Consider the following 57,671-nt stretch of genomic DNA (forward strand, 5'->3'; position numbering starts at 1 on the left):
ATAAACCATAACGCAGGTACTGCCTGCAGCTGCAGCAGCTGAATGTATAAACCTTTAACCAGCCGTATGATCTGTCCGAATGTCGCTGAAATGGGCATGCAGACAGGGATACGGCCTTTATTTTGCCCATATGAAAGCGGTTTATCATACGAAAATGGTTGGTCGGATAAACCGGAAGTCCGAATTTTAAGTATTTCTGCAATCCGAAACAGGTTTATTGTCAGACGTCCGGAAGGTATGGAATACTGTGGTCATCCCGGAACGTTAAGCGGCCGAGCAGTAAAGGCGGCAAGCGTAATAAGCACTCTTTTCTGAAGGAAGGCCACACGGGAGTTAAGATGCGAGGTTGGGGGATTCATAAAGTTTCATTAAGTCACCATTAAGCCCACAGGGGCGAAGGAGATGGCACAATGACAGTGAATGCAAACCAGAAAGTTCTGAAGAAGGCACTCGGGATCGGATTGAGCGCAGTAATGGGGATGTCCCTGCTGGCCGGCTGTTCCTCTGATTCAAACGCAAACCCATCATCAAACGGTGGCACAGCCACTGACGGGGGCAGCAAAGAGCGCGTTACGCTGAAGGTGGAAATTTTCGACCGCGGTAACAGCCCTGAGCCTTACACCATTACAAACAACTACTTATCCAATCTGGTGCAGGAACGGTTCGGCGATCCGAACAACATTGATGTTCAATATGTTCCGGTGCAGCGCTCCGAGGAAGTCACCAAGCTGAACGTACTGATGGCGAGCAACACGGATGTACCTGATATAGTGTTCACTTATGATTCAAGTGTGTTCTACCGATACGCCCAGCAGGGCGGCCTGACCGATGTTGGAGCACTGATTGATGAATACGGGCCGACTCTGAAAAAATTCCTCGGTGATGATACTCTGGCGTTCGGACAGCTAGATGGCCAGCAGATGGCCATCCCTGGGAAACGGGCAATCACAGGCCGTTACAGCTCCTATATCCGTCAGGATTGGCTGGATAAGCTGGGATTGCCGGCGCCAACTACAACAGACGAACTATACACTACTTTGAAAGCATTTAAAGAGAAAGACCCGGGCGGTCTTGGCAGCAAAAACATCCCGATGGGCATGGCGCTTGCTCCAGCCCAGTTCGAAACGCTAATCTATTCTTTCCTGAAACCGATTAAGGGCGATCTGACTTACGGCCAGCGCTATGAGCTGCCGCTGCATGATGGCTTCAAGGATGCGATGCAGTTCCTGAATAAGCTCTACAATGAAGGGCTGATCAGCCAGGATTTCAGTCTGGATGAAGATAAAACGCAACTTGCCAAAGATGTCCAGAACGGCAATGTCGGCTACTGGTCTGAAGATGTGGACAATATCTTCTACAATGAAGGTACCCTGGATAACTTGTACAAAAATGTACAGGGCAGCACTGTAACGGCAGTAGACGTCCTGACCAATGCGAACGAAGGTAACAAGCATATTAAATCGCGTTATGCCTCAAACGGGATGTACATCATGATTCCTAAGAGCAGCAAACGCGCGGTGGAAGCCATTAAATATCTGGACTGGATGGCCTCGGACAACAATCTGATCGATATCTACAGCGGGGTTGAGGGTGAGAACTATGATCTGGTTGACGGTATCCCGGTAGTTAAGGCAGACGTTTCCCAGGAGTTCGCTGACCGTTTATTCAACGCAGGCGATATGGCAATTATCTCTAACGGCAAGAACATCGGCGATCAGGCAACCAATGAAAAGGCATGGATCAGCGGCTTCCCGGAACGTAACCAGAAAATGCTGAAGCAATCCATTGATATTGCCAATACCGATACCGTGGGTCCAATCGTCTTCGGTAAACCGATTGAAGCGGAATCCAAGTATGGAACTACCCTCAATGACAAGCTGGCCGTAATTATCGTTAAGACAGCTATGGCCAAACCGGAGCAATTCGATGCGGTTTACGAGCAGGAAATGAAGGACTTCATGTCCCTTGGCGGAACCCAGCTGAAAGAAGAACTGGAAGCGGCACTGAAGGATCTGTAGGCACCCTAAATAAATATAAAAAGAGAACCGGAGGGAGCTGGTACGCCGCTCCGTCCGGTTTTTCTTCCCAAGGAGGGAACCGGCTTGAGTAAAGTCAGCTACTTGAAGCGGTATTGGCAAATGTACGCGCTGCTTTCACTGCCACTCATTTACTTCTTTATCTTCCGTTACGGGCCGATGTACGGCGTGCAGATTGCCTTTAAGGATTTCAATCTGTTCCAGGGGATCGGCGGCAGTGAATGGATCGGGTTCGACGCATTCCGTGAAGTATTTAACATGAAAGAGTTCTACATCGCACTGCGCAATACATTTATGCTTAATTTCCTGGATTTGCTAGTTTCTTTCCCCGCCCCGATCATTCTGGCAATTATGCTGTATGAGATTAAGAGTGCATGGTTCAAAAAAATCTCGCAGACTATTCTGTATATCCCTCACTTTATTTCCTGGGTCATTATCGGGGGGATTGTCTATCAATTGTTCGGCAACCAGTCCGGTATGATCAACGAGGTGCTGCAGAGCCTGGGCTTAAACCCGGTTCCATTCCTGACTGAAAAGGGGCCGTGGCTGATCACCTATCTGTTCACAGGGGTCTGGCAAAGCGCCGGCTGGGGAACGATCCTCTATCTGGCCGCACTTACCGGTGTAAACAGAGAGCTGTTTGAAGCGGCAGAGGTCGATGGAGCAACACGAATGAAGAAGATCTGGTATATTACGCTGCCAAGCATCAAGCCGACGATTGTAACCCTGCTTATTCTCAATCTCGGTAAAATGGTCAGCATTGGCTTTGACCGCCCATACGTTATCGGGAATACAGCGGTACGCGAATATTCAGATGTACTGAGTACCTTTGTCTACCGGATCGGTCTGGAATCAGGGCAGTACACCCTGGCTACTGTAGTCGGACTGTTCCAGGCAGTGGTCGGACTGGTATTCATTCTGGGCTCCAACTATATTTCGAAAAAAATGACCGGCAACGGTATTATCTGATAAAGAGGAAGGAGGCGGAGTACTATGAGTGAACGTACTTCAAACCGGATATTTGATATCGTCATTATTACCTGTGTGGCCTTGTTCGTATTGTTTTGTCTGGCTCCGTTCTTGCATATTATTGCGGTATCGCTCAGCTCCAACCGGGCTATTACTTCCGGTGAAGTCACGATTTTTCCGATTGAATTGAACTGGAATGCCTATGTTCAGGTGTTCTCAGATACCTCAATGATCCGCTCCCTGGGCTATACATTGGTGCTGACAGCGGTGACAACCCTGCTGTGCATGCTCTTTACCATTGCCGCAGCCTATCCGCTCACCAAGGGCTATCTGAAAGGCCGCAAGCTGTTTATGGTTATCATCATCATTACCATGTTTTTCAGCGGCGGGATTATTCCTGAATATCTGCTGATGCGCGACCTGCGCCTGCTCGATTCCACCTGGGCGCTCGTTCTGCCCGGCCTGGTCAGTCCGTTCAACCTGATCATCCTGATCTCCTTCTTCAATAATATCCCCCAGAGTCTGGAAGAATCGGCCGAGATCGACGGCAGCTCCTTCCTCCGCACACTGATGAGCATCGTCCTGCCGCTGTCCATGCCTGTGCTTGCAACGCTGGCTCTCTTCTATGCGGTAGGCCGCTGGAACGGTTTCCAGGATGCGCTGATGTACATCAACAGTCCGGAACTGTATCCGCTGCAGCTCAAGCTGTTCCAGATGGTGCAGAACAATATGATCTCCGAGCTGACGCTGATGGAAGGTGCCAGCCGCACAAGGCTGACACCGGAGAGTCTGAAGGCAGCAACTGTAATTTTCGCTACCGTGCCTATTCTGCTGGTATATCCATGGCTGCAGAAGTATTTTGTCAGCGGCGTTATGCTGGGTGCCGTTAAGGGTTAGTGCTGCCGGCCACATAGGCAGCGAAAGGAAAGGAGAGTAAGGAATTGGACGATAAAGGGGCATTTTCATTCTCAACCTGCTGGAATATGAAGCGACACACGACAGGGGACGGGCTGCTGAGGGAAATTCTCGGGCTCGGCTTCCGCAGGGTGGAGCTTAACTATAATGTGACTGAAGAGATGCTGTGGGCGATTGAACCGATGATCGAGCGGGGGGAAATCGGCATCTCCAGTGTCCATAACACCTTCCCTCATGTTCCGGACCCCGATTACGGCACGGATTCCGTGCTGCTCGGCTTCGAGGACAAGGAGAAACGGCAGCGGGCCATCCAGCTGCTGGTCCGCTCTGCTGAGTATGCGCAGCGTTACGGCGGTGAAGCTGTAGTTGTCCATCCCGGGGAAGTACCCTTCCCGAATGATATCGCCAAGGAGCTGGAGCAGCTCTACAGCGGGGAAGGCAAGGATTCCCTGGCTTTCCGCAGCAAATGGGCGGAGCTGCTGGAGCGGCGGGAGGCTTACAGTGCCGGTTATGTGAAGACTATTACCGAAAGCCTGTACGAAGTATGCGACAAAGCGGCTGCCAAGGGACTGAACGGCATCCGCTTCGGCATTGAGACACGCTCCCGGCCGCAGCAGATACCGACGCTGGCCGAGGCCAAAAGAATCATCCGGGCGCTGAAGGGCGCGCCGGTCGGCATCTGGTATGATACCGGCCATGCGATTATGATGGACCGGCTGGGGCTGTACGACAGTGTGGGGGAGATGGACGGGCTGATGGATGATATCGTCGGGGTCCATATCCACGAGACCATCGGGCTCTCGGATCACTGGTGTCCCTACGTAAACAGCGGGGATATGCATTTCTATGATGCTTATCTGCCGATGATTGAGCGGGCCCAGGTGAAAGTGTATGAACTGAAAGCAGCCTGTCTGCCGGAGGAGATTCATGAGAGCCACCGTCTGCTTACGGCTAAGCTGGCGGCACGGGGGGCGCTCTGATGCTCAGTGCAGAGGATGGCAATTTGCACAATGAAGACTGTGGGTTAAGCCTGGAAGACCGCAGACTGGCGGCCGCCTATGCTCCGCGTCTGCTGTTTGACCGGAACGAGCCTTTTTACCCCGTCCGCTTCGGCGTGACGGTTCTGCGGGAGGGCGGGGCTTCTCCCTCCTTCCGGCGCAGGCTTAAGGTGAGCCGGCCGGCTGTTGCGGCTGTTGTGGAATACGCTATTTATTACGATTACGATATTCAGCATCTGTACGATCTGGAGCATGTATGGGTGTATATCGGCAGTGACGGTGAGGTTGCAGATGTCGAAGCCAGCTTTCACGGCAAATATCTGAAAGGGCTGGTTCGCGGCCGTACCAATCTGAGCGGCACACGTGCCAGCCTGTATGTACAGCCCGGTAAGCATGCCCTTTCACCGCTGCCTGAGGTGTTTGAGCTGCTGCCGGGCTTTGCCGGCTGTACGCAGGAGGAAGCGGGGGCTGACGGATTGATCTTCGGTGACTGCTTCCACAGCCTGCTGGCTTCGGACGAAGGAATTGACCGGAAGGTACGAAATTATCTGCAGACCTGCCGGTTTACTCCTTCCTTAAACTACGATAACTGGGAGTATGCACACCGGCAGGAGCTGTTTGTTTCGTGGGATGAGCTGTTTGCGGAAATACCGGAGCGTGTGCGCAATGAGCTTGAGCGGCTGTACTAACGGCACTGCCGGCAGTGCGGAGTGTTAAATGCCTAACATGGAGGAATGACAATGTATAAGCAACTGGTGGACAGTAACGATAGAGCAGTTGAAGAAGGCTTAGCCCGGCAGGTGCTCGATCCGGAGAGCCGCTATTACGGCGGCACCATTGATCCCTTTACCGGCGTTGCCTGGGTCAATCATACGACCGGGACACCGACCGAGATGTGCTACTGGGGCGCCGCACTGGCGAATCCTGATTCTAAATACTACCGCGATGAGGAGCTGCTGGAACGTCTGGGGCTGGCTGCGGAGTTCGTGCTGCGCGGCCAGCATGCGGACGGCACAATCTCCCCGGGCTGGACGAACTATCATTCCCCGCCGGATACGGCTTTTGTAATTGTCGGCTACGCCCAGCTGTATCAGCTGCTGGCCCGGCAGGACTGGGCGCCGCTTGCGCCTGTGCTTGGCAATATGCGGCTGTTTCTGGAGCGCACCATTCCCGCGATGCTTACCGGCGGCGGCCATACGCCGAATCACCGCTGGGTAATCAGCGCAGCGCTGGCCTATCTGCATGAGCTGTTCGGGCTGCCGGAGGCTGTCCAGCGTGCCGAGCAGTGGCTGGCCGAAGGCATGGATATTACGCCGGACGGCGAGTGGACCGAGCGGAGCAACGGTATTTACAGCGCAGTCAGCGATATTATGCTGATTCATGCTGCCCGCCTGCTGGACCGCCCGCAGCTGCTGGACCCGGTTCGCCTGAACCTGCGGATGATGGTCTACCTCGTCCATCCGTCGGGCGAGGTCGTGACCGATTATTCCGGGCGGCAGGATCTGGGACATGTGCACGACCTGTCCCCGTATTATTTGCCGTATGCCATCCTGGCCCGGCAAGATAATGATCCTGTATTCGCCGGAATGGCCGAATGGGCCGGCCGGGCGCTCAGCAATCCCGGCGTCTGCTCGGTGAATGTGCTGGTGCGGATGCTGCTGGAGCCTGAGCTGCAGCAGCCGCCTGCGGCGGAGGCCATCCTCCCTGAGAAATATGAAACAGTCCTGAACGGTGAGTTTCTGCGGCACGGCTATCTTGCCGGTATGGAGGCTGCCGGCCATCAGGGCCGGATTTCCCACAGCCGGATGCATACCGATTTCGGGGCCCCGGTGGCCCGTTACCGGGACGGGGATACCAGCATCACGCTCATGACGGAGACGCCATCCTTCTTCGCACTGCGCCATGGTGAGGTGCGGCTGCTGGCCGTGCAGCTGGCATCCTATTTCAACCCGGGATATGTGCCGATGCAGGAAATGATCAAGCTGCCGCAGGGCTACCGGCTTACGGGAGAGCAGAAGAAGGGCTACTACGGGCCTGTAGAAACGGGACTTCTGCCTGAATCGGCCGCTGCCGCGGTCAGTCCCTGGTATCTGCTTCCGCACCACAGCCGTCCGCTGACCCATGAGCAGACCTTCCGCGCAGAAGTAGACGCGGAGCGCACCGGTACAGGCTGGACCCTGCGTCTGCAGGCTGGGGAGCCGGGCGAGGTCATGAGCCAGCTGTCCTTTATTTTTGGCAAGGAAGGCAGCTTTACATCAGGTGATCTGAAGGATCTGGGAGAGGACGGTTATCTCTGGAGCGGCGGTACCCTCCGTTATGAATGCGGGGAGGACTGGATTGAGCTGACCGGCGGCGAGACAGGACATCTGGCGACCTCAGTACGTGAGGCGAAGCTGCAGAATAACTGCAAAGCGGTGCTGGTCAACCTGATGACTCCATTTGATAAAGAGATCACAATCACCCTGTCTCCTTCCCTGCAAAAAGGGGAAAACCTGTAAAAATGGTGAACAGCCTTGACTCCTGAGCCTCGTATGTTAGAATGACAAGATTCAAAATTCTAATATAAAGAAGTGAACGGTTATGCCAGAGCCTGGGGGAAAGGGTAAGGTAAACGGGAAGCGGGGAAGCCGGCTGCTCGATAAGTATTTTTCCGGAGATACAATGGATTACGAAGTTTGTTAAATCGTTCCTTGTGCTGTCATCTGCTTCCTATGTGCTGATGGCCATGCTGATTTTCCCGTTATTCAATCCGCTGGTCTCGCTGTTCCATCCGCCGGCTGAGATTATCGGTGATATCTTCCTGGTCTTCCTGATCAATTCGATTGCCCAGATCCCGCTGTGGTCGGTCAGCTTCATTACCCCGTCTGCGCTGCGGACAGCGGGCGATTCCAAGTTCACGTCGATGGTCTCGATGCTGTCGATGTGGCTGTTCCGCGTCGTGCTCGGCTACCTGCTGGGCATCCAATTCGGTATGGGGATTGTCGGCGTCTGGCTGGCGATGAACTGCGAGTGGGGTGTGCGGGGCTTTATCTTCATGCGGCGTTTCCTCGGGGATAAGTGGCTGCAGCACAAGGTAATTTAACCCAGATTAAGGCAAGATGTTATATATATAATTTCTGTACAGCCTCATTTGGGGTAAACGGAACAGGTAAGGCGGCCGCTTTCAGCAGAAAGCGGTCTTTTTTTGTGCCTTTTGGGCGGAGTAAGTCCTGCTTTATCCGAATATATGACAGTGATTTAACGGATATTCCCTTATTTTCTATGAGTTGAAACACAGAATTACCCCAATTTACAGCAAAAATCCTACAGCTTATATTAAGTTAAAAAATTGGGTTAACATCTTTTTTACATTTGTTAAATATGAAATTATGGAGGGTTTAAATGAAGCGCAAAACAATGAACCGCTTATTTTCCGGTACAGTTGCAGGAGGACTTCTGATTTCCACTTTGCTGGCCCCTGCCTCTTTCGCGGCGCCGTCCGCAGGCAGCACTGTTACCCAGGAACAGGCGGCAGCTATACTTAAGGGCTTGACCCCGGCACAAAGACAGGCCCTGGAGCAGCTCAGGGTAAGTGCCGGACCGGTAATCTCGCCTGAAATTAACACAGAGAGCACAGATCTTGTCAACGTCATCGTCCAGTTTATCCCTGAACCGGCGGCAGTATCCGGACAGGTAAGCTCTGGCCAGGCCAAGAAATTTTCTTTGACCTCCGCAGAGGATCAGGTAGAGCAGTCCCATAAAGACTTTAAGGCTTTTATCAATAAACTGCAGACAGCACGCAGCGGAACTGCCTACAATTCGTCGGGAATTACGGTTTATCAGGAGTACCGCGAAGCCTTTAACGGTGTGGCGGTGACCCTGCCGGGGACGGCTGTACAGGATTTGGCGAGTTCCGGACTGGTCAAAAAGATCTGGAATGATACTACCGTTCAATTACCGGAAGATACGGTTGTACCTACCAATCTTACAGGGGAAGACACTGCCGCTGATGAGACTGCGGGAGAAGAGACTGCCGCCAGTAAGCTGATGATGGAAAGCTTTCCGGTTATCGGGGTGGACAAGCTGCATGACGAGAACATTACAGGTAAAGGCATTAAGGTAGGTGTTCTGGATACGGGGATTGATTATAATCATCCCGATTTAACCACAGTCTACCAGGGATACCGCAAGACCGCAGGTGAAGATCCGGCGGCTGTTGATCCGGCTGCCGTCAAGGGCTGGGACTTTATCGATAATGATGCCGATCCGATGGAGACAACCTACAATGACTGGATTGCAGCCGGTGAGCCGGAATCCGAGTCAGAGTATTTCACTGCCCACGGTACACATGTAGCCGGAACCATTGCCGGCCAGCAGGTCAATGCTGTCGGTTATGCTGTCGAGGGCGTTGCGCCGGATGTAGAGCTATATTCCTACCGTGTCCTTGGGCCGTATGGATCGGGTGCGAACAGCGGTATAATCGCCGCGATTGACAAAGCGGTTCAGGATGGAATGGATGTCATCAACCTGTCGCTCGGCTCGCAATTGAACGATCCGCTTGACCCGGCTTCTATAGCCATCAACAATGCGATGCTTGCCGGGGTAGTCAGCGTGATCGCGGCCGGCAATGATGGTCCATCAGCCGGCACGCTTGGAACGCCGGGAGCCAGCGCACTGGGAATTACCATCGGGGCCTCCAGTGTGCCGATCACGATTCCTTCTGTTACGGCTTCCGTATATGATGCGGCGGTTCCGGCAGCCGCAGATGCAGAGTCTGCTACGGTTACGGATACTGTCTACCAGCCGCTGACCATGAAGCTGTTCGGTGAAGAGTTCAACTATGAACCTGCCAGCATCGTTGGTACAGAGCTGGAAATCGTATATGCGGGTCTTGGTAAGGCTGCAGATTTCACCGGTCTTGATGTTGCAGGTAAGGTAGCCCTTATCGAACGCGGGGAGATCGGCCTGAATGTCAAAATTAAGAATGCTGCCAAGGCTGGCGCGGCAGCGGCCCTTATCTATAATAATACAACCGGATATATCGACAATTATCTGGGCGAGGCAGCCGGGTTTATTCCGACCTTCCAAATTCTCAAGCCGGAAGGCGAGAGCCTTAAGCAAATGGATAAGCCGTTTATCAGCTTTACGGCTGCAGAGGATGTATTGTCGCCGGGCGATACGCTGGCTGACTTCAGCTCGCGCGGACCTGTATCGGGGACCGACGATATTAAGCCTGACCTGGTGGCTCCGGGTGTGGCGGTATTCTCCACCTATCCGGTATATATGAATGATCCGGTCAACCAGAGCAATTATGATATCGCCTATACGCGGATGTCCGGTACTTCCATGGCCACTCCGCATGTAGCCGGCATTGCGGCCCTTATTCTGCAGGCTAATCCGGACTATACGCCTTTTGATGTCAAAGCGGCCCTAATGAATACAAGCGTTGACTTGAACACTGATTATTCAGTATACGAAGTGGGTGCAGGCCGGGTGGATGCATACCGTGCTGTTCACGCAGACACAAGCGTCAAGGTGCTGGATACAACCACCAGCGTTTCTGCCGATAATCAGTATGTTGAAATCGCCGATATTACCGGTTCCCTGAATTTCGGAAGCGTGTATACCGAGGAAGGTAAGGCCACTACAGCCAGCAAAACGCTGGAGCTGGACAACCGGGGAGAGAGCGGAAAGACCTACCGTCTGGAGCTGGAATTGCCGGCGGGCACCGCAATTACACTCGTTACCGATGAGGTAACAATACCCGCAGATTCCAGCACAACCTTCAATGCCGAGCTGCTGATGAATGATTCGGTACCGAACGCAACCTATGAAGGATATATTCATGTAATCAATGAAGCAGACGCTGCGGACGCTTACCAATTGCCGATGATCATCCGGGTATCGGATAAAGGTCTCGGTTACCTGGAAATGGATCCGCCGGCAATTTCCAATAACTATGTGACACATACCTATTCCAACTGGGTTACAACCGCCTTTTTCTCACTGAAGAGCCCGATGGAGACAATGGATATTTATCTCAAGGATTACAAGAGCGGAGAGGTACTGGGATTCCTGGGCACTGTGGACACTAAAAACATTGCAGCAGGCAAAGAAAACATGCTGTTCAATCTGTTCAAAGGCTATGCCTATCCGTTTACGGAAGACGGCGGTATTTCTAAAGTCTCTCGCTTTGTTCCGGAAGGCGAATATGCACTGGAGGCACTCTCTATAGATACAAATGGTGATGCATATCAAGTGGAATCCCCGATGACACTGGTAGATAATACATCACCGGAACTTTCGCTCAAGACTACGAATGCTGCCGGAGATGCGGCTGCGCTCACTTCATCGGTTATTGAAGTGGATGATTCAATGTTTACAACAGAGACCTATGACGGCAAAGAGGTATCAGCGATCTGGGTACACGGCAACATTAAGGACAGCAGCATGAAGACCCTGCAGGACGCGGGTTATTCCTATAATCAGGGCGATAACACGATCACCTACTATGAATACGGAAGCCCGTTCATGGGAGGTTATATTGAAGCTGATGAGGAAGGCAACTTCCGCTACGGGATTACGAAGGAAGATTATGCGGCGGAGCCTTATCAGCTGCGGCTCTTCGGCTGGGATGTTGCTACGGTAGGTACGACTTGGCTGGACAATAATTTCGCCTATCTCACTCCGGATACCACCTATGCGCTCACCGAACTGGATAAGAAATCGGTGAAAGTGGGGGATACCTTCACTGCTTCAATCAACATGAACAATCTGAAGGCATTCACCGGAGCCGAGTTTACCCTCCAGGATATTACCGGCGTCTTTGAACTAGAGTCCATCGGGGCAACCGACGAGTTCAAAGCGCTGGCGGCCAAGCAGGGAGCTACGGTAGATGTTCAGCGGGAGATTACGAATGACTTTTACAGTACGGTAAAAGTGAATCTGCAAGGAGAAGATCTCGCCGGCATCGCTGGCGATGTACCGCTCCTGACACTCAAGTACAAGGTGGGCAGTGACGCCTACTACAATAAGGTTGCAAATGTTCAGGTGACGGACCTTTACGTAACCCAGGCCGGAGCGGATGAGCCTGCCTATACTCCGGCATATAATTTGGATTATATGGATTTCGTATCTCATACTTCACGCCTCTACGGATATGTAAGTCCGGAAGCCTTCTTGGTGAACGGGGAGTATCTGCAATTCGGCAAAGATTACAGCAAGATGAATTTCCAAGTATACGCAGAGACCGAGTCGGGTAAAACCTATACCGCGGCTGTAGACAAAAATGCTTACTACGATCTCAAATCGATTCCTGTATCCGAAGAGGTCATCAAGGTTACCTTTAAATCGCCGGGACACACCTCCCTCAGCCGTTCGACTACGAATTACAAGCTCGAGAACGGTGGGATTATCGGGGCACAGCAGCTGTTATCACTGAACGGCGCATTGGCCGGCGATGTCAACGGCGATGAAGTTATCGATATTTACGATTTGAAGCAAGCGGGACTGGCTTACAATACCAATGATTCCGAATCCGATATCAACCAGGATGGAACCGTTGATGATAAGGATATCCAGTTCATTGTGAACAATTTCCTGGCACTTGGCCAGAATGCCGCAGCAGACGCGGTTCCTCAGGACAAGATCAATGGAGTTGGACTGGATGAAATGCTGGAGCAAATTAAGAACGGTACGCTCGGTAACGGCGGCACCGACAATGGCGGCGGCACTGACAATGGCGGCGGCACCGACAATGGCGGCGGCACTGACAATGGCGGCGGCACCGACAATGGCGGCGGCACTGACAATGGCGGCGGCACTGACAATGGCGGCGGCACTGACAATGGCGGCGGCACCAACAACGGGGGCAACCCAAGCAGCGGCAATACAGGTAATACTACTGTAGTTACTGAGCAGGCTGTATCAGCCTCTGACCTGGCAGCTGCAGCTGATGGTGTGGCAACTATTGACGGTAAGGCAGGCGTTCCCGTTAAGCTTCCGGCCAATGCGGGTGAACTGCTCAAGGGCAGCAGCCTGGCGGTGCGGACTGACGCTGGAACAGTAACGATCCCGGCTGAAGTGCTGTCGGCACTGGCGGCACAGGCGAATGACAATAATCAGGGCAACATCTATCTGAATATTACTGTTAAGGCGGTAACCCCGGTAACCGCAGAAGCGGGTGTGACACTTATTTCAGGTGGAGCTTACGATTTCAATCTGTCCTATAAAAAAGCGGGCGGAGAAGAAATCCGGCTTGCCGCCTTCCCTGAAGAGGTGCAGCTGACACTGGCTTACAGCAGCAGTCTGAATGCAGAGCTGGCGGGCATCTACTATCTGAACGAAAAGACATCCGCTTGGGAATATGCAGGCGGCAAGGTCAATGCAGCACAGCATACAATTACCGCCAGTGTAGGCCACTTCAGCACATACGGTGTACTGGCGTACGAGAAGAGCTTTACGGATCTTTCTGCATCACACTGGGCTGCGGGAGCTATCAAGGCATTGTCTGCGAAGCATATCGTTACCGGCCAGTCGGAAACCCTGTTTGCTCCGGATGCCAAGACGACACGTGCGGAATTCGTAGCGATGATCGTGCGGGCACTGGGACTCAAGAGTGAGACATCTGCTGCAGGGCAATTCAGCGATGTTGCTGCTGATGCCTGGTATGCGGATGAGGTTGCTGCGGCGCATGCAGCCGGACTGGTGAACGGGCTTACGGAGACAACCTTCGCTCCGAACCGGAGCATTACCCGTGAAGAAATGGCTGTAATCGCTGTGAAGGCTTATGAATACGCGGCTGCCAAGCAGGCAGGTGTTCAGACCGGCACTCCGTCCTATAAGGATCAACCTGCGATTTCCTCCTGGGCGGAAGAAGCAATCATCAAAGCGGCCAGCCTGGACATTATGTCCGGACATGCGAGCGGACTGTTCGCTCCGAAAGCGGCAGCAAGCCGTGCAGAAACAGCGCAGACGATATACAATTTGTTGAATGCAGCAGAATAATAAGGATTGATATTCTGAAGTAATGACTTTATGCAAAAGCCGGGAATTACCGCTGCAAGGCGGTAACCTCCCGGCCTTTTTTGATGCAAAGAACTCTGTACCCGCCTTTTCCCTGTATAATAAGGAGAGCTTACTGCTGTACTTTAACGGAAAAGAGGACTTGGGAATGACTGAGGGGAAAATCATCAAGCATTACCGGGAGAAGCAGCATTTAACTCAGGGGGAGCTTGGCCAGGGCATTTGCTCAGTGACTCATTTAAGCAAAATAGAACGGGGCATCACCGAGTATTCTCCGGAAATTATTGATTTATTATGCGGCCGCCTGCAGATTACAATGGCTGTAGAGGTGGAACGCTTTGTTCAGACCCAGCGCAAATTAAACGACTGGCATAACGCCATGGTGATGCAGCGGACGCAGGAAGCGGAAGACCTGAAAGCACAAATAGAGCTGGAGGCACTTAGGGATCTGCCCGATTACAAAATCCCTTACCCTCTGCTGTTAATAAGATACCATCTCTATAATAATGATTTGAAGCCGGCCTCCAGGCTGATCAGGGAAATTGAGAAGACAGAACATTCTTCGCCCTATATGCGCAACTATTTTAGACATCTGCAGGGCATATATTATTTTTTGTCAGGGCAATTTCTGGACTGTATCGGCGTTTTGACGGAGATCGACGAGTCGGAGTATACCGAGCAGGAGTATTATTATCACCTCGCGCTCGCCTATCACTCTATTCACTCTAGTATCATCGCCTATTATTATGCTGAAAAAGCGCTGCAGTATTTCCGCAAGACGCTTAATCTGATCCGGATCATTGATACGGAGACGCTTATGCTGATTCAGCTCAGTGTAAAAGAACCGCATTCCTTTGCAATAGCCAAGCAGTCTTATGAGAATCTGATCAAAGCCTGTGAGCTGTGCGGCTCTGCCGACCGCAAGTACAAGCTGCTCCATAACCTGGCTTATGAGCATATGCGCCGGGGGCTATATAATGAAGCGGCGGAAGGGTTCTCGCAGGTAATGGAGCTGGTCGGAGGGCCGGAGCATCCGTTTTACCTTAGCGTGCTTGACTGCTATATTACCTCCTGTATGGGGGCTAAGCGCCTTCCGGTTTCCGGACTGCTGACATTAACCTATCAGGGGCTGACGCTGGCACGGGAGCGCAAGGACAGCCGGGAGATCAACTTTAATCTGCTGGTACTGTCACTGAAAGAGGACTGGCAGCCATATTACCGTTACATCGAGGAGGAAGCCCTGCCGCATTTCCGCAGCAATGGTGATACCTACACCATTGAACGTTATGAGCGCAAGCTGCTGTCTTATTATCTCAAAAGCGGGGAGCGCGATAAGGCACTGGAGCTGTCGCTCTCCATGATCAGCGGGATGAGCAGCGGCCTGGAGGAGTATTGAGGAGTATTGATCCATCTGATGGACAAAAAAAACAGAGGCCATGACTGCTCATAGCCTCTGTTTCTTATCCATATTAATGTGCACTTCCGCTCCACTGCTGATCACCGGAGAGGTACTTGGCGGTCAGGACCGACAACAGCTCGATCCCGACTTTATTCTCTCCGCCTTCAGGAATGATAAGGTCGGCGTATTTCTTGGACGGCTCGATGAACGCCTCATGCATCGGCTTCACGGTCGTCAAATACTGTGTATGGATGGAACGGATCGTGCGGCCGCGGTCTTCGATATCACGCAGCACCCGGCGCATAATCCGTACATCCGGGTCGGTATCGACAAATACCTTGATGTTCAGCTGCTCTCGCAGCTTCTCGTCGGACAGCACATGCAGTCCTTCGACGATGACGATGTTGTTCGGCATAAGCTCAACGGTCTTGTCCGTAAAACGGGCATGAACCGTAAAATCATACACCGGGGCATAAGCAACTTGTCCCGATTTCAGACAATGAAGATGCTCAATCAGCAGCTCCGTGTCAAAAGCCAGCGGATGATCGTAATTAATCGCTCCGCGTTCCTCGAAGCTGAGAGAGGAATGGTCTTTATAGTAGTTATCCTGGGATATGAACGTTACTTTGTCTGTTCCAAGACGGTCAATAACGGAGCGGGCTACAGTAGTTTTGCCGGAACCGGTCCCGCCTGCGATACCAATAATAAGCATGGTGTTGTAATAAACCTCCCTAAGCAATTGCCTTTGCAATTCCAATATTGTAGCACAGCGCAGGACTTATTTCACCTTGGATACCGGGAATAAACCGTGAATTTTTGAAAAAAATCAGGTTTTTTGCCGGGGAATGCTATAATTCTAGAACATTACTTAATAACAGTATACCCGAAAGGAGTAATCACTCTTTATGCACGAACAGAAAACATTACTGGAGGCCTATAATTCTGCTTCCATTCAGCTGGCCGGACACGGAAAACGGGATGTAGAGGTGCTCAAGCATGCCTTTGCTGATATAGCGGGAGATCTATCCAGCGATATGTACGGCAGCGGTGCGGTCATCGAGGATTTTCAGGCGGAGATGGCAGGTGTGCTGGGAAAAGAGGCGTCGGTATTTTTTCCGAGCGGAACGATGGCTCAGCAGATTGCCCTCCGGATCTGGTCTGACCGCAAGGGGCTGAAGACGGTAGCCTATCACCCTCTCTGCCACCTGGAGATTCATGAGCAGGACGGGCTGAAGGAGCTGCATCACATTAAGCCGATTCTGCTGGCGGACAAGGACCGCCTGATTACCCTGGACGATGTCCGCAGCATCGGAGAGGACATCGCCTGTCTGCTGCTGGAGCTGCCGCAGCGGGAAATCGGCGGCCAGCTGCCGGAATACGCCGAGCTTGAAGCGATCTCCGCTTACTGCCGGGAGCAGGGCATTATCCTGCATCTGGACGGGGCACGGCTGTTTGAGGTGCTGCCTTACTACGGCAAGACGGCGGCAGAGGTCTGTGCGCTGTTCGACAGCGTATATATCTCTTTGTACAAAGGCATTGGCGGCATCGCCGGGGCCATCCTGGCGGGCAGTGAAGACTTCACGGAGGAATCGAAGATCTGGAAACGGCGGCACGGCGGTGATCTGATCAGCCTGTATCCGTATATCCTTCCGGCCCAGGTTTATTTCCGCCAGCGGGCCGGCAAAATGGGCCAGTATTACGAAGACGCTAAAGAGCTTGCGGCGCTGTTCAACGGCTGCAGCAAAGTATCCACCCTTCCGCAGGTGCCGGTGTCGAACATGTTCCATGTCCATTTTGCCTTATCCAAGGCACAGGTTGAGCCGGTTCTGATCCGGCTAAGTCAGCAGGCCGGCGTAGGCCTTGCCGCACGGCTGAAGGAGACCGGTCTAGACTCCTGCTCCTATGAGCTGAGCATCGGCGACCTGTACAGCGGCATACCTAAAGCCAAGCTGAAAGAGACGTTTGAGCTGCTGGACCGGCTGCTGCAGGAAGTGTAATTTAGGAAGTCTGATTTAAATTTGATAGACTGCCGAATAGCTGCACAATGTACAACTAAAACCAGCAAATATCTGCTCATGCAGCATATAACTGCAGTCTGTGCAACTAAATCTGCCTAGTTCAGCCTGAAACAACATTTTGAGCCCGTTTAGTTGTACAAACTACAATTAAACGGGCTTTTTATAAAAAATCAGCCATTTTAGTTGCACAAAGGAGACAATTTCATAATTCAAAACCCTTGCTACGCCTGGTTTTTTTGAGTATAGAAAAAGGAGTACCTCCCCAAGTTCTCGAAGTTATAGGCGACCAAACCGACACCCGAGAACAAAAAAAGGAGGTAATCCCTATCTACTCTATTCGACAAGAAGAGCTGTTTTCCTTCGAGGAATTGCTCCAAATGCGCCCGGAAGATAAATATAGTCAAATCTTTGAACACTTAAACCTGGCTCCGGTCCTTCACGTACTCCGGAAAAAGAACCATCGTGGACGGCCACAGGAGCTAAACCTCCCTGCCATGATCTACTCGCTGCTCATCTCAAAAATGGAGGGCATTGAGTTTGTTTCTTCTCTGGTTAGACGCCTTAAGCACAGCGAGGAATTTCGGGTGCAGTGCCGGTTTACCGGCTCAAACCCTATTCCGAGCAAGGCTTCATACTCCCGTCTAATTTCTGCGCTTGAGCAAACGGGAATGCTTGAGCAACTGCAGGATAGCTTGGTGCTGTCTGCCATGGAAGAAGGCTTTATTACGGGCACGCACCTTGCCGTTGATTCCTCCATTGTTGAGGCTTGGGATTGCCAATTCAGTGAATCTGCGTCGAAACGCCGAGCGGCCCGCCGTACCAAAAAGCCAAGTGAAACGCCAGAAATTCAGCAACTGGAGTTCGAGAATGTCGAGCCAGAGCCTCAGCCAGCGAACGAACCGCTTAAAAAACCAGTCTACCGACGTGGGCGGGCTTCTGCGGAAGAAAAAGAGCGCCGGCGTCTAGAACGGGAAGCTTATGAAAAGACTCTAGCACCCTTTGAGAAAACGATTGAAGCGATGCTGCCTTACACCTATGACGAGCTCCTGAACACGATCCCCCGGCACGCTGCACGCTTTGACAAGAAAAATACGAAGGGCAGACTCACCAGTTATTACGGATTTAAGGCGAACGTACTGGTCGATGCGGATTCTCAGTATGTGCTAAGCGGTGTTTTTAGTTCGGCGAATCTGAATGACCAGCGGATGGCCGTCCTGCTTCTAAAGGGGCTACACCTGAAGTTTCCTGGGCTGAAGGTGAAGCATGTCTTGGGCGACAAAGGGTATGACAGTTCGGCCATTTACCAGTTGATTCATTCCTTAGGCGCTTTTCCTATTATTAAAATGATTCACCACAAAAAACCGCCCGAGGGGATGAACCAGGATTACACCCCTGTGTGCTCGCAGGGACACGCCTACCGTTACGACAGTTTCGATACCAAATACGAAACGCTGCGTTACACCAGGCCCAACCATTGCAAAGACTGTCCGTTTTCTGCATCCGGCTGCCAAAAAGTGTTTAAGATTCGAATCCAAACCGATTTGCGGAAGCACGCTTACCCAGCAAGAGGGAGCGAGAGCTTTAGGCAACTGTATAACAAACGAACGGCTGTAGAACGTGTTTTTGCCTACCTCAAAGAGTATTTTGGGATGAAGCGCACACGTCACCGCGGCGTCCGGGCAAGTGTCGATTTCCAGCTCAGCACATTGGCCTACAATTTGAGTAAGTTTGCGCTAGACAAGTTGAACAAGCAGTTGAGTAACTCCCAGCAAGTGGCCTAACTTTTTTAAAAAACAAACTCAGATTTTGGCCCAGTCTTGCTATCCAGCAAACTGAATTATGAAATTGACTCCAAAGTGCAGTTAAACACATGGTGTATCAGACTAACTGTAGCTTAAACCAATACACTTAGCCCTCCAGCAGCAATATTTTATTCCCGTCCAAATCAAGCAGCGGCAGTTCCTTGCCTCCCCATACGGCAGTCACTGGAGGCTCCAGCTGAACGCCTTTTCCGCTCAATTCAGCATACGTCCGGTCCAGATTATCACAAGAGAATACAAAGTTAACCTTGCCTTCGCTGGACTTACCCCATTTATTCTCATCCCAGATTACGATTACTGGAGCTTCCTTAAGGAAGCCTAAAGAGACGCCGTCATAATGCTCATCAGGCTCTATTACGGGTATCCCTAGTTGCAAATGGTAGAATTCTACCAATGCCTTCGGGTCTTTGGAAGAGATGTTAACACACTGATATTTAATAATCATACTGCAGCCTCCCGGGTCTCGAATGGTTTATACGCATTCTTCTATTCTGCCTATTGTTTATTTTTTACATTATCTAACTTTTTTATTTTGATAAATGACATATGTTACGAAAAAAAAAGACACCCATGGAGTGTCCTAACAGCGTACGCTTAAAATTTGTCATGCCCGGAGAGCATCTGCTCCAAACCGCTCATGTCTGGCTCCCCAAAACAACCTTCCGCATCGGGCCGGTAACAATCTGCTTCTCATCCGCATTCATGCTGAAGGTCCACATGGTGGCTGCGTACAGCACGGAGTACAGGAAGACATACAGGCCGAGCTGGAGATAGGAGCCGATGTTTACGTAGGTCAGCAGGTATCCGCATACGAGGCCGAGCAGTATTACCGGAGTGAAGACCTTGATGATCTCCTTCCAGAAATAGAAGATGTCAAATTTCAGCTTATATCTATAGTAGATATTATTCAGAACCACGTTAACGATCATGCCGGCAGCCGTAGCAATCGCACAGCCTGTGATGCCCCAGACCCGGATGAACAGCAGCGTCAGAATGATTTTGAGAATGGCAATGGAAAAATAGATCAAAGCCTTAACCTTGTGCCTGTTCATCGCTTCCAGCATCGTGGCGAACAGCGACTGGACGATCGACGTGATCTGCGGAATGATGATGATCAGCGCGATCGTGTACGCGTACCGGTAGCCTTCGCCCAGCCAGATCAGAATGAACACCTGACCGAACAGCACAAACCCTGACACGATATAGCCGACAATGAGCGCCTGGATTCTGCCGATCCGGACGAGTTCAACCATCAGCCGGGCCTGATCCGCGCCTTTGACAATCATTTTGGTAAGCTTGGGCAGGTAAAAGCTGGACAGCACATTGGAAAAGTTCATAATGTACGTGTTCAGCTGGGTGGAAATGGCATAAATCGCAATCGGAGTAGCGCCCAGGAACATACCGATAATCAGCGGATCGGCGTTCGTATAGAGCTGAAAGGCAATCGATGACAGCAATATGTAGGAAGAATAACTGAATACTTCCTTGAACAGCTTGGTGTCAAAAGTGTTGAACTTGACGATCATCTTCATCTTAAACCGGCAGACAAAGAAGTTAGCCAGGCCGATGGTGATGTTCAGTCCAAGGGCAACGGAAACCATCCCCACCGATCTCAGACCCATGAACAGCACCAATACCATCATCGCCGGAGAAATAACAACTCTCAGCAGATTGATGATTTTCAGATAAACAAACCGTTCGTAGGCGGTAATAATCGAGCTGTAAATATTCATCGGGAAGGAAATAGCCACATTGACCGCAGCGATGACGAAGATGGTTTTGAGGATGCTGAGCTCAGATGGATTCAGACTGGTGAAAAGAGAGTCAAAATTAAACACCAGAATCAGGCTGGCCAGCAGGGCAAGCAGACCGATTCCCGAAAACAAAACCAGAAACATCCCGTTGATGTTCCGCTGGCCGTTTGTATCATTTTCCGAGATGAACTTGGAGTTGAACCGCACAACCGCACTGCCGAAGCCGAGGTCCAGCAGCACGATATAGGCGATAATGGAATTCACCAGTGAATATAGCCCGTATTCCGATTTTCCCAGGGTTGAAACGATATAAGGCGTCGAGCCCAGGGAAATGATCACACCCAGAAAGACTGAGAGATAGGTAATAATAGCAGCAAGTTTTATATTGGTTTTCAAGGCTACATCGCTTCCTCGCTACAGAAATGTCGTGGTGGATGCTCTAAGCTGTCACGGTAGATGAAGTTGAGAATGAATCCGTGTTAGCCGACAAGGCTTCAACAATCTGATTATAGTGTTCGGTTGAAAAATCATTGTTGTACCGCGGAGCCGGAATCTGGCTTAATTCTTCAATTAATTCCGGAATTTGATTGATATCGTTAGTAAACTTGATATAACCGAGATGCTTGATCCATTCGTAGCTGCCTACGACCTTATAGTTATAATTGCCAAGTGCAATACACGGAGTAGAGGTAATAGCCGCAAAAATCATCCCGTGCAGCCGGTCTGTAATCACAAGCTCTGCCTCTTTAAACTGGTTCCATAAGGTGTACAGCTCGTGCTCCCGTTCTTCAACCGTGATATAACGCACTATGCAGGTGTCAGAATAGGTAAGCTTGTCAAAAGCCTGCGAGGCGCTGTTATGGATTTGCTGCTTTTCAGCCTCATTAAAAATCCCTTCTTTATCCGCCCGGATACACATAAGGGCTCCGCTGCGCACTCTTTGCGGCTCGGTAATGTCCAGCGACATTACAATATCCGGAGTCAATAAAACATCGTTGTTTTTGAAATGCTCCTTCATAATTCCGTACGATGTCTTTTCTCTGGCTACCAGAGTCAGATCCTTGTGGGCGTTGTAGAGGGCTTTTGTTTTTTTGAGCTCCTGGCGGCCATGCTCGGTATCTCCGAAGTAGATGGTTTGAGGGAAAAGGATGATTTTGTTATTGGGGAAACTGCTGATAATCTTTCTGCGGACTTCTTCTTCTCTAAAATATTCAATGCCGAAATTTCCGCCGCCCTGGAGCGCGAAGATATCATCAGGGGTAGAATACTCCATCAGGCATTTCCAGTTAGAGGTCAGCCTGTCGGCAACAATCTCTATTAGCGTGTAATCGGGAAAAGCCTTTTGAAGGAAATTCATCTGCGCCATCGTTATGGCGTGGTCGCCAAGGTTGTCGTGTTCCGGAGAGCCGACTACAAAGATGGCCTTCGATTTATTCCTGTACAGGTCTCTGTTGGCCATATAGCCTCGGAAATAACGGTAAAATTCATTATTGCTCACATAATTCCGGAAGGACAGCGGCAGCATCTTATGGATAATGTTGGTCATGTCAGGTTACTTCCCTTCACACGAAGTTTGGATTGATACAGGACTCTATATGTGTTGGAGCTTGTCAGAATAAGCAAAGTGGCTAGTTTCATCTGCTTGCTGATACTTTTGTTGCGCATTACCGCTTTAAGATGTTTGCTGAAAAAGCTGCCCAGCTCGGCGATATATTCCTTGTTGGCCCTGTTTTCTCCGGCGATCATCTGGAGATTGCACAGCTCAATGCCCTCGGTCACGTTCCTGGCCAGGGATTTTTCAATCGCTTCAGGGTAGTTTTTATGCTTGATATCCTCATACAGTTCCTTCCAGGCGCAGATCCGGTCATAATACTTTTTATTAGTCATCTTGCCTGTAATGCTGTCGCCTCTGCGCAGGTACAGATATTTGGGCGAATCCAGGGAAACAACCTTCTCTGCCTGCAAAAATAGCTTATAAGTTGCGAACATGTCCTCGAAGTATCTGCCGACCGGATATCTTACCTTTGCGAACAGCTCCGCCTTATACAGCTTATCCCAGGCCAGATTCTTGATCTCGGTATCCTCCAGCAGTTTCTTGAAGGCTTCTTCATTACTATAGACACGGACTTCATGGGAGAATTCCTTGTCTATATACACACCGTCTTCAACCTCAGTATGACCGCACACTGCTATATCTGCGTCATGGGCAGTGATCAGTCCATGCAGCGCTTCGAACATATCGGGCTCAATCCAGTCATCGCTGTCTACAAATCCGATATATTTGCCTGCGGCACTATCAATGCCGTAATTGCGGGCGTCCGACAGGCCGCCATTCTGTTTGTGGATGACCTTAACCCGGGAGTCCAGCTCTTTATAACGTTCGCAGATTTCGCCGCAATTGTCAGGAGAGCCATCGTTTACAAGAATCAGTTCGAAGTCTCTGAAGGTCTGTGCGAGGATGGAATCGACACACTTGCGCAAATACATTTCAACTTTATAGATAGGCACAATGATGCTTATCTCCGGTTTCATGCAACAATCACTTCCTTTCAAAATAACGGATGACTGGGCCAGAGACAGAAGTGTCAACAAGATTGCGCTGTACATACATGGTTAGCCAGGCACAATGATTTGTAATTATATTACTATCACAGTTAAAAGATTGTATATACTACTTTAGTTTACTTATAACTGTTTAATTCAAGGCAAAAAGGGCGTTCCAGTGCCGTAATTTACCGGCTGGAACGCCCTTTATTTTAAAGAAATCTATAGGTTTAGCTGATTTCTATGGTCAGTGAGCTGTTAAACTGGCTGCTCTGAGGCAGGGTTATAATCCCCGTTTTGTCCTTCAGCTCTCCGGTGAAATCCTCCCCGTCCGCGATCCCCTGCCATGGCTCAATGCAGACGAAGGGGGCATTTTTCGGCTGCCAGAGGCCGAGGTCCGGGAAGCTCTTGGAGGTAACAGTAACGCTTTTGCCGCTAAGCTTGCTTTTGAGTGCAATGGTGCGGGACTTCACATCCCGGAAGACCAACGCCCCGTCAAAAAACATCTCATGGGAGAGCGGCAGAAGCTGTCCGTTGTCCAGCACGGTCTCGCTTTTGCCGCTGATGACGAGGCCGGCATCGCTCAGGAACAGCCGTTCCAGCTGCTCGTGTTCAGAGAACTCCAGAACATAATCAGTGATGGTACCCTGCCCGTCCAGCGGGCAATTAAAGGCCGGATGGGTACCCAGCTGGAACAGGATTTCCTGTTCATCATTATTCTCCACGCGGTAGCTGATCTCAAGGGTGTTTCCGCTCAAAATGTAGGTGAGAATCAGATTGAACCGGTACGGATAGCTCGCCAGTGTCTGTTCATTGTACGAAAGCTGGAAGACAGCCTGCGTATCTGTAGCTTCAATAAGGGTGAATTCACTGCGTCTGGCAAAACCGTGATTGCCAATGCTGTAGGTGTTGCCGCCTGTCCGGATTTCTCCGCCGCGGGCTGCCCCGATAATCGGGAACAGTACAGGCGAACGGCCTGTCCAGAATTCTGCATCGCCGCTCCAGATATATTCATTGCCGGTAGCTAGCAGTTTGAAGCTGCTCAGCTCAGCTCCTAGCGAGTTAATGACGGCTTCGGCCGTGCCGCTGCGCAGTGTGGTATACATTTGCCAAATCCCCTTCCGTTGTTATATAGAGTCCATCCTGTGTTCATGTTATAGCAGCTCATATTCTACCAAACTCTTCCGCCATGTTCTAACAAAACGTGAATACTTACCAAAAAACATTATTACAGACTGTACAATGACTATAAACCGCATTGGTATAACATATAAAGAAAGCAATAATCACATATTTGCCCGAAGCGGAGGGAAACATAACATGCAAATGCAGCAGGTTTTGGTTAACGGCGAAAGACTGAAGGATACAATTGAGGCTTTTGCCGATTTTGGGCGTACGGATCACAATGGTGTGACCAGGCTGTCGCTGTCGGAGCAGGATGTGCTGGTACGGGGGTACTTTCGGTCCTGCTGTGAAGAGCTGGGGATGACGGTCAAGATTGATGATATGGGCAATATGTATGCAACGCTTGCCGGCAGTGAGAATGGCCCGCCTGTAGTCATCGGTTCGCATCTCGATACAGTGAAAAAGGGCGGCAGATTCGACGGGGTACTAGGTGTAATAGCCGGGCTTGAGGTGGTAAGAACACTGGTTGACCATGGTATTACGCCCCGTCTCCCGGTAACGGTGATGAACTTCACCAATGAGGAAGGAGCACGCTTCGAGCCTTCGATGATGGCCTCTGGTGTGCTGTCCGGCAAGTTCGACAAGGCAGCCATGCTGCAGAAGAAGGACCCGGAAGGGACGACCTTTGAAGAGGCGCTGCTGGCCAGCGGCTATGCCGGGGAGGCGCAGAACCGGATTACAGAGGCCACGGCTTATCTTGAGCTGCATATTGAACAGGGGCCGGTGCTGGAGCGTGAGCAGCTTACGATCGGTCTGGTGGACTGCGTGGTCGGCATGGCCTGTTACGAAATTGAAGTGACGGGCGAATCGGACCATGCCGGAACAACGCCGATGGATATGCGCAGGGATGCGCTGTTCGCTGCAGCTGATATCATTACTGAACTGCGTGCCAAACTGGGCGGACTTGATTCCGGGCTTGTCTACACGATGGGCCGGATGAATGTGCTGCCGAATATTCATACGGTCATTCCGAATAAGGTGATTTTTACGGTGGAGGCAAGGCATAAGGAGATGGACATCGTCCGTGGGGTAGAGGCAATTATTAACGGCCTGCCGGAGGAAGTGCTGGAATGTACGGTTCAAAAAAGCAAACTATGGGGCCGTGACACGGTCTGGTTTGATCCGAAACTATGCGGCCTTGTTGAGCAGGCGGCTGCCACTCTGGGCTATTCCCGCCGGACAATAGCCAGCGGAGCAGGGCACGATGCCCAGTTCGTAGCCGGATTCCTGCCTTCGGCGATGATTTTCGTGCCCAGCGTGAACGGCAAAAGCCATTGTGAAGAGGAGCTAACCTCCTACGGGGATTGCGAAAAGGGCGTTAATGTTGTGCTGGAGACCGTGCTTGCGGTGCTGCGGGGATAAGGTGTTATTAAACATGACGTATGAATACATTCACAGGTGAGGGCACCGGCTGCGGTGTCCTTTTTCATTTGTTGATAAGCGTGAATGGCCGCGTCCAGCTCCATTGTGTAAAAACACAATCATGGCAGGTAATGTTTTTCTTTTTACCCAAAATGCTGAAATGAACGTTATGTTATGATTCTTGACATAAGAGAATCACACAAGACGGGAGAGATTAACGATGATTATTGGTGTACCTAAAGAGATCAAAAATAACGAAAACCGTGTAGCGATTACCCCTGCAGGTGTTGTCAGCCTGGTAGCTGAAGGCCATAAAGTACTGGTGGAAGCCGGAGCCGGAACAGGCAGCGGATTCCCGAACGAGGAATATACTGCAGCCGGTGCTGAGCTGATTGCAGACGCAGCAACTGTGTGGGCCGCTGCTGAAATGGTCATGAAGGTGAAAGAGCCGCTGGAAAGTGAATATGGCTACTTCCGTCCGGGCCTGATCCTGTTTACTTATCTTCATCTTGCTCCAGAGCCTGCACTTGCCGCAGCGCTGAAAGACAAGGGCGTATTCGCTATCGGCTACGAAACGGTTGTGGACGGCCGCACGCTGCCGCTGCTTACACCAATGAGTGAAGTGGCCGGCCGGATGTCCGTGCAGCTCGGTGCACAATTTCTGCAAAAGAACTACGGCGGACAAGGCATTTTGCTCTCCGGAGTTCCCGGCGTCAGCAGAGGCAAGGTCAGCATTATCGGCGGTGGTGTAGTTGGGACTAACGCTGCAAAAATGGCGATCGGCCTGGGCGCTGAAGTAACGATTATTGACCTGAGCGCAGACAGACTGCGCCAGCTGGACGATATTTTCGGCTCGCAGATCAGCACGCTGATCTCAAATCCGTACAACATTGCCAAGGCTGTAGCTGAAGCCGACCTGCTGGTAGGTGCGGTGCTGATTCCAGGCGCTAAAGCGCCCAGGCTGGTAACCGAAGAGATGGTCAAAGCGATGAAGCCGGGCTCGGTTATCGTTGATGTAGCAATCGACCAGGGCGGTATCGTCGAAACGATTGACCGTGTAACAACCCATGACAATCCGGTATTCGAGAAGCACGGCGTACTGCACTACTCCGTAGCGAATATGCCGGGAGCCGTAGCCAAAACCTCGACCATTGCACTGACCAACGTTACCGTTCCGTATGCACTGCAAATAGCGAATAAAGGTGTATTCCAGGCAATCGAGGATAATGCCGGTCTGAAGAGCGGCGTCAACGTAGCTAACGGAAAAGTCACCTGCCAGGCCGTGGCCGAGGCTCTTGGGGAAGAGTACTTCACGGTAGAGAAAGCAGTAGAGCAGGAGTTCACTCTGATCTAGGATGTACTTAACCTGGGAATTAGAGGGATACAGTAGCATACAGGAACTATAAGGAGCAGAGGGGTAACACTTTTGTGGCCTGGCGGGGGACCGCCGGGCTTTCTTTTTTTTGTATGGGGTCTGCCATCAGCCCCCAGCCGCTAACGGACTGAAATGATCTTATTTTCTCTAAAAAGCTCATTTTATTATGCTAACGGACCACAATGCTCTTATTTGGCCTCAAATGTCCATTTTTAGTCCGGTTATCGGCATATAAGGTCGCTGGTGTCCGTTAGCATCGCCGAAGATCAGATTTGCTGTAAAATAAGCGCATCTGAGTCCGTTACAGCAGCCGGCAGCGTGTCGTCATGTTAAATTACGGAGCACCGCCCGACTATTGGGATACTTTTGACAAATAAATGCTAGACGTGTCAGGTTTTCTCGCACAAAACTATAGCCACTGGCAACTCTGAGTAATATAATGTAAACACCTATACGTACAAGATCCGGTATTTCTCAGGCTGGGGTGGGAACATTGACAGAAGCAGAGGCAGGACCAACGTTTGACCGTTTTTTTGACAGTATGGAATCCCTGGCGGATACCATCAGTGAATCGTTGCAGTCCCAGGTAACGATAGAGGACAGCAACCACCATGTCATCGGCTACAGCTCCCATCAGTTTGAGAGTGATCCGGCACGCATCTCCACGATCATCGGCAAACAGGTGCCGAACACCGTTATCATCGGACTCCGCAAAAAAGGCATTATGCATCAGCTTGAACATACGGCGCATCCGATCCGCATTCCGGCAGTGATGGAGGTTGGCCTTGGACCTCGTCTGGCCATGTGTATCAAGCATCAGCAGGAAATTTTGGGTTATATCTGGGTGGTGGACCGCGGAAATCTGGCGGATGGCTATGCTGAAGGGATTGTAGAGAAGGCTGCTGGTATCGCCGGACGTTATCTGCTGAAGCAGCGCGGCTGGAAAAACAGGCAGGACAAGGCGCTCGAGGATTTTTTCTGGAAGCTGCTGACCTCGCACTATGACAATGAGCCGCGTATACGTCAGGAGGCGGAGAGCTGGTCGATTTTGCTGCCGGAGAGCTATTATATCGGGGTGATCGAGAGCGAACAGACAATTGACGAGTCCTTTGCGCTGCGGCTGCGGCAGACGATCGATGCTTACGGCGGACAGCGGCTGCTATTTATGACGGCTGAGCATAACCGGCTGATTTTGTTGTTTTCGTTTGTGTTTCAGGTGGACGGCGCGGGTATTTTGTCCTCGTTCATGAACAGGCTGCTTGCAGATATGAGCCGGAGCGCGGGCGGGGGGCTTGCAGCAGGGTGCAGTCCGGGATACAAAGAATATATCTCGGCAGCAACCGCCTACCGTGAAGCGCTGTCTGTGCTGGAGATCAAGAAGCTGCTTCCTTATCATGCCCGCAGCCTCATGCTCTATGATGAACTCGGCTTTTGGGCCTTTATTCCGGACATCATTGAACGCAAGCGCAGCCGGACCCGCAGCAGTGCGCTGCTTGAGCCGGTTAAGGCGCATGACCGTGAGCACAAAAGTGATTTTCTTAAGACGATTGCAGTTTATCTGACACTGGACGGGAATCTGAAGGAAGCTGCCGCTTTTTTGCATATCCATACCAACACCCTGATGTACCGGCTGAACCGGATCGCCGAATTGACCGGCAGAAGCCTGAAGGAAACGGACTACCGCACCTCGGTCTATCTGGATCTTTTGACGGAGGAGACGGCACAGGTGAACGGCTGGTTTCAGGAGCGGGGCAGCGGTTCGGCAGCTATATCACCATAATCATGCAGCAGCAAAGTCTGGTCCCGTAGGGGGCTGGGCTTTTTTTGTTGTGCTGCGCACCAATGGACGCCCCGACACGTACAATAACCTATATTTTGTGAAGGAATCAGGAAAGGGGCTGACAGGATGGGGTTAAGCTATGGCTCACCCGGGGGTTTGGATTTTGAACAGAAGATGCGGGCAGAGATACTGGCGGCGGCGAATGTAATGAATGGGGGCGCGACCGACTTTTCCGATTTTAAAAACTCGCGCTGTAATCCGATGTATTGGAACCGCACTGCAGGCGGCGGCTTTGAATTGAAGCCGGGAGTGAGCCCTTCGGCAGCAATTAACGATATTTTTGTAAATGGACAGCTGTATGCGTTTGAATGCGCAATGGCGATGGTGATGATCCTTTACCGGGCGACTATTGCTTCGATCGGGACAGAGGCGTTTGACCGTTATTTTACGGATCTTTACCTGTGGGACTGGAATTATGACAGCAATCTGCAGATGATCACCACGTTCAGCAAATTTGAGATGAAGCCTGGGGACGTCGTGTATTTTAAAAATCCTGATCATGACCCGGAACTGCCGGAGTGGCAAGGGGAGAATGCCATTATGCTGGGTGCCGACCGCTACTACGGACACGGACTGGGCATCAAGAGCGCCGAACAAATGATTGCCTCACTGAACCGGAAAAGAGTGCCGGGCAGCCGGACTTCAGCTTACCTGACCGATGAGGCGCTGCACCCGAATTTCAACTATATCAGTACACTTGCAATAAGGAGCGCTCCCTCCCTCCTGGCAGGAAAAAGCGGACAGAAAGCAATCTTCTCCCGGATCGGTGTAAGAACCTATATTTCGAAATGACGGCTTAGGAGGGTGTATCCCTGCCTGTACGGAATTTGAGCGGATGCACCCCGGTTGTTTTTTTGAACACAGTGCTGAAATAATGGGGGTTTTCATAACCGACGCGCTCGGAAATTTCCATTACTTTAAGATCAGTGGCCAGCAGCAGCTCCTTGGCTTTGTCCATACGGATGCAGGTAATATAGTCGGTTATCGTTTCACCGGTTTCTTTCTTGAAGAGCAGGCTGATATAGTTGGGTGTCAGATATACCTCCTCGGCAATCTTTGTAATGGAGAGCTCGCGGGCGTAGCCTTCCTGAATAATGGTTTTGATCCGGTTAATGGACCGGCTGTTTTTGGATGTGTTTTTACCTGCAACATAAGTACTGAGGTTCCGAAAAAGCTCCAGCATATATGCCTTAAGCTGGGTGAGATTCCTCTGGGCATACAATGTATCCATAATCGTCATCCGGTCCTTCAACACCGCTTCAATATCCTCATCAATCTCGTACAGCGTCCGGGCAGAGGTGAAGATCATCTCGGCGCAGATGCTCTGTACATAACCGATTTGCAGCCGCGGTTCCGACAGCCTGGCGAAAAGGGTATCCAGCAGCTCCAGCACATTATCCGTTTGGCCTGCCTTCAGCTCATTCATCATCCGGGCATGAAAGGTATAGAAAAAAGTGCTCTGCAGCGTCTTTGTCTCAGGCTGGATATCGTTGATATAGAGAACGGAAGCGTGTCCGGTATAAAATTTGTAGGCCAGCGCAGACAACGCTTCTTTATAGGAATCCTCGATCTGTCCGACCAGACTGCAGACACGGCCCAGGCCGATGGAGGCATCCAGCCGCAAATATTCCCGGATGCCGCTGATAATCTGCCCGCAAAGGCTGGTAAGTGATGCAGCCGCAGGGCCCTCCGGTAAACAGAACAGCATAATAAACATATTCTCGCTGGCTACAAAGCTGACCGCGCAAGGGTGTGCCTCCAGACATTCGTCAATAATATTTCCGATCGAAAAATAGAGCAGCTGCTTATACTCCTCCGAGAACTTCGCGACGGCGCCCTGGTAATCATCCAGCTCCAGTACGCCTGCCATTAACGGGTCACCTTGCCTGAAGGGCAGGGCGAAGTACCGGATTTTATCCCAGATTTCCTGCTCATTCCGGTATAATCCGGCAATCAGATTCTGCAGAAATTTCTCGCGCATGAGCGGCATATGATCCTGCAGCTGCTTCTTCAGATGCTCCAGGTTCAGCCGGTTGTCACGTTCATGGTGAATCCGGGCGGTAACCTTCGTGAAAAGCTCCCGGACCTCATCGAGCTTTACAGGCTTTAAGATATAGCCTTCTGCGTTCACCTTCATCGCATTCTGGACATAGGCGAAATCCTGTGCTCCGCTGATGACAATAATTTTGGTAGGGCAATCCGCAGCCTTCAGCTTCTCGGCGACCTGGAGGCCGTTCAGAAAGGGCATCATAATGTCGGTGAACAGAATATCCGGCTTTAGCTCCATACATAGTTCATACGCCTCTTGGCCGTCTGAGGCCTCCCCGATAATCTCGATGCCGAACTCTTCCGGCCACTTGAACACCTGAATCAGACTGCGCCTGATAAACGGCTCATCATCCGCTATGATCATTGTCAACATCTTCATTCACCTCATCCCATGTAGTAACGGCCGGAAACCGGAGCATAGCCAGCAGGCCGGAGTGATCCTCTGTATTGGCATAATAGCGGATGCCATAAGTCTCGCCAAAAAACTGCTGGATTCTCATATGCACATTGCGGATTCCGTACGACTGGCTGCCGGGATTCTGATCGGTCAGCAGCAGATTCAGCCGCCCGGGATCAGCACCGACCCCATCGTCAAATACGGACACGCTGAGAATATCCTGTGTAGCTGCGACCCGTATGCGAATGGTACCTTTGCCGCGGCGCTGCTGAATTCCGTGAATAATCGCATTCTCAACCAGCGGCTGGATGCTTAGCTTAACGACCAGACATTCCAGCAGCTGCGGATCTACCTTCTCAAGCTCATACGAGAGCTTATCCTGGAAGCGGAACTGTTGAATATCAAGATAGCTCTCCACCTGCTTCAGCTCATCGCTCAGCGGAATGATATTTCGTCCTTTGCTCAGACTGTATCTGAAGAAATCCGACAGCGAGGTCACCATGCTGCTGATCTCAGGAACATTGTGGTTAATAGCCAGCCAGTTGATCGAGTCCAGTGTGTTATAGAGAAAGTGGGGATTGATCTGGGCCTGGAGTGTTTTGAGCTCGGCTTCCTTTTTGCGCAGCTCCGTAACATACAGTTTGTCGATCAGCGCCTTAATCTGCTGCAGCAGCTTGTTATAGCGGTTGAATAAATAAGAGAATTCATCCTTGCGCCGGTAGCGGATGATGATATTGAAATTCCCGCTTTCGGCATGGGACATCGACTGGATGAATTTGCGGATCGGTGCCGAAATATTCTCCGACAGCAGCAGGGCCATCATAAGTGATACGAGCATACAAATGCCGATGACAACGTACATCACCCGCTGAAAGGAGGCCAGCTCCCCGTTCAGCTCACTTACCGGTGAGAAGGAGAAGACCGTCCAGCCGGTGGCCTGAATGTTGTGATAGGAGACAAGCGTGTTCTCGCCGCGGATCACATGGCGGAAGGAATGAAAGCTGCCGGAGCCTTCTGCAGCCGGAATGATTTTGCTGAAATAATCCTGGCTGCTGATATTTTGGCCGATTAAGCTCTCATCAGGGCTGATGGCAATGGTCCCCTTCTGGTCAACGATGTAGATGCGGCTGCCGGGGGTGGGCTTGTAATGATTCAGCAGCGTGCTGAATTCGCTCACCGGGATATCGATCGTAAGCAGTCCGGCAAAGGGAAGCTGGGCGTGCCGGATGCCGAACAGGCGCTTGGCGAATTTAATAGTGTACTGCGAATCGAGCGAGCTGAGCCCGACCACGGTGAATTCAGACTTGGCAGGAATGGCGAGATACCAGGGTTTTAGTGAAATCTGATCGATATTGAAGATGCGTCTGGAAAAATTATACTGGGTATATTCCGGGCGGTTCAGCATATAGAGCATCGGTACAAAGCTGCTGCCTGAGGTTCCGCCTGCGGGGAAATTTTCCAGTATTTTATTCAGGGCGGCCAATTCATTAATGATCCCGGAGCTGTCGGTAGGGCGGTTGGAGGAAATTAAGTCGGCAAAGTCGGTGTTGAGGTAGAGGGAGACCATCGAATTGTAGGCACTGGTGAATCTTTGGTCCAGGTTATCCTGTACCAGATTAAGATTGTTCTCAATGGACGTGTTTACGTTGCGGGTGATAATACCGGCCGATTTATTGTATACAGTGACTGATATAATACTTGTTGGAAGAAGGACCAGGAACAGAAAGTAAAGGATTAGACGGCTGCGGATGCTGAAATTGTACAGAAAGAGGGTTTTAGACAGAATGTCGAACCATTTTTTCATGTTGAAGCCTCCCCGGGCCCCGAGAATAATCTTCGCTTGCCATCTATAGGATTGTATTGGTATATATTAAATACTGGAAAATACAACCCAATATATGGTACCCATTGTAAAACGCTGCGCGCCGGGATGTCAACGCAGGAGGTAATGATGAGACGAATCCTCTTCTTTAGTATTGCGGTGTTTGTCTGCGGGCTGGTTGTGTACACAACGGTGTATAACCGTCCGCTGCTGGTTGATTTTGCCCCGGAGCCTGTTCCAGATATGCTGCCGCGCACCCAGATCAGGATTGCCCTGTATGACTGGACGGAGAACCTGGAAGTCAAAAACGCGATTAATCAATATAACAAAACCAACCCGGATGGCATTGAGATCAGCATTATGGATATTTCCACTGATGTGTACGACGATACGCTCAATATGCTGATGACCTCGGGACAGGGACCTGATGTCTTCAGCGTGGACAATGCCTGGCTGGCGACCTATGTGAACAAAGGGTATCTGGTGGACTTAACCTCTGTGCTGGCAGCTGAAGAGTTGGACAGATATCCGGATTGGGCCCGGACCTATGCGGCAAGCTCCTTGTTCAATGGCGGAATGTACTTCATTCCTTCCAGTATTGAGACTGTGCGCCTAATTTACAATAAGCAGCTGTTCCGGGCAGCCGGACTTGATCCGGAGCAGCCGCCGGTTACCTTTGAAGATATGAAGCAGGCTGCCGCCCAGATCAGCCAGGCGGGCGAAGGCGTGAATAAATACGGGTTCGCACTTGCCGCCGGTGACAGCCAGTACAGTCTGCAGACCGCGCTTGAGCTGTCGAACACTTACAGCGGGGTATATCTGTATGATTACCGCAGCGGCTATTATGACCTAAGCGTCTATGAGCCCTGGCTGCGTATGCTGCTGGATATGAAGGCGCAGGGCAGCCTGTATCCCGGGGAGACCCTGCTGAAGCGGAACAGTGCCCTGCGGGAATTCGCAGACGGAAACATCGGCATGATGTATGTAACTAGCAAAGACTATGTTAAATTACAGCAGTATATGCCAAAAGACGACTGGGGCGTTGCGCTCCCGCCGGTAACGAAAGCTTCCAGACAGGGAGCCGGCGCGCTGATGATGATTCCGCATTCTCCGCTTGTTGTGAACAGTTCGGCCGCAGACAGGGAGGCGGCGGTTAAGGTCTGGACCTTCCTGCAGTCAGAGGCGTTTCTGACAATGCTGTTCCACCAGGCGCTGGCGCTTCCGGTCATAGACGGAATCCTAAGTTTGCCGAATCTTGCTCCCGGGCTAGCCCAGTTCAAGGAGTTCTACCCCACCGAGGCAGATTCCATCTATCCGCTGCCGCCGCAGATCATGGATCAGTATGATCCGAGCACCGTCTCCATCGAGCCTAGAAATTCGGGCGACCGCCCGCGGCTGCAGCTGTATCTGCAGATTATCGCGGGCGAGAAAAAATTAGGCGATGCGCTGAGAGAGGAAACCGCACGGCTGAATCAGATGCTGGACATCGCATCGACAGGGTACTCCTTTAAGCATGGGGAATACATCTACCCGCAGTTTGATCCTAAACATCCGCTTTGGGCAGAGAGTATGGTACAGAGCATGACCGAAAAATAACCGGTGAACCAGCTTAAAACATAGCTCAGATACGCTCAGATACATTGAGATTAAAGGTAAGAATAGTAGGGCGGTTACGAAAGCCATCATGGTTTTCTAACCGTCTCTTTATGCTGGTTAGCCAGCCCCATTTATAATGAGTCCGGCCCTTAAGTCCACACCAAAAAGCTCAGCCGGAATATTAGTATATAAATCACTCAGCATGCTGCTAGATTGAGTTGTCCAAGCCATAGAGTAACGGGCTCTTGATAGTGGTGTACAACTGAGAGACGGAAAAAGGCAGGGACTTCACGGGAGTATGCCTCCCGGACAGAATGCCCGGTGCCATTATATTGCTGTGCACAGAATAGAGGAAGCAGCCAAAATTTATTGAGAAAGTGGTGGAGTAATGAGCTTATTTTCAACAGGGCCTGTCGAGAACAATCCGGTCGGCGGGGTGAGACCGACCCAGCAGGTTACGATTAGAATGGATAACCGCAGTTCTGTCTCGGCATCCACAGTATCCGTTCAGGGGTACTACATGAGCGGCGGCGCAAGAGTGCTGTATGTCAGTGAAGCAATCAATATCGATGCGAATCAAGTTGTTACCCTTAGTTATTTTGCGGATCTGGATGCATTTGAATTTGTATTCAACACACCTGCCCAGCCTCCACAGGAGGAGCCGGTTCAAATCTCGTTATGGGGTAAGAGCAGCACGGGCCAGCTGGTAACAGCACACCGGCTCGTATCTGCAGAGCTGCTGGGAGCAGTAACCGGTATAACCGGAGTGACTGGAGCGACTGGTGTGACGGGAGCTACCGGTGTAGGTGTGACCGGAGCAACTGGTGTTACGGGAGCTACCGGAGTAGGCGTGACGGGAGCGACTGGTGTAACGGGAGCTACCGGAGTAGGCGTGACGGGAGCGACTGGGGTTACAGGTGCGACAGGCGCAGGTGTGACGGGAGCAACTGGGGTAACGGGAGCTACCGGAGTAGGTGTGACGGGAGCGACTGGGGTTACAGGTGCGACAGGCGCGGGCGTGACGGGAGCAACTGGTGTAACGGGAGCTACCGGCGTAACGGGAGCGACTGGGGTTACAGGTGCGACAGGCGCGGGCGTGACTGGAGCAACTGGGGTAACGGGAGCTACCGGAGTAGGTGTGACGGGAGCGACTGGGGTAACGGGAGCTACCGGAGTAGGTGTGACGGGAGCGACTGGGGTTACGGGTGCGACAGGTGCGGGCGTGACGGGAGCGACTGGTGTAACGGGAGCTACCGGAGTGGGCGTGACTGGAGCGACTGGGGTAACAGGTGCGACAGGCGCGGGTGTGACGGGAGCAACTGGGGTAACGGGAGCTACCGGAGTAGGTGTGACGGGAGCGACTGGGGTTACCGGTGCGACAGGCGCGGGCGTGACAGGAGCAACTGGTGTAACGGGAGCTACCGGAGTAGGCGTGACGGGAGCGACTGGTGTAACGGGAGCTACCGGAGTAGGCGTGACGGGAGCGACTGGGGTAACGGGAGCTACCGGAGTGGGCGTGACTGGAGCGACTGGGGTAACAGGTGCGACAGGCGCGGGTGTGACGGGAGCGACTGGGGTAACGGGAGCTACCGGAGTAGGCGTGACTGGAGCGACTGGGGTAACAGGTGCGACAGGCGCGGGTGTGACGGGAGCAACTGGGGTAACGGGAGCTACCGGAGTAGGTGTGACGGGAGCGACTGGGGTAACAGGAGCTACCGGAGTAGGTGTGACGGGAGCGACAGGCGCGGGCGTGACAGGAGCAACTGGTGTAACGGGAGCTACCGGAGTAGGTGTGACGGGAGCGACTGGGGTAACAGGTGCGACAGGCGCGGGTGTGACGGGAGCAACTGGCGTTACGGGAGCTACCGGAGTAGGTGTGACGGGAGCGACTGGGGTAACGGGAGCAACAGGTGTTACCGGTGTTACTGGTGCGACCGGCGAGGGCGTGACCGGAGCAACCGGGGTTACCGGTGCGACAGGCGTAGGCGTGACCGGAGCAACCGGGGTTACCGGTGCGACAGGCGTAGGGGTGACCGGAGCAACTGGGGTAACGGGAGCTACCGGAGTAGGCGTGACCGGAGCGACTGGCGTAACGGGAGCAACTGGTGTTACCGGTGTTACCGGCGCGACAGGTATAGGCGTGACCGGAGCAACTGGCGTAACGGGAGCCACCGGTATTACCGGCGTAACCGGGGCAACTGGTATTACTGGTGTAACAGGAGCTACCGGAGCCGGCGTCTCCACCGAAGGGTTCTCGGCATTCCTCTCTACCTTCTCTGTAGCTGCCAGTAGCCAGCTTACAGGCTGGAGTGTAGCGGCACCTTATTTTGACAGTCCAACATTTGATGAAACTACCGGGAACTACACGATTCCGGCGACCGGCCGCTATGCCTTTGAAGCAACGATCAACTACTCAACGACAGCCGCGATTACTATTTCATTGGGCGCGGGCACCAACCCGGCGTTTGTGCTTCGCAGAACTGCCCCGACTACAACGGATCTGGTCACCGGATTATTCCCGCTGCTGAACGTCAACGTGGCGCTTGTCTTAACACTTAGAACAATCTTAGGAAATGGTACTGTCACTCTGGCGGGAGATTTCTCGCTTAACGCGGGCGACGTTATCGGACTGTTCTATGTAGCCAACGGTTTGACGATTCCAATTGATCTTGGCGGGACTTCATCGGGGGTTGTATGGTCTGCTGTTAGATTGACTTAAAGGGTCTCTGTACCAGAGACCGGGGAAGCGAAACAGAGTCACGCAACACTTGTATAGAGCCGCCCGCAATCAGGATCTGCGGGCGGCTTTTTACATGCGAACCGGCATAAAGAGCGCTTCAGGCAAAACTGTATAGATTATCGAACTTTTATTATAGATGGCCTTATTTAGCAAACCTGCCGCTCCGGCTACACTTAAGACATGAGGTGAGAGAATGATGGAATCAGGAGGCGTAGGTGATGGTTACTCAAGGGAAAAGGAGTGCATTAAGCGCAGTACAGAGTCCGCAGGTTGGGCTCCCCGCAAAGAAAAGGACCGTATTGAAGCATCTGCTGAAGCATAAGGTGCTGCTGCTCATGCTGCTGCCGGGCGTTGTCTTTTTGCTCATTAACAATTACCTGCCGATGTTCGGAATTATTATTGCCTTCAAGAACATCAACTACGTGGACGGGATTCTGGGCAGCCCGTGGGTCGGACTGGATAACTTCAGGTTCCTGTTCGCAACCTCGGATGCGTGGATCATTACCCGGAACACGGTGCTGTACAACTTCGTGTTTATTATTCTCAATCTGGTTATTGCGGTTTCGATCGCGATTGCCTTGAATGAGCTGCGGAATAAGCTGGCGGCCAAGTTTTATCAGAGTGTCATGTTCTTCCCGTACTTTTTATCGATGGTCGTTGTGAGTTATCTCGTGTTCGCTTTCCTAAATGTTGAATACGGTTTCATTAATAAAGGTGTACTGGCAATGTTCGGGCTGAGCGAGCTGAACTGGTACTCGGAGCCGAAGTACTGGCCGTTTATTCTGCCACTGATCAACCTCTGGAAAGGGGTCGGCTATGGTTGTGTGATTTACTTGGCGGCCATTGTCGGCATTGATTCCGAATATTATGAGGCTGCGCTGATTGACGGCGCGGGCAAATGGAAGCAGATTCTGCATATCACGGTCCCGCTGATCCGCCCGGTGATCATTATCACGACCATTCTGGCAATCGGCGGAATCTTCCGCTCCGACTTCGGGCTGTTCTACCAGACGACGCTGAACTCCGGGGCGCTGTATCCGACGACACTCGTCATTGATACCTACGTCTATAACGCGCTGATCAACATGGGCAACCTGGGGATGTCGGCAGCGGCGGGTTTATACCAGTCGCTGGTCGGATTTTTCCTGGTGCTGGGCTCGAACTGGATCGTGCGCAAGGTCGACAAGGACCAGGCTGTATTCTAAAAAAGAAGGATCCGGAGGAGAGGTAGGCTGTGACCAATAATGAAATCTCCAAATTTACGAATCTGCTGCTCCATTTTATTTTTATTATTCTGTCGATCACCTGTCTGCTGCCGATTGTGCTGGTCTTCATGATCTCCATTACCGATTACGATACGATTGTCCTGAACGGGTATCAATTTTTCCCGGAGAAGCTCAGCCTTGAGGCGTATGCCTATATCTTCAAGGACTATAGCGTCATTGTAAAAGCGTACGGGGTGTCCATTTTTGTGACCGTGATCGGTACGCTGCTGAGTGTGTTTATCTCTTCGCTGTATGCATATCCGATTTCCCGGACGGACTTCAGATACCGCGGCATTTTCGCTTTTCTGATCTTTTTTACGATGCTGTTCGGCGGGGGGCTGGTGCCCTGGTACATGGTGTACACTCAGGTGCTGGATCTCAAAAATTCAGTCTGGGCGCTGATCGTCCCGATGCTGCTGTCCCCCTTCAATGTGCTGATTATGAAAACCTATTTCCAGATGTCCGTGCCGCCGGCACTGATCGAGGCTTCCAAAATTGACGGGGCCGGAGAGCTGAGGACCTTTTTCCGGATTGTTTTCCCGCTGTCCCTGCCGGTCTTTGCCACAATTGGCCTGTTTAACACGCTGCATTACTGGAACGACTGGTTCAACAGCATGATCTTCATTACCGATACCGACCTCTACTCCCTGCAGTATCTGATGTACAAAATGATCTCCCAGGCGGACTATCTGAGCCGCAACGGCGCTCTGATCCAGGGCTCGGCCACTGAGCTGGCTAAACTGCCGGGCGAAACCATCCGCATGGCGATGGCCCTGATCGGGATCGGCCCGATTGTGCTGGCATATCCGTTCTTCCAGCGTTATTTTATCAAAGGCTTAACGCTCGGCTCTATTAAAGGCTAACCTCGGCTGACACCGAATAGCATATATTTTTCGAGTAAGAGGGAGGAAGAGAGTTATGGTAATTAAAAAAGGCACGGGTCTGATGCTATCGCTTGTTCTGATGGCCGGCTTGGCATTAAGCGGGTGCGGAGGCAATACCAGCAATACCGGGACTGCAGTCCCTGAGACGACTGAAGCCGGCACTGCCGCGCCGGCCGCCACCGTTACCGCCACCGAAAAAACAAATGAGCTGGAACCGGTGGAGCTGTCCCTGTATTTACCCGGCGGGCCGGATAAGGATGTAGCCTCCGTGGAACAGGAGATCAACGCTTATTTAAAGGATAAAATCAACGCCACCATCAAAATCAATCAGCTGAGCTGGGATAAACCGGCCGACAAAGTCAATCTGATGATCCAGTCGGGCGAAGTGTTCGACATGGTCTATACGTGGAACTTCATGACTAATGCCGCGAAGGGTGCGTATGCGCCGCTAGAGGAGCTGATCGATCAATACGCCAAAGAAACCAAGGCACAGATTAACCCCGCCTATCTGCAGGCTGCAACCGTAAACGGACATTTGTATGCGGTTCCAACGGAAAAAGAGCTCGGCCAGTCCGTCGGTTTTGCCTTTGATCAGGCAATCGTCGACAAATACGGCTTTGATGTGAACAGCATTACGAAGCTGGAAGATATTGAACCGATGCTGAAGGTTATTAAGGAGAAAGAGCCGGGCATCTCGCCGCTGTTCATGAACCATACAGACAGCCTGCACTGGTTCACAGCCTATCCGGAGAGCGAGGACCTCGATGGAAGCAATGAAATTCCGACCCTGCTGAATTACAAGACGATGAAGGTGTTCAACGAATACGATACTCCGGAGATTCTGGAACGGCTCAAGCTGATCCGCAAATGGTATGAAGCCGGCTATATCAATAAGAACGGGGCCACTGACAAGACAGAGCTGAAGGACGCTGTAAAAAGCGGCAAGGCCTGGTTCGTCTACGGGAATATGAACCCGACTTCCACCAACGACTGGACGCGTCTCGCCGAGAAGCCGATGATTATCAAAACGCTGCTGCCGGTACAAGTAGGGACCAAGAGCCTGCAGGGCTCGATGCTGGCGATCTCCAGAACCTCGAAGAATCCGGAGCGGGCGATGATGTTCATCAACCTGATTCACACTGATCCTGTGCTGTATAACCTGCTCACCTTCGGTATCGAAGGCAAGCACTATAAGAAGCTGGATGCGGGCACTGTTGAGTTCATTCCCGACAGCGGTTATAATTCCGTCTCGTCCTGGATGATCGGGAATGTGCTGCTTAACTATCTGAATAAGGATGAAGATCCGAAACGGGTGCAGCTGTACAAAGACTGGAACGCCAACTCCACCATTTCGCCGGTGATCGGATTCGTCTTTGATTCCACGAAGGTGCAGTCTCAGATCGGGGCGCTGATCAATATTACCAAGCAGTATAAGAATACTTTGTATTCCGGGGAAAAAGATCCGGAGCCGATCCTGAAGGAAATGAACAGCAAGCTGAAAGCAGCCGGACTGGATGCAGTGATTAATGAGCTTCAGACGCAAATGGATGCATTTCTGGCCGCCAAATAAGGTATTGAAGCAGTAGCAGACCCGGTTACCGGCAAGCATCGCCCCATTCAGCCGCTTGTCCGGTTACCGGGTATTCATATTCGCCGAGCCAGCATTTGGGGTGCCCTAATCTTACTTTATAGAAGAGGGTGTTTAATGTGCGAATTCAAAAAGGTACAGCTAAACTGCTGATCCTGTTGTTAGTATGGACGATGTTTATAACGCCGGGCGGACCGGATGTAAAAGCGGCTTCACCCTTCACTGCAGCTGCACTGGATATACAGCAGACGGCTAAGCCGGAAGGGCTGGTTTCAGGCCTGGCTTCGGTAAGTGCCGCCACCTATGAGCCGCCGGCAACCTTATTGTGGCAGGTTGGAGACCAGGATAACAGCTCTGCGGAGTTTACCGTGTATAACAACGTCTACAGCAATGTTTATGAAAACGTATACAGTGAAAATCTTACTCTCCCCGTATCCCCCGCAATATGGAACACCATTTCAAAGGGCATGAAGGCTGACGCCAACGGCACGATGCGGCTTACGTATCAGCTGGCGGAGATCCCTGAATACGGAATCCAATTCAGCTTGAAGGTAATTGATGCAAGCACGGCCATTCCTCAGCTTGCTGTCTTTTCTAATGGACTAATGAGCGGACTGATTCAAATTACCGGTATCAATAATGGTGAAACAGCTCTGGTAATTACCTGGAAGCAGACCTATAAGCTCTATATCCCCAAGGAACAGCTGCAGACGGGTGAGAATGTGCTAACACTGGCTGTCGACCGCGGCCTTTACGCAGACCCGCAGGCTCCCGGTTATAACGGGGATCAGTATTTATGGTTTGAATGGGATTATTTCAGGCTGGATGCTCTTAATGCGCCGGCTGCTGAACCCATTCATGGCCGGTACATTCATTTGGGCAGTACGCTGGCCGCCGCCACTTTCAAATACGACGAGAACGCAATCCGTCATCTGGCCCCGATGACCAAGTGGATGGGCATCGCCTACAGCGGCAACTGGATGCGGGCTTCTTTCTGGTCGGATACCAGCAGCGGCTGGGACCCGCAGGGGCGTAATTACCTGGCGACGCTGCGTGATCTCAATCTGGAGCCGATGCTGAATATCGTCGGCGGTAACTGGAAGAGCAATACAGAGCTGGCCGCCGGCACAATACCGGCGGCACTGCGCAGCTATTACGCTGCATTTGTGACCAAGTTCGGCGATTTGTATCAATATGCCGAGACGGGCAATGAGCCGGGGCTGTTCGGCTGGGCGCAGCAGGCCGTGGTGGCTACCCACGGGCTGATGGATGAGGAGCGGCAGACTAACAGCCAGCCGTACCTTAAGATCGTTGCCCCGGGCTGGGCGTATTGGCCTTACAACGGGACCCCGGACGGCTGGGAACGGGATGCGGAGCAGCGCCGGGAGATTGAAGAGTTGTCTGATCTGACCAACGGTCACAGCTACGGCGGCACGGGCGTGCAGCCGCTGCCGGGTGCCAGCCTGTATGAGAATCTGCGTGTCTACAATGAATCGGATGAAGGGTTCGGCAAGGAAATGGCGATGAGCGAGACCGGTGCCAATGACAATCATTCCGACAATACTAAATATGGCACGTATGCCTACAGGTTTGCCTCGGCTTTTGACCGGGAGATGCGCGGCGATATCGGCTATGCGGACCATATTATGCAGCATGCGGCCTTCTTCAATGATGGTACTGAATTCGGGCTGTTCGACTCCGGCATTAACTGGAGCACCCACCGGGCTGAGGATACTGTGGCCGTGGCTGCAAATCCGAATGAGGGAGGGGAGACCCGGCTGAAGACCTTCCGCAGACTGGCTGCAGCGTACGCGACGCACGGAAGCCCGCTCCGCTACGAAGTGGTGAATGATACTGCCCTGACCGGCAAAAAAGCCTACTTCCGCGCAGTCGACACCTCGGGACTCGGCACCTCAACCATTGGAGCCTCGGCGGATAAAATTCTGCTGAACTTCGTGAACTTTGAGAAGGAGCCGCTGACGATGCAGGTGAAGGTAACCATGCCGGACAGCGGAGCCTATACCGGAGAAATATTCGGGGCCGGCAACAGCTATGCTGCCGCACATTCCACCGTGCAGCTTACAGCAACGCCGGATATTACGCTAAGCGTGAGTCTGGGGGCCGGCGAAACCGTGCAGTACCTCCTGGATGAACTGGAGACGACCGCTCCTGCAGCTCCAACCGGCGCTGCGGCGGCGGCGGTAAGCCATGAGCAGATCAGAGTGAGCTGGAACGCTGCGACCGATAATGACACGGTGGCGGGCTACCGGGTGTTCCGCAGCGGAGGAACCGAGCCGTTGATGACTATACCTGGACGGATCACCTTTTTCGATGATTACAGCGTTGCTCCACAGACGGCATACAGCTATACGGTGCAGGCAGTAGATGATTCCGGCAATATGTCTGCCCTGACGACTGCCGTGTCCGCGGCGACTCCGGCTATGCCGGTCACACCGCACGTGGCAGGGGACGCTACGAAATTTGAAGCAGAGGCTGCTGCATTTGCCCTGCCATTAAAAACAGGCAATAACAACAGTGCTTCCGGTAAAAAGGTTGTAGAGCAGACCCATGCCGGTCCAATCTCGATCCAGGGCTTCTATTCGGCTTCAGGCGGCAGCTATACCCTAACTATTGCATACGCTTCCAATCAGGAATCGAAGAAAAATATTTTTGTCAACGGACAGAAGCTGTCTACCGTTACGCTGCCGACAACAGGCAGCTGGACGGCTAATTTCACCGCCAGACAGTATGCAATTACGCTTCAGCCGGGCTATAACACCATTACCTTTACTTCAGGCGGCAACGGGGCTAATCTTGACTATTTCAGGCTGGAGGAAGGGGCTTTTGTTCCGGTATCCGCCTGGTATACGGTAGCGCATGACAATGCTTATATCGACTATAGCGGATTTGAGCCGGCTCCGAACGGCGTGTCTCATGTAACTTACTCGCCGGATGCCTCGGCGGTGCTGAATTTTAACGGCATCGGCGTCCGCTGGAGATCGGATATTAAGAGCGATATGGGCAGCGCGGAGGTCTATGTGGACGGCCAGCTGAAGACAACCGTGGTGATTCCGCAGGCCGGACTTGAAGGCGACAACAAAGCTGTCTACGAGCTAACCGGGCTGGATTACGGGCTGCACCGGATTGAGGTGATTGCGGCAGAGGGGAAGGTCATGGTCAGCAGCTTCCAGTTCGAGGGCTATGAAGCCACACTGCCCGTGCCGGGCCCGGACCTGACTGTTACCGGCATCGGCTGGAATATCGTGAACAGCGACGGCTCGCCTTCAAGCCATACGGTGCCGCAGCTGGGAGACTCCTTAATCTTCTGGGCCAAGGTTAAAAATATCGGTGTACGCCCGACCCCGCTTAACCCCTCTACCGGTCTAGGGCAGATTACGGGCGGTGCGTTCTCGGTCAATGGCGGGGTCGTCTCCTGGACGGATACGAACAACAGCGTTATCCAGCCGGGGGAAGAAATTACACTGACTGCAAACAGCAGTGCCCAGGGAACCCCGCGCTGGACCGTTCCGGCGACCGGAGACTTCACAGTCCAATTCTTTGTCAATGATATCTGGCGATATGGGGAAATGAATAAGGAGAACAATAAATTGTCCGGTATATTGCATATCAGCCTGCCGTGACGGGTGAGTACCTTTATAGAATTTTGAAATTACCGGGAGGAATTGTAATCATGCGGAGGCCGTTAACGAAGGATGCGCAGGCTTGGGTGGAGCGGACCTTACAATCCATGAGCGTGCGGGAAAAAATCGGGCAGACGATGCAGGATCATGCCGGAAGGCTGCCGTTCAAGGCCACAGATGAGGAAGAGGTCAGAGCATACCTGGAGAAATATCCGGTGGGAAGCTTCTTTATCGGCGGAGAGGTGATTCAGAAGGCAGCGGGCAAGGCCGGAGAATACCGGGAATGGGTAGAGCTGCTGCAAAGGATCAGTAAATATCCGCTGCTGTTTTCGGGTGATCTGGAATTCGGTGCAGGCTCGGCGGTCAAAAGCTTAACGGCATTCCCCCCGCTGCTTGCGCTCGCTGCAGCCGATGATGAGGCTCTGGCTTACGAGTACGGTAAATATACGGCGATTGAGGGCCGTGCGGCCGGGTTCACCTGGGCGCTGGCGCCGGGGACCGATCTGCTGCTGAACTGGATGAATCCGGTGATTACGACCCGCTGTCTGGGCGACGATCCGGGTCGGGTACTGCGTCTGTCCTCCGCAGTGGTGCAGGGGATGCAGGATCATGGAATCGCCGCCTGTGCCAAGCATTTTCCGGGAGACGGGGTGGATTACCGGGACCAGCATATCATTACCACCATTAATAGCCTGCCGGAGGAGGAATGGTGGTCTGCCTATGGCAAGATCTCGCAGCATTTGATTGATCAAGGGCTTATGTCGTATATGACAGGACATATTGCCCTTCATTGGTTGGAAGGGACGGCGGTAAAGGGCGGTAAGCCGGTTCCGGCAACCGTATCGCAGCGTATTACTGCCGGTCTGCTGCGCGGGCGGATGGGCTTCGGTGGCGTGGTGCTGTCCGACGCGCTGGATATGGGGGGCTTCTTGGCCTGGGGAGATTATGAGCAGCGGATTGCAGACTGCTTCAACTGCGGTACCGATGTGCTGCTGTGGCCGGGGGTGCGGTATTTTGACACAATGGAGCTGGCACTCTCCCGGGGTACGGTATCGATGGAAAGGCTCGACTCCAGCGTACGGCGGATTCTGGAGATGAAGGCGGAGCTTGGGCTGCAGCATATGGATGAGCAAGGCCGTGATCCCCATGCCGCCCCGCTGCTGATGGATCAATTATTGCCAGACCTGAACCTCCGCGCCAGAGAGCTGAGCAGACAGCTTGCCGCGAAATGCATCACCCTTGTCCGCAACCGGGCGGGCCTGCTGCCGCTGAATCCGGAGAAGACCCGCAAGGTGCTGGTGATCATGCTGAACAAAGTAACACAGGGAAGGGTTTTTGAGCGGATGGGGCTGTTCGTGGAGCTGCTGAAATCACGGGGGCTGCAGGTCGATATTCTGGATGAATTCGAGCCGCTGAATACGCTGCAGAAATGGGAACAGTCCGGAATCCGCTGGGATGCTGCCTTCGTGCCGTATTTCATGCCGCTGCACGGCATGATGAATTCAGCCCGTCCGGTAGGGGAGGCAGCCAAAGCAATCTGGGCGCTGCAGCATGCGGAGACAATCAGCCCGATCGGCATTTCTTTTGCCACACCTTTTCTGCTGAAGGATATGCCGTTTCTGGATACACTCGTCAATGCGTATTCGCTTCACGAGGATACGGTGGAGTTCACGGTCAAGGCCTTGTTTGGTGAAGCTCTTTTTCAGGGACATTCTCCTGTTGAGGCTGATCCTGAGGAGAATGATCTGTATCAGGAGGTGCGGAGGCATGTTCCACACTAAGCTTTTGCTGGAGTCGCAATTGGAGCAGGTGTTTGAGTATATGACAGCTGAACGGCATGCCGGCAATTGGGGGATGGACATCAGCCACTGGGACTGGGTGCCGGGAGTTGGCGTGATCTCAATTCTAGATTACGGCCTGGCTGCGGGAGAGGACAAGGCGGTCCATTATGTGCAGGAGTGGGTGGAGCGGAACAGGCGGCAGGCCGGGGAAATCAGGGTGATCAACTCCATGGCCCCCTATGCGGTATTTCCCGGGCTATACCGGCGGACACAGGACAGCTGGTTCCTGCTTAAGGCAGAGGAAATTGCCGGCTGGATGCTGAAGACTGCCCCCAGAACCCGGGAGGGGGCACTGGAGCATACCGTGACTGAAGCGGCTGATTTCCCGGAGCAGGTATGGGCGGATACGGTTTATATGGCAGTGCTGTTCCTGGCACGGCTGGCGGGACTGAACGGAGAGAGAAGAATGGCCGAGGCGGCGCTGGAACAGACACTGCTGCATCTGCGCCTGCTCCAGGACGGGCAGACAGGGCTGCTGTTCCACGGCTGGAATTGCCGGGAAGGTTGCCATATGTCCGCTGTTCGCTGGGCGCGTGCCAACGCCTGGATTACGCTCGCCGTTCCGCAGATTGCAGCAGAGATCAAGGGAATCACCGGCATTCCTGACGAGCTTCACATCCGGTATAACCAGCTTGCCGCAGCCCTGCGTGCCTGCCAGGCGGAGGACGGATTGTGGCATACGGTACTGAACAGGCCGGATTATTACAAGGAGACCTCGGGCAGTGCGGGCATAGCCTGCGGCTTCATCCGGGGAGTAAGCAGCGGGCTGCTGGACGCTTCATATCTTGCCAGTGCGGAGCAGGCGCTTGCCGGTATTCTTCCGCTCATCACGAATGACGGTGAGGTGCAGGGCGTATCAGGCGGTACCCCGGTGATGCCGTCGGTGGAAGACTATGGCGGAATCGCCGTCTATCCCACGCTGTACGGCCAGGGGCTGGTGATGCAGCTGCTGGCCCAGACGCTGGCCCTTCCGGGCATGGCAACCGGGGATACCCCACCCAAAGAAAGGCAGGGAGATAAGCTTGAATAAAGCAGCAGGTTATGCCGGGGAAGGAATGGATCAGCGTGAGATGCTGATCCGCAAACTGCAGAGTCTGGAAGACCGCTATAATCCGGAGCTTGCCATGCTGCGCTCGCCGTTCAGCAGTCCGGGTTACCATACTAGCTTGAAGCAGGCGGAGTTTATCCATTCCACGCGGGATTCGCTGTCATATGCGCTGGGGCTGCTTGATACGGAGCTGAAGGAATGGGAGCAGCGGGCTTTTGATATTATCCGGCAGGTGATTTCGCTGCAGGAGACCGACCGGAGCCTAAATACCTTCGGTATCTGGTCCTGGTTCTACGAGGAGCCGCTTGCCAGAATGGCGCCGCCAGACTGGAACTGGGCCGATTTTTGCGGCAGCCGGCTGATACAGGCTTTGGCACGTCACGGATACCGCTTCCCGGAGGAGCTGCGGGAGGCGGTGATCCTTGCGGTGGATTATGCCTGCGAGGCAATCATCAAGCGGAATGTAGGCCCGGATTACACCAATATTGCAATTCTGGGTGCTTTTGTCACCCGGATTGCCGGTGAGCAGCTTGGCCGGGAGGATTATGCGGAATACGGGCTAAAGCGGCTGAGGAAGCTGTATGCCTACACGATGGAGCGGGGGGCTTTTCAGGAATTTAACAGTCCGGTCTATACGTACATTGCCATTCTGGAGCTGTCGAAGCTGCGCAGCGAATCGGAGGACAGTACCGTGAAGGAGCTGTGTGAGGAGCTGATCCAGCTGACCTGGAAGACGGTGGCCGGCTATTATCATCCGGGAACCCGGCAGTGGTCCGGCCCCCATTCCCGTTCCTACCAGACACTGCTAAGCCGGCAGAGCAAGGCGTTCCTGCAAATGGCGACCAGGGGGGAAGTGATGTTTTTTCCATGGGATGAGCTCCCCTATGAGGAGGAATGGTACGGCAGCGGCTTTTATTGTCCCGCCGCCTGTCTGGAGAACTTCACTGTACCGGGTACCCGGGAGGTGAAACAGCTGTACGAAGGAAACGCCGGTGACAGCAGCGGGAGATGGGCAGTGACCTTTATGACACCGCAGCTCAGCATCGGTTCGTTTACAAGCAGTGAGTTGTGGGATCAGAGAAGGCCGATGCTGGCTTACGTTAACAATAACGGTGCTCCGGCCTATATCCGGCTGCGCTGCCTGCATGACGGCTATGATTACTGCTCGGCCCGGATGAAGAGCAGCCAGAATCGCGGGGATCTCCTGCTGGGGATTGATTTTCTGACCGACGGCGGGGATACCCATCCCAATCTGGACCGGATCAGCGGAGCCATTGAAGCTGAGGACCTGCGGCTGCGCGTGGAGATCGGCGGCTGTCTGGACGGCATCACTGCCCGGCTTACAGATGAAGGAGCTGTATTCCGGATCGGTGAAACCGGCTTCTGCCTGACGACATGGCTTGCGGTATTTGCCGGACAGCCGGAGACAGGACGGAGCTTACGCTGGCAGATAGAGCGGACAGCGGACAGCATGCATCTGGATATGCTTCTGTACTCAGGCCCGCGAACGGTTATTGATTTCGCCAGCCTGCGGCAGGCGGCTTTTGTGTTCTCGCTCATCGCAGGTGAGGACAGAGCGGGCCGCAGCCCGCGAATGGAGGCGGCCGGTGAAGGCTGGCTGGCTGTGAGCAGAGGCGCTGCATCCGGCGGGGGCTTCTCCCTGCGGCTGCGTCCCGGTCCGGCTGCGGACGGTAATTCCTGAACATGGAAAAGGAGCAGCGCCCAAGGTTCTCCCTTGGAACGCCGCTCCTTTTTAACGCAGGATACTTATTGTGAAAGCTCTGTAAAATCACCGCGGAACCGTTCATAGTCAGCCGCTCTGCACTCCAGCACCAGCCTCGTCCCCTGCTCTTCATAGCTTACTTCCTGAACATGGGCATGTTCATTGAAATAGGACACAATGCTGCCGCGGTCGAACGGAACGAGAATTTCACACTGAATATAATCGTTAAACACATGTGAACGGATCAGCTCCGTCAGCTCGGTAATCCCGCTGCTCTGTTTGGCGGAAATTGTAATCGAGTCACCTTCGATAACCGGATAGGCCAAGTCAGTCCGATCCGCTTTGTTGTAAGCGTATACTGTAGGAACTCCGTCGGCACCCAGTGATTTCAGCGTCTCGGTGGTAACCGCCATATGCTGCTCATGCTGCGGGTCTGAAGCATCCACAACATGGATCAGCAGATCAGCCTCGGTTACTTCCTCCAGAGTGGAGCGGAATGCCTTGACCAGATGATGGGGCAGCTGGCTGACAAAGCCTACGGTGTCGGTTAGCAGGAAGGTTTTGTGGTCAGGCAGCTTAATGCTGCGTACCGAGGTCTCCAGCGTAGCGAATAGCATATCTTTGGCAAACACCTGCTTATTGGAGCCCGGATGGTAAGTCTCAACTACAGCATTCAGCAGGCTGGACTTGCCCGCATTCGTATAACCGACCAGACAGACTACCGGCACTTCATTCTTGTGACGCTGTCTCCGCTGGACCTGACGCCGTTCAACTTGAGCCTGCAGCTCAGCCTGCAGTGCCGTGATCCGCTCCTCAATTCTTCTGCGGTCCAGCTCCAGCTTCGTTTCGCCGGCACCTCTGTTCTTCAGGCCCGATCCGCCGCCTTGACGGCCAAGTGATTCGCGCATGCCGGTCAGCCGGGGGAGCATATACTGCAGCTGGGCAACCTCGACCTGGAGCTGTGCTTCCTTCGTTTTGGCCCGGTCAGCGAAGATGTTGAGGATCAGAATGGTCCGGTCAATGACCTGGCGGTCGAGTGAGGATTCCAGGTTACGGATTTGAGAAGGGGTCAGCTCATCGTTAAAAATAATAACGGTGTCCTCATCCTGCACCATCGCAGCCAGCTCCTGGATTTTACCTGTGCCCAGATAGTGGGAGGGGTTGATCCGGCTGGCCTTTTGGCTTAGCTCCCCTATAACGGTAATATTGCAGGCAGCGGCGAGATTGCGCAGCTCCTCCATAGAATAGGCGAAGTTTGTATCATTTTGCAGCTGAACACCAACGATTATTGCCTGTTGCTGTGTGGTTTCCATATAATCATCTACCTCCTGAAATTTGTGTGAAAATAAGCTGTAAGCGGGCGGGGCTGGGCGCCGGAAGCGGACTAAAAGGACATGGAAAAGCACAGGCGGTAATCTGCCTGTGCTTGAAATAGAGGAAATTCAGAATAGGCCGGGAGGCCGTGCAAATGGAAGCACGGCATTCAACCAGCTGCGCATTCCACAGCAGAATGAACGAAACAACCGGTTACCTGTGAAGGAGAATAGACGGTCTATTCCTCCCGTTACAGTAAGGGTGATCAATCTGCTATAGAAATGCAATTTCTAAAGGCGAAGACGGCGGATGATAAACTCCTGCACGCCTGGGTTAAGCTGTGGGCTGCCTTTAAAAATGGATAGACCTATCCTGAGACCTCTGCACATGGGCAGAACTTTAGCGCTATTCATATCTGATTAGCCGCGCAAAGTACGAATCCGGATAAAATCTATCACATTCATTTGCAACCCTCCGTTCCTAAAAGTTGAATTAAGCTTAGCATATCCGTTATTTTTTGGCAAACGGGTTACGATGATATGTTGAATCCAGAAACTTCTAAACTTGTCTGCATATTATATAGAATCTGAGGTTACTTGGAGAGGAGGAGGGGAATTGCCAGTATTAACATCAAATACATTAACGAACAGTTCTACATCAGGCCTGGGTCCTGTAAGCCAGGCTGTGGTCAAAGTGGTGAATAACGGAACAGCCAGAGCCGTAGTGTATCTGACAGGCCTGAACAATGATGCGAGCCCGGAAACGCTGTTTGCCCAAGAGCTGTTCCAGCTGGACTACCGGGAAGTGATTACCAGGACCTATAATATCACCCAGCATTACTTTCAATTCAATGCAGTCTATTCACAGGAGAATTTGCAGGTACAGATCTTCCTGATTGACAGCGCAGGGATTTACCACCCTGTAAAGCTGCGGCCAATTGAAATCAGCCGGATTACCTCGGAATTCCGCAATGATATCGCTATAACCTCCGGTGATTTCGCGGCCATCAGCTTCCGCAGAAGCGGTACCATAACGATTCCCGAAGCAGCGGCTGCTGAGCTCAGGGCAGACAGCCTGGACATTCTGGCCTCAACACCGGTCCGATATAAAATAATGGCCGGCGGAACGCTCAATGGAAGCTTTGTGAACTTTCCTACACCGACAACGCCCATTCCCGTCACTGAAACCGCGCTGCAGGTTAATTATACATGTACCTCAATAACGGGCGGAAGGGTCATTACACAGGGTCTCGGGTCGGGGATTGCCGGAGCATACCAGAATATTTCTGTAAGCCTGCTGAGCCAGCTACTGCTCTACGATCTGCAGGAAGAGCCGATAACACTTGTCATCAGCTCACTTGCCGGTGAAGACAACGTAGCGGCAACGTTTAGAATGTCGGAGCAGTGGTGAGAAAGGCAGGCTTACCCGTGCACGGAACAGCTTCAAGGAGGCTAATCCAAATCCAGTAATCCGGATATATCTTCAGAATTGTAGTTATCACTGTCTACTTTCCAGATTCCCTGATCGTTTAGGAGAATTATCGTACCTTTCAGAGCCAGCTTATCTGCGGCAGCTTCTCCAAAGCGGAGCGTACCGTTATAGGAGAGCTCAATCGATGTTTCAGCGGTATTTACTTTACTGTAGCTGATGTAGGTGATCTGGAGCCTATGCTGCTTTAAAAAAGCGATTTCGGGGGCCTGGGAATAGTCCTGGTTGTTAGCCAGAGTGTCGAAAAAGGCTGTGGTGGTGAGGCTGCGGATTTCTTTCGTTTTTGCCTGCTTCTGTAATGTAATTTCTTTCTGATTAGCCGGAAGAGTAGCTTCAAGCTCCGCTTTCTTGTAAGTATTAGCGGCATGTACCGCTTCATTTACACTGTTGTTAAAGGGCGTACCTTCCTGCCGTGAGCAGGCTGTGATTGTCAGCAATCATACAGCCATAAACACAGTTAGTATACAGTTGGCCAGGCGCATTTCAGTTCCTCATTTCCCGGGAAAAGATTTAGCGTTATTACCAGTATTATACACTTTGGAAATGAAAAAGACGGTCCGTCGTGGACCGTCTTTTTCTAAAATAATCGGACTTATGCTGTTACGTGCGCAGCTGATTCATTATCAACCCTCTGGCTTAACTGCACTTTATACAACTAAAACACCGGTTTTTTCTCTCTAATGCACGTATAACTGTATTTCGTACACTTAAAAAGCCGGAAAAGGGCTGTTTCAGTCATTTCAGACAGATTTAATTGCACAAAATACATTTATATATCCCAGGCACGACAGATAGCCATTTTTAAGTGTACAAACTACAACTATTCCGGTTTAGTGTGACGGAGTGTCACGGAGCGGGACAAAACAAAAGCAAGACAGCTTATGCAAAAGGAATCTTTTATACATCCGCAGCAGTTTCGCAAGTCCTGCAATGTAATAAAATCAGCCTACCCATTCCCGCCGGAGCGTGAACAGATCCTTCAGCGCATCATTGTTAAGCTCGGTAATCCAGTTCTCGGAGCCGGAGATGACATCGTCGCTGAGCTGCTGCTTGCTCTCCAGCATCTCGTCGATGCGCTCCTCCAGTGTGCCGAGGGAGATGAATTTATGCACCTGCACGTCCTTGGTCTGACCCATCCGGTAAGCCCGGTCCGTCGCCTGGTTCTCTACGGCCGGATTCCACCAGCGGTCGAAGTGGAACACATGATTGGCTGCCGTCAGGTTAAGGCCTACGCCGCCTGCTTTGAGCGAGAGAATGAATACATTCGGCTGATCCGGCCCGGACGGTCCGCCCTCCGGCGGAGCCGGGGTCTGAAACTGGTCAATCATACGGTCGCGGGCCTGCTTGGAGGTACTGCCGTTCAAATAGAGCACCGGCTCCTTGAGCTCCTGCTGAAGCACGGACTGGAGCATCTGGCCCATGCCGACATACTGGGTGAAAATCAGGCAGCGCTCATTCTCTTCACGCAGCTCCCGTACCATCGCCAGCAGCCGTTCCAGCTTGGATGAGCGCTCGATCAGGGAAGCTGAATCCAGAAGACCTTCCCCTGCCTCCGGGAGGGCTTCCTTTGTCAGCAGCACCGGATGATCGCAGAGCTGCTTGAGGCTGGTCAGTGCAGCAAGAATGGCACCTTTGCGCTCAATTCCTTCCAGCTTGTTCATTTTCTCCAGCAGACCGGTTACGTTCTGGTCATATAGCGCCGCCTGCTCTGCTGTGAGATTGACATAGGTTTTCATTTCGTTTTTGTCCGGCAGATCCAGCAGGATACTCGGGTCTTTCTTTTTGCGGCGCAGCATGAACGGCTTCACCAGCTTCTGGAGATCGGCTGTCCGCTCGGGATTCCGCTCCTTTTCTATCGCATTCGCGAACCGGTTCTGAAAGGACTTGGCGCTGCCGAGGTAGCCCGGTGTAATGAAATCGTAGATCGACCACAGCTCGGACAGCCGGTTCTCAATCGGCGTACCCGTCAGGGCAATCCGGTGCAGCGCCGGGAAGCTGCGCACCGCAGCAGACTGCTTGGTCCCGGCATTCTTGATATTCTGCGCCTCATCGAGACAGACGGCCGCCCAGGTAAACTGCTGGAGCAGCTCCTGATCCAGTGCAGCCGTAGCATACGAGGTCAGAACCACATCGGCCTGCGAGGCCGCGCCGTAGAAATATCCGGCGTTCAGCCGTCTGCCGCCGTAATGCAGCATGACGTTCAGGGAAGGGGCGAAGCGTTGCAGCTCTTTCTGCCAGTTGCCGAGCACCGAGGTCGGGCAGATGATCAGAGCCGGCCAGCCCGGCGGATCGGTCTGCGGCCCGCCGTCATCCGGGCCGGCCTCTTTCATGTGCAGCAGATAGGAGATCAGCTGCACGGTTTTGCCGAGGCCCATGTCGTCGGCCAGGACAGCGCCGAGGCCGAAGCGGCGGAGGAAGGCCAGCCAGGCGAAGCCCTCGTGCTGGTAGCTGCGCAGCTCTGCCTGCAGCGCCGCCGGCACAGCCGGCCGCGGCCAGTCGGCACGCTGGCCGAGCTGGCCGATCAGCTGAACCAGCTGCTCGTTCAGCTCCACCTCGAGCCGGACGCGGGCTGCCTGCTGTTCGGCCTCCTCCGCTGCGGCTTCCGCACCGCCATCCTCTTCGCCGCTGCCCAGCAGGTGCAGCTGCAAAACATCCTGGAAGGACAAGCCGCGCGACTTGTCCATCCCGGCCATGGCCCGCTGAATCTGGGCCAGCAGGGCGGGGTCAAGCGGAATCCACTTGCCCCGGAACTGCACGAGCCGCTCGCCGCGTGCGACCAGCTCGGCGAACTCCGCCTCCGAGAGGTCGGCGTCGCCGATCGAGATGCGCCAGTCGAAGTCGACCAGCGCATCCAGCCCGAACAGCGACCTGCCGCCGCCGCTGCCCTCGCCGGAGCTGACTCTGGCGCGCAGGCGCGGCTTCCGGCGGCTGGCGGCCTCCCACCACGCCGGCAGCAGCACCTGCCAGCCGGCTTCCAGCAGCAGCCGGCTGTCCTGGTTCAGGAACCGCCACGCGAGCTCGTCGCTGAGCGGTTCCCCCAGCACATCGTCCCCGTGGCCGATGTGCCCGCCGGGCAGGCTCTCGCGCAGCCGCGAGAGCCATCCGGGCGCCCGCTCGCGGACGTGGGCGTCCCACGGAGCGGGCCACTCGCCGTGCGGCTCACCGTCAGTGGTGAGCCGCAGCGGAACAAGCGCGGATTCATCGCGCTTGTCCTGCAGCAGCAGCCGGAGCCGCCAGTAAGGCGACGCCTCATCCGGCTCGAGCAGCTGCAGCGCCGGCCGGAACGGCGCGGTGTCGGCCTTCCAGCCGATCGACATCAGCCAGCTCTCCTCGTCCTGGCCGAGGGCGGCCGCGCCGTCTGCACTGAACAGCAGCGGAAATTCGCTGCGCAGGTCGCCGGCTTCGGTCTCCGTGCCGTAATAGCGCTGGAAGACCGCCGCGGAGAAAGCCGCGCCTAGGCCTGCCGCCAGGGCAGGCCGTCCGGCCAGCCCGTGCAGCGCTGCGGCCAGTCCGTCATTTCCTTCGGCCAGCTGTTCGAGAGCGTGCCCTTCCCAGTGCCACTGGAGCTGGCCCTCGCGGTAAGCGGCGAAGTCGGGTACGTACTGCTTCTCCGCCAGCAGCCCGGAAACGGCGGGAGCCAGCTCAGTCAGCAGGGCAGCATCGCCCTGCCAGCTCCAGTCCACATGCTTCAGCAGCTGCAGCTCAGCGAAGAAGGGGATAACCTGCTCGGCAGGCAGCACGACCAGATCCACCCCGTCTGCATTCTGCAGGGTTAGCTCGGTTCCATAGAAGGATTCCTCATGCCAGGCGAACAGCGTCTGCTTCAGCTGGACACCGGGAACATATTCGTTCCGGCCGTCAACGGCATAAATCAGGGCATCGCCGTACCGCGTCAAAGCGAGCTGGACAGTTATATTGTAGATAGGCTTGCTCATGGGATCAGTTTTCCTTTCCGCAGCTCTTCCTGCAGGGCGCGCAGCCTGCTGTTCCGGGAGGTGAAGGCTTCCAGATACGCCTCCCAGCGTTCGTCGCGCTTCAGTTTTTTATACAGCTTCGCTAACCGCTTGATCAGCTTGACGGCAGATTTGTAGCTGTGCCGGTTCTTCTCCAGGACAAACCGCTCCACGGCCTGGTGATAGAAAGGCAGGAGCAGCTCCGGCGCATTTTTCTCCAGCGGCTGGAGATCGCTGACGCGGAAGTCGGCAGGAGTCTTGCCGGAGGCAAGCTGGTAATCCATCCAGTCCTGGTACTTTTCGTATTGCAGCAGCAGTTCTTCATAGATTTCCCGTGAGAGGGGCAGCATGCTGGACAGGGTATCCCACATGAGCGGCTCCGTCTCCGGTACATGCCGGACTGCATCCGCCCAGTGCCGGGCGTAATCGCTCAGGTTATAGAGCCGGCTGGTCAGCAGCGGGCCCACTTCGGCAAGCCAGGCAGCGAGCCGTGACCAGTGCCCGGCTTCGCTTAGCGGGGCGAGGAAGGCCAGCAGCTCGTCGGGGTGAATGCCGGGCCGCTCGGAGGCCTTGCGGAGCAGCTCCCACGCTGCCCGGTCATCGCCCAGCAGGAAATACATCCGGGCTTCTGCCAGCAGCAGCGCCTGCCGGGAGTGCGGGGTTTCCAGCTCCCCTTCTGCCTTGCGCAGTGCCTCCAGCTCATCCGAGTACAGGGCTGTGCCGTCAGCATTAGGAACCAGCCAGCGTGTCCACAAGAGATTATAGCAGGCTGAAAAATAAGGCTGCTCCCGCGAACGTTCCCGCCCTTCAGCCAGCATTTGCCGGCGCACATAAGATACGGTATCGAGCACCCGCGGCCATTCTCCCGGCTCTGCCTCAAGCGGCAGCGGCTGCTGCATCAGCCCGGTGATGTCTGTCTGCAGCTCGGAAACGGCAATGGCTGTATAATAGCCTAGCGAATAGCCCAGACCGGTGCTGCCCGCTCCGGCCAGTGCAGGCTGCAGCAATTTGTCCAGAATAAACAGATGGGCATGCAGCTTGAACAGTCTCCCCGCAGCGGGGGAGAGCGGCGGCCGGGCTTCACCAATGGCAGTCCATATCCGG

Annotated in this window: 36 protein-coding genes and 1 pseudogene (1 of these 37 cut by a window edge); 25 read left to right on the forward strand and 12 right to left on the reverse strand. The window is 53.0% G+C overall.

Annotated features, from left to right (window positions below):
• The first annotated feature begins 410 nt into the window (after positions 1 to 410).
• From NST84_RS01175 to NST84_RS01215, 9 genes and pseudogenes are all read left to right on the forward strand, one after another.
• Positions 411 to 2,018 (forward strand): extracellular solute-binding protein, encoded by a 1,608-nt coding sequence (locus tag NST84_RS01175; RefSeq protein WP_342563854.1) that lies wholly within the window; start codon positions 411 to 413, stop codon positions 2,016 to 2,018.
• Positions 2,019 to 2,138: 120 nt separating this feature from the next.
• Positions 2,139 to 3,005, forward strand: a complete 867-nt coding sequence (locus tag NST84_RS01180) for an ABC transporter permease subunit (protein ID WP_342566316.1) — start codon at positions 2,139 to 2,141, stop codon at positions 3,003 to 3,005.
• Positions 3,006 to 3,029: 24 nt separating this feature from the next.
• A complete protein-coding gene (locus tag NST84_RS01185; RefSeq protein ID WP_342563855.1) occupies positions 3,030 to 3,902 on the forward strand; it encodes a carbohydrate ABC transporter permease in 873 nt (290 codons plus the stop codon).
• Positions 3,903 to 3,988: 86 nt separating this feature from the next.
• Positions 3,989 to 4,900 carry a TIM barrel protein gene (locus NST84_RS01190; protein ID WP_342563856.1) on the forward strand — a complete coding sequence of 304 codons (912 nt, stop codon included), beginning with the start codon at positions 3,989 to 3,991 and terminating at the stop codon, positions 4,898 to 4,900.
• Positions 4,900 to 5,607: a hypothetical protein gene (locus NST84_RS01195; RefSeq protein ID WP_342563857.1), complete on the forward strand. Its 708-nt coding sequence runs from the start codon at positions 4,900 to 4,902 to the stop codon at positions 5,605 to 5,607. Before NST84_RS01190 ends, NST84_RS01195 begins: the two co-directional genes overlap by 1 nt.
• Positions 5,608 to 5,658: 51 nt before the next feature.
• Positions 5,659 to 7,416: a hypothetical protein gene (locus NST84_RS01200; RefSeq protein WP_342563858.1), complete on the forward strand. Its 1,758-nt coding sequence runs from the start codon at positions 5,659 to 5,661 to the stop codon at positions 7,414 to 7,416.
• A gap of 173 nt (positions 7,417 to 7,589) precedes the next feature.
• Positions 7,590 to 8,000, forward strand: a pseudogene (locus tag NST84_RS01205) (MATE family efflux transporter); the annotation flags it as partial.
• Positions 8,001 to 8,299: 299 nt separating this feature from the next.
• Positions 8,300 to 13,903 (forward strand): S8 family serine peptidase, encoded by a 5,604-nt coding sequence (locus NST84_RS01210; protein ID WP_342563859.1) that lies wholly within the window; start codon positions 8,300 to 8,302, stop codon positions 13,901 to 13,903.
• A gap of 166 nt (positions 13,904 to 14,069) precedes the next feature.
• Positions 14,070 to 15,317: a helix-turn-helix transcriptional regulator gene (locus NST84_RS01215; RefSeq protein WP_342563860.1), complete on the forward strand. Its 1,248-nt coding sequence runs from the start codon at positions 14,070 to 14,072 to the stop codon at positions 15,315 to 15,317.
• A gap of 73 nt (positions 15,318 to 15,390) precedes the next feature.
• Here the strand turns inward: NST84_RS01215 and udk are convergent, their stop codons facing one another.
• Positions 15,391 to 16,032 carry a uridine kinase gene (gene udk / locus NST84_RS01220; protein WP_342563861.1) on the reverse strand — a complete coding sequence of 214 codons (642 nt, stop codon included), beginning with the start codon at positions 16,030 to 16,032 and terminating at the stop codon, positions 15,391 to 15,393.
• A gap of 193 nt (positions 16,033 to 16,225) precedes the next feature.
• Between udk and NST84_RS01225 the strand changes: the two genes are divergently transcribed.
• Together NST84_RS01225 and NST84_RS01230 are read left to right on the forward strand one after the other, a co-directional pair.
• Entirely contained in the window at positions 16,226 to 17,317 is a 1,092-nt protein-coding gene (locus NST84_RS01225) for a beta-eliminating lyase-related protein (RefSeq protein WP_342563862.1), read from the forward strand.
• A gap of 257 nt (positions 17,318 to 17,574) precedes the next feature.
• Positions 17,575 to 19,119, forward strand: coding sequence for a transposase (locus NST84_RS01230; protein WP_342563863.1), 1,545 nt, complete (start codon positions 17,575 to 17,577; stop codon positions 19,117 to 19,119).
• Between the two features lie 127 nt (positions 19,120 to 19,246).
• Here NST84_RS01230 and NST84_RS01235 read toward each other — a convergent pair whose 3' ends face one another.
• The 5 genes from NST84_RS01235 to NST84_RS01255 form a co-directional block, all read right to left on the reverse strand.
• Positions 19,247 to 19,603 carry a VOC family protein gene (locus NST84_RS01235; RefSeq protein WP_342563864.1) on the reverse strand — a complete coding sequence of 119 codons (357 nt, stop codon included), beginning with the start codon at positions 19,601 to 19,603 and terminating at the stop codon, positions 19,247 to 19,249.
• A gap of 190 nt (positions 19,604 to 19,793) precedes the next feature.
• The gene (locus NST84_RS01240) at positions 19,794 to 21,308 is read right to left on the reverse strand and encodes an oligosaccharide flippase family protein (protein WP_342563865.1); all 1,515 of its coding nucleotides are present in this window, start codon (positions 21,306 to 21,308) and stop codon (positions 19,794 to 19,796) included.
• 43 nt (positions 21,309 to 21,351) lie between these two features.
• A complete protein-coding gene (locus NST84_RS01245) occupies positions 21,352 to 22,458 on the reverse strand; it encodes a polysaccharide pyruvyl transferase family protein (protein ID WP_342563866.1) in 1,107 nt (368 codons plus the stop codon).
• On the reverse strand, positions 22,455 to 23,444 hold the full coding sequence (locus tag NST84_RS01250) for a glycosyltransferase (RefSeq protein WP_342563867.1): 990 nt from the start codon (positions 23,442 to 23,444) through the stop codon (positions 22,455 to 22,457). Before NST84_RS01250 ends, NST84_RS01245 begins: the two co-directional genes overlap by 4 nt.
• Before the next feature lie 242 nt (positions 23,445 to 23,686).
• Complete coding sequence (locus NST84_RS01255; RefSeq protein WP_342563868.1) at positions 23,687 to 24,562, reverse strand: aldose 1-epimerase family protein; 876 nt, start codon at positions 24,560 to 24,562, stop codon at positions 23,687 to 23,689.
• Between the two features lie 214 nt (positions 24,563 to 24,776).
• On the opposite strand from NST84_RS01255, the gene NST84_RS01260 reads away from it, so the two are divergent.
• The 4 genes from NST84_RS01260 (at position 24,777) to NST84_RS01275 (ending at position 30,010) form a co-directional block, all read left to right on the forward strand.
• Entirely contained in the window at positions 24,777 to 26,003 is a 1,227-nt protein-coding gene (locus NST84_RS01260; RefSeq protein ID WP_342563869.1) for a Zn-dependent hydrolase, read from the forward strand.
• Positions 26,004 to 26,223: 220 nt separating this feature from the next.
• Entirely contained in the window at positions 26,224 to 27,357 is a 1,134-nt protein-coding gene (gene ald / locus NST84_RS01265) for an alanine dehydrogenase (RefSeq protein ID WP_342563870.1), read from the forward strand.
• Positions 27,358 to 27,862: 505 nt separating this feature from the next.
• Complete coding sequence (locus tag NST84_RS01270) at positions 27,863 to 29,158, forward strand: helix-turn-helix domain-containing protein (protein ID WP_342563871.1); 1,296 nt, start codon at positions 27,863 to 27,865, stop codon at positions 29,156 to 29,158.
• Between the two features lie 126 nt (positions 29,159 to 29,284).
• Entirely contained in the window at positions 29,285 to 30,010 is a 726-nt protein-coding gene (locus NST84_RS01275) for a protein-glutamine gamma-glutamyltransferase (RefSeq protein WP_342563872.1), read from the forward strand.
• A 4-nt stretch (positions 30,011 to 30,014) separates the two neighbouring features.
• Here NST84_RS01275 and NST84_RS01280 read toward each other — a convergent pair whose 3' ends face one another.
• Both NST84_RS01280 and NST84_RS01285 read right to left on the reverse strand, forming a co-directional pair.
• Positions 30,015 to 31,646 carry a response regulator gene (locus tag NST84_RS01280; RefSeq protein ID WP_342563873.1) on the reverse strand — a complete coding sequence of 544 codons (1,632 nt, stop codon included), beginning with the start codon at positions 31,644 to 31,646 and terminating at the stop codon, positions 30,015 to 30,017.
• The gene (locus NST84_RS01285) at positions 31,615 to 33,468 is read right to left on the reverse strand and encodes a sensor histidine kinase (RefSeq protein WP_342563874.1); all 1,854 of its coding nucleotides are present in this window, start codon (positions 33,466 to 33,468) and stop codon (positions 31,615 to 31,617) included. Before NST84_RS01285 ends, NST84_RS01280 begins: the two co-directional genes overlap by 32 nt.
• A gap of 147 nt (positions 33,469 to 33,615) precedes the next feature.
• Between NST84_RS01285 and NST84_RS01290 the strand changes: the two genes are divergently transcribed.
• From NST84_RS01290 to NST84_RS01330, 9 genes are all read left to right on the forward strand, one after another.
• A complete protein-coding gene (locus tag NST84_RS01290) occupies positions 33,616 to 35,082 on the forward strand; it encodes an extracellular solute-binding protein (protein ID WP_342563875.1) in 1,467 nt (488 codons plus the stop codon).
• A 388-nt stretch (positions 35,083 to 35,470) separates the two neighbouring features.
• On the forward strand, positions 35,471 to 37,801 hold the full coding sequence (locus NST84_RS01295) for a collagen-like protein (RefSeq protein ID WP_342563876.1): 2,331 nt from the start codon (positions 35,471 to 35,473) through the stop codon (positions 37,799 to 37,801).
• Positions 37,802 to 38,040: 239 nt separating this feature from the next.
• Entirely contained in the window at positions 38,041 to 39,027 is a 987-nt protein-coding gene (locus tag NST84_RS01300; RefSeq protein WP_342563877.1) for an ABC transporter permease subunit, read from the forward strand.
• Positions 39,028 to 39,056: 29 nt separating this feature from the next.
• Positions 39,057 to 39,950, forward strand: a complete 894-nt coding sequence (locus NST84_RS01305) for a carbohydrate ABC transporter permease (RefSeq protein WP_342563878.1) — start codon at positions 39,057 to 39,059, stop codon at positions 39,948 to 39,950.
• Positions 39,951 to 40,005: 55 nt separating this feature from the next.
• On the forward strand, positions 40,006 to 41,541 hold the full coding sequence (locus NST84_RS01310) for an ABC transporter substrate-binding protein (RefSeq protein ID WP_342563879.1): 1,536 nt from the start codon (positions 40,006 to 40,008) through the stop codon (positions 41,539 to 41,541).
• Between the two features lie 137 nt (positions 41,542 to 41,678).
• Positions 41,679 to 45,200 (forward strand): carbohydrate-binding domain-containing protein, encoded by a 3,522-nt coding sequence (locus tag NST84_RS01315; RefSeq protein ID WP_342563880.1) that lies wholly within the window; start codon positions 41,679 to 41,681, stop codon positions 45,198 to 45,200.
• Positions 45,201 to 45,250: 50 nt separating this feature from the next.
• Positions 45,251 to 46,981: a glycoside hydrolase family 3 N-terminal domain-containing protein gene (locus tag NST84_RS01320; protein WP_342563881.1), complete on the forward strand. Its 1,731-nt coding sequence runs from the start codon at positions 45,251 to 45,253 to the stop codon at positions 46,979 to 46,981.
• Positions 46,968 to 48,071 carry a glycoside hydrolase family 88 protein gene (locus NST84_RS01325; RefSeq protein WP_342563882.1) on the forward strand — a complete coding sequence of 368 codons (1,104 nt, stop codon included), beginning with the start codon at positions 46,968 to 46,970 and terminating at the stop codon, positions 48,069 to 48,071. The genes NST84_RS01320 and NST84_RS01325 overlap by 14 nt, the downstream gene beginning before the upstream one ends.
• Positions 48,064 to 49,791 carry a hypothetical protein gene (locus tag NST84_RS01330; RefSeq protein WP_342563883.1) on the forward strand — a complete coding sequence of 576 codons (1,728 nt, stop codon included), beginning with the start codon at positions 48,064 to 48,066 and terminating at the stop codon, positions 49,789 to 49,791. The genes NST84_RS01325 and NST84_RS01330 overlap by 8 nt, the downstream gene beginning before the upstream one ends.
• 65 nt (positions 49,792 to 49,856) lie before the next feature.
• Here the strand turns inward: NST84_RS01330 and hflX are convergent, their stop codons facing one another.
• Positions 49,857 to 51,125 carry a GTPase HflX gene (gene hflX, locus NST84_RS01335; protein WP_342563884.1) on the reverse strand — a complete coding sequence of 423 codons (1,269 nt, stop codon included), beginning with the start codon at positions 51,123 to 51,125 and terminating at the stop codon, positions 49,857 to 49,859.
• A gap of 616 nt (positions 51,126 to 51,741) precedes the next feature.
• On the opposite strand from hflX, the gene NST84_RS01340 reads away from it, so the two are divergent.
• Positions 51,742 to 52,536 carry a hypothetical protein gene (locus NST84_RS01340; RefSeq protein ID WP_342563885.1) on the forward strand — a complete coding sequence of 265 codons (795 nt, stop codon included), beginning with the start codon at positions 51,742 to 51,744 and terminating at the stop codon, positions 52,534 to 52,536.
• A gap of 41 nt (positions 52,537 to 52,577) precedes the next feature.
• Here the strand turns inward: NST84_RS01340 and NST84_RS01345 are convergent, their stop codons facing one another.
• The 3 genes from NST84_RS01345 to NST84_RS01355 all read right to left on the reverse strand — a co-directional run.
• Positions 52,578 to 53,051: a hypothetical protein gene (locus NST84_RS01345; protein ID WP_342563886.1), complete on the reverse strand. Its 474-nt coding sequence runs from the start codon at positions 53,049 to 53,051 to the stop codon at positions 52,578 to 52,580.
• 504 nt (positions 53,052 to 53,555) lie between these two features.
• A complete protein-coding gene (locus NST84_RS01350; RefSeq protein WP_342563887.1) occupies positions 53,556 to 56,549 on the reverse strand; it encodes a DEAD/DEAH box helicase in 2,994 nt (997 codons plus the stop codon).
• Positions 56,546 to 57,671, reverse strand: the 3' portion of a protein-coding gene (locus tag NST84_RS01355; protein ID WP_342566317.1) for an SWIM zinc finger family protein. 503 nt of this gene lie beyond the right edge of the window; 1,126 of the gene's 1,629 nt are visible here — the last part of the coding sequence; its start codon lies beyond the right edge, outside the window; it ends in the stop codon at positions 56,546 to 56,548. The genes NST84_RS01350 and NST84_RS01355 overlap by 4 nt, the downstream gene beginning before the upstream one ends.

The sequence above is a fragment of the Paenibacillus sp. FSL R7-0345 genome, assembly GCF_038595055.1.
Classification (GTDB): Bacteria; Bacillota; Bacilli; order Paenibacillales; family Paenibacillaceae; genus Paenibacillus_AQ.

What these genes read in the sequence shown, in the direction of transcription:
- NST84_RS01175 (WP_342563854.1), top strand. Translation starts at nt 411, where the DNA reads ATGACAGTGAATGCAAACCAGAAAGTTCTGAAGAAGGCACTCGGGATC.
- NST84_RS01180 (WP_342566316.1), top strand. Translation starts at nt 2,139, where the DNA reads ATGTACGCGCTGCTTTCACTGCCACTCATTTACTTCTTTATCTTCCGT.
- NST84_RS01185 (WP_342563855.1), top strand. Translation starts at nt 3,030, where the DNA reads ATGAGTGAACGTACTTCAAACCGGATATTTGATATCGTCATTATTACC.
- NST84_RS01190 (WP_342563856.1), top strand. Translation starts at nt 3,989, where the DNA reads ATGAAGCGACACACGACAGGGGACGGGCTGCTGAGGGAAATTCTCGGG.
- NST84_RS01195 (WP_342563857.1), top strand. Translation starts at nt 4,900, where the DNA reads ATGCTCAGTGCAGAGGATGGCAATTTGCACAATGAAGACTGTGGGTTA.
- NST84_RS01200 (WP_342563858.1), top strand. Translation starts at nt 5,659, where the DNA reads ATGTATAAGCAACTGGTGGACAGTAACGATAGAGCAGTTGAAGAAGGC.
- NST84_RS01210 (WP_342563859.1), top strand. Translation starts at nt 8,300, where the DNA reads ATGAAGCGCAAAACAATGAACCGCTTATTTTCCGGTACAGTTGCAGGA.
- NST84_RS01215 (WP_342563860.1), top strand. Translation starts at nt 14,070, where the DNA reads ATGACTGAGGGGAAAATCATCAAGCATTACCGGGAGAAGCAGCATTTA.
- udk (WP_342563861.1), bottom strand. Translation starts at nt 16,032, where the DNA reads ATGCTTATTATTGGTATCGCAGGCGGGACCGGTTCCGGCAAAACTACT.
- NST84_RS01225 (WP_342563862.1), top strand. Translation starts at nt 16,226, where the DNA reads ATGCACGAACAGAAAACATTACTGGAGGCCTATAATTCTGCTTCCATT.
- NST84_RS01235 (WP_342563864.1), bottom strand. Translation starts at nt 19,603, where the DNA reads ATGATTATTAAATATCAGTGTGTTAACATCTCTTCCAAAGACCCGAAG.
- NST84_RS01245 (WP_342563866.1), bottom strand. Translation starts at nt 22,458, where the DNA reads ATGACCAACATTATCCATAAGATGCTGCCGCTGTCCTTCCGGAATTAT.
- NST84_RS01250 (WP_342563867.1), bottom strand. Translation starts at nt 23,444, where the DNA reads ATGAAACCGGAGATAAGCATCATTGTGCCTATCTATAAAGTTGAAATG.
- NST84_RS01255 (WP_342563868.1), bottom strand. Translation starts at nt 24,562, where the DNA reads ATGTATACCACACTGCGCAGCGGCACGGCCGAAGCCGTCATTAACTCG.
- NST84_RS01260 (WP_342563869.1), top strand. Translation starts at nt 24,777, where the DNA reads ATGCAAATGCAGCAGGTTTTGGTTAACGGCGAAAGACTGAAGGATACA.
- ald (WP_342563870.1), top strand. Translation starts at nt 26,224, where the DNA reads ATGATTATTGGTGTACCTAAAGAGATCAAAAATAACGAAAACCGTGTA.
- NST84_RS01275 (WP_342563872.1), top strand. Translation starts at nt 29,285, where the DNA reads ATGGGGTTAAGCTATGGCTCACCCGGGGGTTTGGATTTTGAACAGAAG.
- NST84_RS01280 (WP_342563873.1), bottom strand. Translation starts at nt 31,646, where the DNA reads ATGAAGATGTTGACAATGATCATAGCGGATGATGAGCCGTTTATCAGG.
- NST84_RS01285 (WP_342563874.1), bottom strand. Translation starts at nt 33,468, where the DNA reads ATGAAAAAATGGTTCGACATTCTGTCTAAAACCCTCTTTCTGTACAAT.
- NST84_RS01290 (WP_342563875.1), top strand. Translation starts at nt 33,616, where the DNA reads ATGAGACGAATCCTCTTCTTTAGTATTGCGGTGTTTGTCTGCGGGCTG.
- NST84_RS01295 (WP_342563876.1), top strand. Translation starts at nt 35,471, where the DNA reads ATGAGCTTATTTTCAACAGGGCCTGTCGAGAACAATCCGGTCGGCGGG.
- NST84_RS01300 (WP_342563877.1), top strand. Translation starts at nt 38,041, where the DNA reads ATGGTTACTCAAGGGAAAAGGAGTGCATTAAGCGCAGTACAGAGTCCG.
- NST84_RS01310 (WP_342563879.1), top strand. Translation starts at nt 40,006, where the DNA reads ATGGTAATTAAAAAAGGCACGGGTCTGATGCTATCGCTTGTTCTGATG.
- NST84_RS01320 (WP_342563881.1), top strand. Translation starts at nt 45,251, where the DNA reads ATGCGGAGGCCGTTAACGAAGGATGCGCAGGCTTGGGTGGAGCGGACC.
- NST84_RS01325 (WP_342563882.1), top strand. Translation starts at nt 46,968, where the DNA reads ATGTTCCACACTAAGCTTTTGCTGGAGTCGCAATTGGAGCAGGTGTTT.
- hflX (WP_342563884.1), bottom strand. Translation starts at nt 51,125, where the DNA reads ATGGAAACCACACAGCAACAGGCAATAATCGTTGGTGTTCAGCTGCAA.
- NST84_RS01350 (WP_342563887.1), bottom strand. Translation starts at nt 56,549, where the DNA reads ATGAGCAAGCCTATCTACAATATAACTGTCCAGCTCGCTTTGACGCGG.